This is a genomic window from Xanthomonas sp. DAR 35659, from assembly GCF_041242975.1.
Classification (GTDB): domain Bacteria; phylum Pseudomonadota; class Gammaproteobacteria; order Xanthomonadales; family Xanthomonadaceae; genus Xanthomonas_A; species Xanthomonas_A medicagonis.
Window position 1 is genome coordinate 3,000,834 of record NZ_CP162488.1, and the last position, 55,987, is coordinate 3,056,820.

Consider the following 55,987-nt stretch of genomic DNA (forward strand, 5'->3'; position numbering starts at 1 on the left):
TCCAGGCTCGCGTGCGCGCCGCCGTCGGAGAAGGAATCGGGCGTGACGTTGACGATGCCCATGACCCGCGGGCGATCCAGCAGCAGGCGGCGTCCGCCGCAGTCCAGGCTCGGCGAGGTCTCGAACATCACAGGCGCTCCTGATCGTGGGTGCGCCGCGATGGCGCACGGTGGGCGCAGCGCGACGCGGGCGGGAGTTGCGCGCTGGCGGAATTCACCACTGGCGACGGCGAACTGCGGAAGGACGATGGCATGACGGAACGGCCAAAGTGGGAGGGGATCATTGTCGCGCAGACCGGGGGCACCCGACCACGCGGCGGCGCGCGGAGGCGAACGCGATGCCTGTGCAGTGTGTCGCCATCGCCGGCATCAAAAGGATGCCGCCGTGCCGGAGAACTGCGCTTCGGCGCCGGGGCGATCCGCAGCCCGCAGCGACAAGTCTCGCAATGGTGCGTCACACGAGCTCTGGGCGCACATGCCGGCATCCCCCTGGTTCGTCTACCAGGAAGTGGCACAGCGCAACGGGCATGTCAGTTGGCTGCCACCCGATGCCGTTGATTCGTCGGTTGTGCCGCCGTCGCAGTGCGCACATGGCACGCCGCTGGCCGCCGCATGCGGGCGCAGCCGGGCTGCTCGCTCCCAGACGACGCCACACCCTCGTCGCTCGCCTGTGGGATGCACAGGCGCAACGCCACCAGTGCGCGCCAACAAAAAACACAAGACCGCCGCCACCCAATCGCGCGGGCAACAAAAAAGCCAGGGATCGCTCCCTGGCTTTTTCGACGAACCGATCAACGCGTCAGAGCTGCTCGGCCGGCCCGGCGATCGGCGGCAGCGGCCGCGAACTGCCCTTGTCGTTGCCGCCATCCTTGCCGTCCTTGCCGGACTTGTTCCAGCCCATCGGCGGCGGCGGATCGCGGCCTTCCATGATCGCGTCGATCTGCGGCACGTCGATGGTCTCGTACTCCAGCAGCAGCTTGGCCATCACGTGCAGCTTGTCGATGTTCTCGGTGAGGATGGTCTTGGCGCGGTTGTAGGCGCCGTCCAGGATCTCGCGCACCACGTCGTCGATCTTGCGCGCGGTCTCGTCGGAGACGCTCTTGTGCTGGGTGACCGAACGTCCCAGGAACACCTCGTCCTCCTCCTCGCCGTAGGCGATCGGCCCCAGCTCGTCGGACAGACCCCACTTGGTGACCATGTTGCGCGCCATCTTGGTCGCGCGCTCGATGTCGTTGGACGCACCGGTGGTGACCTTGTCGGCGCCGAAGATCAGCTCCTCGGCCACGCGTCCGCCGTACAGCGTCGCCAGGCGGCTGTGCAGGCTTTCGCGGGTGGAACTGTAGCGATCGCCCTCGGGCAGGAACTGGGTCACGCCCAGCGCGCGGCCGCGCGGGATGATGGTGACCTTGTAGACCGGGTCGTGGTCCGGCACCAGGCGACCGATGATGGCGTGACCGGCCTCGTGATAGGCGGTGTTGGTCTTCTCTTCCTCGCTCATCGCCATCGAGCGGCGCTCGGCGCCCATCAGGATCTTGTCGCGGGCGCGGTCGAAGTGATCCATGCGCACTTCCTTGACCGTCTCGCGCGCGGCGAACAGCGCCGCCTCGTTGCACAGGTTGGCCAGGTCGGCGCCGGAGAAACCGGGCGTGCCGCGCGCGATCAGCATCGGCTCGACGTCGTCGGCCAGCGGCAGCTTGCGCATGTGCACCTTGAGGATCTGCTCGCGGCCGCGCACGTCCGGCAGGCCGACCACCACCTGGCGGTCGAAGCGGCCCGGGCGCAGCAGCGCCGGGTCGAGCACGTCCGGACGGTTGGTCGCGGCGATGACGATCACGCCTTCGCCGCCCTCGAAGCCGTCCATCTCCACCAGCAACTGGTTCAGGGTCTGCTCGCGCTCGTCGTGACCGCCGCCCAGGCCGGCGCCGCGATGGCGGCCGACCGCATCGATTTCGTCGATGAAGATGATGCACGGGGCGTGCTTCTTGGCCTGCTCGAACATGTCGCGCACGCGGCTGGCGCCGACGCCGACGAACATTTCCACGAAGTCCGAACCGGAAATGCTGAAGAACGGCACCTTGGCCTCGCCGGCGATGGCCTTGGCCAGCAGCGTCTTGCCGGTACCGGGCGGGCCGACCATCAGCACGCCGCGCGGGATCTTGCCGCCGAGCTTGGTGAACTTGGTCGGATCGCGCAGGAAGTCGACCAATTCGCCGACCTCTTCCTTGGCCTCGTCGCAGCCGGCGACGTCGGCGAAGGTGACCTTGATCTGGTCCTCGCCCTGCAGCTTGGCGCGCGATTTGCCGAAGGACATCGCGCCCTTGGCGCCACCGCCGCCGCCCTGCATCTGGCGCATGATGAACAGCCAGAAGCCGATGATCAGGATGACCGGCAGGAAGTTCAGCACCAGCGACCAGAAGCCCGGGCCGTTGGCCGGCTTCTGCCGGGTCATTTCCACGTTCTTGCTATACAGCACGTCGACCAGCTTGTCGTCGCGCGGGCCGTACACGGTGCTCTCGCTGCCGTCGCCGCGCTTGAAGCGGATCGCGGTCACCGCCAGCCCGGTGTCGTCGGTGAAGTCGACCGACTTCACCCGCCCGGCGTCCACTTCCTTAAGGAACTGGGTATAGGTCACCGAGTCGTTGCCGGGGCCGCCGGCCAGGCGCGGCGAGAAGCTCTGGAACACCACCATCAGCACGACGGCGACGACTACCCACAGCAACAGATTCTTGGTCAAGTCGTTCATCCTCATTGGCTCCGGTGTCCCTTCAACTCTTTCTCGATGCGTGATGCGACGGGTTCAGCTTACTTGATCTGGGCGCGCTTGCCCTGCCCGAGGGCATAGACCTCCGGCGACCGCTTGCGCGACGCCGCCGGTTTGCGGATGGACACCTTGTCGTAACGGCGGCGCATCTCACGGATGTAATCGTCGGACCCGACGCCCTGGAACAGCTTGATCAGGAACGCCCCGCCCGGCTTGAGGTGGGTATCGGCGAAGTCCATGGCCAACTCCGCCAGATGCATCATCCGCGGCTGATCGACCGCGTCCATGCCGCTTTTATTGGGGGCCATATCCGACAGCACAAGGTCTACCGGGCTGCCGCCCAGCATGGCCTCGAACTGCGATAGCACCTGCTCTTCCCTGAAGTCGCCGTGAAGGAACTCCACGCCGGCCAGCGGCGGCATCTCCAGGATGTCCAGCGCCAGCACCCGGCCGCGCTCGCCCAGCGACTTGCGCACCTGCTGCGACCAGCCACCCGGCGCGGCCCCCAGGTCCACCACCACCATGTCCGGGCGCAGCAGCTTGTCGCGCTGCAGCAGTTCTTCCAGCTTGTAGGCCGCGCGCGAACGCATGCCCTCGGCCTGCGCCTTCTTCACGAAGGGATCGGCGAAATGTTCGCGGAGCCAGCGTTGGCTGCTTTTGCTGCGGGTTGCCATGGGAGCGCGGTCGAGACGGACGGCCATGATACCCTGATCGCCCTTGGCAACCCCGTTCCCGCCTGCATGTCGATCAGCCTGACCCCGTCCCAGAACCGCTTCCTGCGCGGCCTGGCGCACGACCTCAAACCCCTGCTGCAGATCGGCGGCAAGGGCGTCACGCCGGCCTTCCTGGCCGAACTGAACGAGGTGCTGGAGCGCCACGAACTGGTCAAGGTGAAGGTCGGCGGCGAGGACCGCGAGGCCCGCGACGCGAGCATCGCCAGCCTGGTGCAGCAGTCCGGCAGCGTGCTGGTGCAGCGGATCGGCCACACCGCGATCCTGTACCGCCCGGCCAAGGAAGACCGCCAGATCGTGCTGCCGCGCGGTTGAGCGCGGCACGGTGACGCCATGCAGCTGACCCAGGACCTGCCCGACTACGCCTACACCCTGCGCATGGCCGACGGCCGCCAGGCGAAGGTGAACGACCGCTTGCTGACCCGCAGCTTCATCCTCGCCCCGGACACCCTGGTCGAGCAGTGGGAGGCCCCGGCCGCGGCGGACCTGCAACCGCAGCAGTTGCAGCCGCTGCTGGACCTGAATCCGGCCTTGGTGATCCTGGGCACCGGCGAACGCCAGGTGTTCCCGCCCGCCGCGGCGCTGGCGCTGTTCCTGACCCGCGGCATCGGCATCGAAGTGATGAACAACGCCGCCGCCGCCCGCACCTACAACGTGCTCGCCGCCGAAGGCCGGCGCGTGGCGGTGGGGTTTCTGCTGGAAGGCTGAGCTGGGGTTCGCCCGGCACGGTGCAATCGACGCGTTAGACCACTTGGAGGAAGCACCGTAATGTCCGAAGCAAAGACCACCTCGAGTGCCTGGCTATTCCTTTCAGCCATTGCATTCATGTTCTTGGGCCTGACCTATAACCCGCTATTCTTCGTCTGCTCTATCTTCTTGTTCTCGGCAACGGCGGCCAGACACAACAAGAGTATCGGCATCGCTGGCGCAGCGTTCGGGCTTGTGTTTCTGTTTCTCATCCTTGGCTATGGTGTGGGCAAGGACATGGCCCTTCGTGATAACAGCCAGTCATCGGTTAGCCATTCAGGCCATGCTGCGGCCTGACACTTCATTCAAGGCGACGCCGCTTCGCGGCTCGGCTTAGTTCCGGTGTTGGGCCACGGAAGGAGATTTCAATGAGATGGATGGTTCAGATCGCAGCCGGTGCCTTGGCGCTTTGCATTGTCGGCTCGGCCAGCGCTAAAGACTGCGAGGCGGGCGCGTCGAACATGGCGGAAGTCCGCGCCTGTCTCGCGGAGCAGCAGACCACCGATCTTGATGCCGCGCTGTCGCGCGTTGCCGTGCTTGTCAGCAAAGACAAGTCCGCTACCGCCGCGCTCAGGCAATCCCAGGCGAGTTGGCTCAAGTTTGTCGAGGACTCGTGCAGCTTCTCGGTTGCCATCGCGCCATCCGACGCATACCCCGAGGATGTGCGGACGAACTGCAGGGCTGACTTCACCGCCGCGCGCATAAAGATCCTTCAGGCCTGGTCCAAGCAACTCGGCCCCGGCCGTTAAGTCGGCCGTGGCCTAAACATTCGTCCAGACCTGCGCCGCTTCGCGGCGCGGCTTGACTCAGGTGTTCGGCGGTCACGCCCCGCTTTTTTGTAGGAGCGGCTTCAGCCGCGACCGGGCCTTATCTGTGAGATTCGGTCGCGGCTAACGCGGGGTTACTTCGGCGGCAGATACAGCAGCGGATCGACCGGCTTGCCGTTGTAGCGGATCTCGAAGTGCAGCATGTCGCGCGCGGCGCCGCTGCGCCCCATCTCGGCGATCTGTTCGCCGGCCTTGACGTTCTGTCCTTCGTTGACCAGGCGCTTGCGGTTATGGCCGTAGGCCGACAGCCACTGCTCGTTGTGCTTGATGATGATCAGTTCGCCATAGCCCACCAGGCCGGCGCCCGAATACACCACCACGCCATCGGCGGCGGCACGCACCGCCTGGCCGCTGCTGCCGGCGATGTCCACGCCCTGCTTGGTGGTCTCGCCGACGACGAAGCGGCTGACCACCGCGCCATCGGCCGGCCAGCGCCAACTGAAGCCGCTGCTGACCGGCGCCGGCGCCGCGGCAACCGGCGGGCGCGTGGCCGTCGTGGCGCTCGGAGGGGACACGACGGTACCACCACTCGGCCGCGTGGCGACCGTGCCGCCACCCGGCGGATAGAGCTTGAGCGACTGCCCGGGATAGATCGTGTACGGCGGCGGCAGCCGGTTCCAGGCAGCCAGGTCCTGCGGCGCGATGTTGTTGGCACGGGCGATCGCGTACAGCGTATCGCCGCGGCGCACGGTGGCGCTGACCCCGGGCTTGGGCACCGACACGCGCGGCGTCGCCACCGCGGACTTGCCGGGCGCTCCGGGCGTGCGCACCACCGTGGCGCTGCTGCATGCCCCCAGGCCGGCCATCACCAGCAACCACACGCTGCCACGCAGGCCGTTACGCACCAACCGATCGACGCTCATCCGACCTTCGCTCTCCATATGACCCACACCACCAGCAGCGCCAGGATCGCCGTGGCGACCCAACCGAGCGGTTCGATCCAACGGCGCAACGCGGCTTCCGCGCGCGGGCCGCCGAGGCGGATCGCACCGGCCACCAGATACACGCGCTTGCCGCGCCCCACCACCATGCTCGCCAGGAACGGTAGCAGCGGGATTCCCACGATGCCTGAGGCCCAGGTAAATATCTTCAGCGGAATCGGCGTGAATCCGGCCAGCACCAGCAGCCAGAACGCGCGCCACGGCGACTCGGCGACGACCTCGCGCAGATGGTTCACCTGCGCATCGATCTTCTGCGTCCAGCCCAGCCACTCGATCAAGGGCTGCACCGCGGCGAAGGCGAAGTGGCCGAGCATGTAGCCGACCAGCGCACCGGCCAGCGACCCCATCAAGCTCAACGTGGCGAACCACAAGGCGCGCCGCGGCTGCGCCAGCGACATCGGCGCCAGCATCACCTCCGGCGGCACCGGGAACACGATCGCCTCGGCGAAGCTGAGCCCGGTCAGCAGCGCCGGCGCGCGCCGGTGGCGCGACCAGGCGATGGCGCGTTCGTACAGCGGCCCGAAAATCTTCATTCCATCCAGCTCCGGTGGTTCGACCCAGGGTGATTCAATCCAGCATGCCCGACAGCAACGGCACGAAGGTGACTGGCGCCAGGATGTCTTGTTCGATCTGCCCCTCGGCATCGCGACGCAGCCGCACCAGCGACTGCGAGGACGGGCCGCCCACCGGCGCCACCAGGCAACCGCCGGGCGCCAACTGCGCGACCAGCGCATCGACCAGCGCCGGCGCCGCGGCGGTGACCACGATCGCGTCGTACGGGCCGTGCTCGGCCCAGCCGATGCGGCCATCGTCGTGTTTGCTGCGCACGTTCATGCCGAGCTGGCGCAAGCGCTTGCGTGCCTGCCGCAGCAGGTCGCCGATGCGCTCCACGGTGTAGACCTCCAGCCCCAGCGCGGCCAGGATCGCGGCCTGGTAGCCGGAGCCAGTCCCCACTTCCAGCACCCTCTTCGGCGCCGCCGCGAGCACGGTCTCGGTCATCCGCGCCACCACCCACGGCTGCGAGATGGTCTGGCCGTGACCGATCGGCAGCGCGGTGTCCTCGTAGGCGCGCGAGGCCAGCGCTTCGTCGATGAACAGATGCCGCGGCACGGTGCGCACCGCGTTGAGCACGCTCTCGTCGCCGATGCCGGATTCGCGCAGGCGCGCGACCAGACGATCGCGCACCCGCTGCGAGGTCATGCCGATCCCGATCGCCTCCGGTTGCAGCCGCAGCCGCGGCGTCATGCCGGGTTGCCCAGTGCGGCGGTGAGGCCGCCGACCCAACTGGCGACCGTCTCCAGCGCCTGATAGCGGGTCAGGTCGACCTGGATCGGAGTGATCGAGATGAAGCCGGTGCGCACCGCGTGGAAGTCGGTGCCGGGGCCGGCGTCCTGCTCGCGGCCGGCCGGGCCGATCCAGTACACGGTGCCGCCGCGCGGGTCCGGCTGCGGCAGGCACGGTTCGGAACGGTGGCGGTTGCCGAGCCGGGTGACCTCGAAGCCCTTGATCTCGCTCCAGGGCAGGTCCGGCACGTTGACGTTGAGGATGGTGTCGGCGGGCAGCGGATCGGCCTTGAGCTGCGCCACGATCTCCACCGCCGCGCGCGCGGCGGTCTGGAAGTGCCTGGGCTCGTGGTTGTGACTGACCAGCGACATCGCCACCGCCGGCAGGCCGAGGAAGCGGCCTTCCATCGCCGCCGACACGGTGCCCGAATAGATCACGTCGTCGCCCAGATTGGCCGAGTTGTTGATCCCCGACACCACCATGTCCGGCTCGCCCTCGAGCATGCCGGTGAGCGCCAGGTGCACGCAGTCGGTCGGCGTGCCGGCGACGCTGCAGGTATGCGGATCGATGCGCTTGATCCGGATCGGCAGATCCAGGGTCAGCGAATTGCTCGCGCCGGAACGGTCGCGATCGGGCGCGACCACGGTGACCTCGTGGCCGGCGCCGCGCAACTGCTCGGCCAGCATGCGAATGCCGGGGGCATCGACGCCATCGTCGTTGGAAACCAGTACGCGCATGGTGCTCCTCGGAAAACCCCGGGCATGATACCGGATGCGTCCGGCCAGGTCGCCGACAGCGCGCTTGCGTGATCGCGTCGGCAGGTTAGGCTGTGCGCATGTCGCAGCCCGAAGACGAAGATCCCGCCGCCCTGTTCCGCGCGGCGATCGGCGCGGTCACGCCGCTCAATGCGACGCCACCGGCCAATGCCAAGCCACGGCCGAAGCCGCGCGCGCGCATGGCCGAGCGCGACGAGGCCGAGGCGCAGAGCGAGTTCCAACGCCTGCTGCGCGACGGCGCGCCGCTGGAAGCCGGCGACGTGGCCAGCTACCGCCGCGAGAGCGTGCCGGCGCGCGTGTTCCAGCGCCTGCGCCGCGGCCAGTTCTCGGCGCAGGACGAACTGGATCTGCACGGCGCCAACGCGGCGCAGGCCGAGGCGCTGCTGCGCCAGTTCATCGCCGAGGCGCATGCGCACGAGTACGGCTGCGTGCGCATCGTGCACGGCAAGGGCCTGCAGTCCGGCGGCGTGCCGATGTTGAAGAATCTGGTCGATCGCCTGCTGCGCCAGCGCAACGACGTGCTGGCGTTCCATTCGGCGCCGACCGCACAGGGCGGCACCGGGGCGATGCTGGTGCTGCTGGCGCGGCGCTGACCCGGCGCCGCGCGGCTCATTCCTGCGCCGCGGGCTCGGCCTGCATGCCCTGCCCCGCATCGGCGACCTCGCCCAACTCGTGCAGCAATGCGGTGGCGTAGCTGCCGGGCGGCAACGTGAAGCACAGTTCCAGCGCGGTGGCGTCCGCGTCCAGCCAGCGCCATTGCAGCGCGCCGGCGCGCAAGCGAGTGGCGCGCCGTTCCTGCTTCAGCCCTTCGCGCTCCAGACCCTCGCGCAGGCGCAGCGCGACCGCGTCATCCAGCGCGGCCAGTTCCAGCGCGCGTGCCGCCTCGGCGCTGCGCAGTTCGCCGGCGCCCCACAACGGCGCGGACGGATGGATGTCGAAGCGCTGCAGGCGTTCGGCAAGCGCCTGCGACCATGGCTCCGGGCCGAACACGCTGCGGCTGCCGTCGAGCATCCACACCTCGCCCTCCAGCGCGCTGTCCCAGTTGCCGGCGGCCACGCGCGCGGCCAGCACCCGGTTGAACAGTTCGGAACGCGCGGCCGACAGCAGCAGCGAGCGCTGCTCGCGGCGCACCCGGCGCCCGCCGAACATCGCCAGCGCAGCGCCGACATTGCCGCCATCGCGGCCGAAGCGCTGCTCGCCGAACCAGTTGGGGATGCCGCGCGCGGCGATCTGCGCCAACTGCGCCTCGATCGCCGTGCGCTCGCCGCGCACCTCGCGCAACACCAGCACGAAGCCGTTGCCGGCCAGAGCGCCGCGCGGCAGCTTGCGGTTGTGCCAGTGCGCTTCCAGTACCTGCAATTCTTCGCTGTGCAACGCTTCCAGCGCCGGCGCCACGCGCTTGGGCAAATGCACCGAGAATCGCTGGGTGGTGACCGCATGCCGGTCCTTCATGCCCGCATAGCCGATCGCCATCTCCGCCACGCCGGCCCAGTGCGCCAGGCGGCGCGCGGCGAAGGCGGTGTTCATGCCGCGCTTGCGCACCGTCAGCAACAGGTGCTCGCCCTCGCCGGTGGGCGCGAACGCGGGCAGTTCGTCGACCTGAAAGTCCTCGGCCACGCTGCGCATGCGCGCCTGCAGCGGCGCGGCACCGAACGCGCGCGGCAGATCGCTCACAGCGCCACCAACAACGCCGCGGCCTGCGCCGCGATGCCCTCGCCGCGCCCGGTGAAGCCGAGCTTCTCGCTGGTGGTGGCCTTGACGCTGACGCAGTCCAGCTCGATCTGCAGCAGCGCCGCCAGGCGTTCGCGCATCGCCTGCGCATGCGGGCCGACCTTGGGCCGCTCGCAGATCACGGTGACGTCGACGTTGCCCGGGCGCCAGCCCCGCGCGCGCAGCAGGCCCACGCAGTGATCGAGGAACTGCGCGCTGTCGGCGCCTTTCCAGCGCGGATCGGACGGCGGGAAATGCTGGCCGATGTCGCCCAGCGCCAGCGCGCCGAGCAGCGCGTCGCACAGCGCGTGGATCACCACGTCGCCATCGCTGTGGGCGAGTACGCCGCGGTCGTGCGCCACGCGCACCCCACCGAGCATGAGGTGGTCGCCGTCGCCGAAGGCGTGCACGTCGTAGCCCTGGCCGATGCGGAACGGAAGCGGAGAAGCGGAAGTGTGTGACATGGCGTTCCTGTTGAAATGAGCGGCGCGGGTCGGGGGGCGGTCAGGCGCCGGCGTGCAGCGCGCGCGCGTACACCGGCAGGGCCTCGGACGTGGGCATGGCGTCGTCGGGATCGGCGGCGCCCCAGTGCGGAGCGAGCCAGTCGGCATGCACGGCGCGTTCGACGATCTCCCGCAGCGGCACGTGCCTCACCGGGCCGGCGAACGGCAGGCGGCCATGCGCCGACGACACCAGGCTGAAACGCAATTGCCGCGCCTGCCCGTCGTGCCAGCAATAGAAGGTCATCGCCGGCAAGGCCTGCGCGCGCAGCTTGGCCTGGCGGCTGTCCGCGACCGCCCCGACGAACCACACCACGCTCTCCGCATCGAGCCCGGCCTGCTGATCCTCGCGCGGCGAGAACGCCCACAGATTGGACCGGGCTTCATGCAGCATGTCCTCGCCATCGATCACGATCGCATCGTCCGCCGCCTGTTGCAGCCAGGCGTGCGCCAGCGAACCCTCGAACCGCATCAGCCACCCTGCCGCTGGAACAGTTCGAACTCGAAGCGGGCCAGATCGGCCGGCGTGGTGACCTTGAAGTTGTCTTCGGCGCCCTCGACCAGCAGCGGCCGCAGGCCGAGCAGTTCCATCGCCATCGCGTCGTCGGTGACTTCGACGCCGGCGGCGGCGGCCTGTTCCAGCGCGCGGGTCAACTGCAGGCGCCGGAACAGTTGCGGGGTCAGCGCGCGCCACAGCCGCTCGCGCGGCTCGGTGGCGTCGATGCCGCCGTCGTCGCCGGCGCGCTTGAGCGTGTCGCGCACCGGCGCGGCCAGGATCGCGCCGACCGGATCGCCGCGGCCGGTTTCCAGCAACCGATCCAGATCGGCCAACGCCAGGTTCGGGCGCGCCGCATCGTGCACCAGCACGAAGTCGTCGGCCTTGACCGCATCCGGCAAGGCCTCCAGCGCGGCCAACACCGAGCCGGCGCGGCTGGCGCCGCCGATGCAGGTCAGCACCGGCTTGCCCGCCAGCTCGGTCCAGCCGGGCCAGTCCGCGTCGTCGGCGCCGAGCGCGATCATCGCGCCCGCCACCGTCGGATGCGCCAGCAAGGCGTGCAAGGCATGTTCGATCAGCGGCCGCCCGCCGGCGTGCAGATACTGCTTGGGCACGGCCGCGCCGAAGCGGGTACCGCGCCCGGCGGCCGGGACCACCGCCCACACCGCGCCCATCAGGGCTGCTCGCCGGGCGCGGCCGGCGCCTGCTGCGGCGCTGCGCCATCGGCCGGAGCCGCCGCCGGCGGTGCCACCGGCGCATCCTCGACGACGCGGTAGAACTTCTCGCCCGGTTTGATCATGCCCAGCTCGCTGCGTGCGCGTTCCTCGATCGCCGCCTCGCCGTCCTTGAGGTCCTTGACCTCGGCGGCGAGCGCGGCATTGCGTTGCTGCAGACCTTCGTTGTCGCGCTTCTGGTGCTGGACCTGGCTCTCGAGCACCAGCACCTCGCCGGAATTGCCCGGACCGAACCAGAAGCGGTACTGCAGCCACGCCAGCAATCCCGCCAGCACCAGCAGCAGCCAGCGCCAGTTGCGCACGGCTTATCGCTTGAGCGAGACGAAGGCGTCGCGCCCGGCGTAGCGCGCCCCGCTGCCCAGCGCTTCCTCGATGCGCAGCAGCTGGTTGTACTTGGCCACGCGATCGCTGCGGCACAGCGACCCGGTCTTGATCTGGGTGGCGGTGGTGGCCACGGCGATGTCGGCGATGGTGGTGTCCTCGGTCTCGCCGGAGCGGTGCGAGACGATCGCCGCGTAGCCGGCCTTGTCGGCCATGGCGATCGCTTCCAGGGTCTCGGTCAGGGTGCCGATCTGGTTGACCTTGATCAGGATCGCGTTGGCGGTGCCGGACTCGATGCCCTGCTTGAAGATCTTCGGGTTGGTCACGAACAGGTCGTCGCCGACCAGTTGCACCTTGCCGCCGATGCGCTCGGTGAGCAGCTTCCAGCCGGCCCAGTCGTCCTCGGCCAGGCCGTCCTCGATGCTGACGATCGGGTACTGCGCGGCCCAGTCGGCGAGGAAGTCGACGAACTGCTCGCTGGTCAGGCGCTTGCCCTCGCCCACCAGGTGGTACTTGCCGTTGTCGTAGAACTCGCTGGAGGCCACGTCCAGGCCCAGCAGCACGTCCTCGCCGGCGGTGTAGCCGGCCTTGCCGATCGCTTCCAGAATGGTGTCCAGCGCTTCGACGTTGCTGCGGAAGTCCGGCGCGAAGCCGCCTTCGTCGCCGACCGCGGTGGACAGGCCGTGCCCCTTCAGCACCGACTTCAGCGCGTGGAAGATCTCGGTGCCGGCGCGCAGCGCCTCGGAGAACGAGGCGGCGCCGACCGGCAGCACCATGAATTCCTGGAAATCGACGTTGTTGTCGGCATGCGCGCCGCCGTTGATGATGTTCATCATCGGCACCGGCAGCGCCAGGTTGGCGGTGTTGCCCGCGGCCAGCGACTGCCACAGCGGCTGCTTGCGCGAGGCGGCGAGCGCATGCGCGTTGGCGAGCGAAACCCCGAGCAGCGCGTTGGCCCCGAGGCGGCCCTTGTTCTCGGTGCCGTCCAGGTCGATCAGGCGGCGGTCCAGGCCCTGCTGGTCGGCGGCGTCGAAGCCCTGCAGCGCGCCGGCGATGGTGGTGTTGACGTTCTCCACCGCCTTGCGCACGCCCTTGCCCAGGTAGCGGGTCTTGTCGCCGTCGCGCAGTTCGACCGCTTCCTTGGTGCCGGTGGACGCGCCGGACGGCACCGCGGCGCGACCGAACGAACCGTCCTCCAGGATGACATCGGCTTCCAGCGTGGGATTGCCGCGGCTGTCGAGGATTTCACGGGCGTGGATGCTGCGGATCGTACTCATGGGCGGGCCGGTTACCTGTAGGAAGAGGGGGCGGAAACGAATGCCGGCTGATTATCCCCGGCCGCCCGTTGCTTGCCAAATGCGGCCTCAGCCGAGGCCCGACGGAATCCCGCCCAGGAACAGCAGGATCAGGATCAGCATGGCCAGCAGCAGGCCGCCGGCGATGCCGGCCAGGACGCGGCCGCGGCGCAGCGCCCAGCCCAGGGCCGCGGCGATCAGCGTGCCCAGCGCGGCGCCCGCCAGCACCAGCAGGCCGCCGACGATCCAGGGCTGCATGGCCAGGATGCCGTGGTTGCCGTCGCCCGGCGCGCCGATCGCGCGCGTGAAGGCGAACAGCACCACGCCCAACGCCGCCCAGGCCAGCAGCGACAGCAGCAGCGCGCACAGCCCCCAGGCCTGGGCGCGGATTTGGCCGCCCGCGCTCATCGCCATCGTCCCGCAACGCAGGCAGGCGCCCGCCAGGGCGATGCTCGCCAGGCGTGGCCCGAACGTCGCGGCGGCGGCCGGTACCTCACGCGAAGCGCGAGAACCCGTGCTTCTTGGTCACCGCGTCCAGCTCCATCAGCGTTTCCAGCAGCGCCTCCATCTGGTCCAGCGGCCAGGCATTGGGGCCGTCGGACAGGGCCTTGGACGGATCCGGATGGGTCTCGGCGAACACGCCGGCGACGCCGACCGCGACCGCCGCGCGCGCCAGCACCGGCACGAACTCGCGCTGGCCGCCGGAACTGCCGCCCTGCCCGCCCGGCAACTGCACCGAATGGGTGGCGTCGAACACCACCGGGCAGCCAGTCTCGCGCATCACGCTCAGCGAGCGCATGTCGCTGACCAGGTTGTTGTAGCCGAAGCTGGCGCCGCGTTCGCAGACCATGATCTGCTCGTTGCCGGTGGACTTGGCCTTGTCCACCACCGGCTTCATGTCCCACGGCGACAGGAACTGGCCCTTCTTGATGTTGACCGGCTTGCCGGCGGCGCACACGTTCTTGATGAAGTCGGTCTGCCGCACCAGGAACGCCGGGGTCTGCAGCACGTCGACCACCGCGGCCACCTCGTGCATCGGCGTGTACTCGTGGACGTCGGTCAGCACCGGCACGCCGATCTGCCGCTTCACCGCTTCCAGCACCTTGAGCCCTTCTTCCAGGCCGGGGCCGCGGAAGCTGGTGCCGGAGGTACGGTTGGCCTTGTCGAAGCTGGACTTGAAGATGAAGTTGATCCCGAGCCTGCCGGTGATCTCCTTGAGCCTGCCGGCCACATCCAACTGCAGTTGCATCGACTCGATCACGCACGGACCGGCGATCAGGAACAACGGCTGGTCCAGGCCGGCTTCGAATCCACAGAGCTTCATGTCGTCATCCTATGTTTGAGCAAATGCACGAGGCCGCCAAGCAGCAGAAGCGGCGTGCCAGCCAGAAAAAGCGCGGACGCGGCGCGACGGGCGGCGACCACGGTCACGGCGACGTAATAGCCGTCGCCGATCTCGGGCTTCGCGAACACCCCGCCCATCGGCACATACCGCACCAGCATCCCGAGCCAGAACGCCGCCGCGGCCAGCGCCACCAGCAACAGCCCCAGCACGACCACGCGCTCGCGGAGCGTGCCGAACCGCGTGGTCGGCGCGGGCATTACGCCCGCGCTTCCTTCAAAAGCTTGCCGCCGGCCTTCTTCTCGCGCGCGGCGCGGACGAAGCCGATGAACAGCGGATGGCCATCGCGCGGCGTGGACAGGAACTCCGGGTGCGCCTGGCAGGCCAGGAACCACGGGTGCGTGTCGCGCGGCAACTCGACCATTTCCACCAGGGTGTCGTCCATCGACTTGGCGGAGATCACCAGGCCGGCGTCCTCGAGCTGGGTACGGTAACGGTTGTTGAACTCGTAACGGTGACGATGACGCTCGGCCACCACGTCCTTGGCGTACACCTCGCGCGCCAGGGTGCCGGGCTTGAGCCGCTGCTCCTGCAGGCCCAGGCGCATGGTGCCGCCCAGGTCGGACTTCTCGTCGCGCTTCTCCACGTCGCCGCTGGCGGTGCGCCACTCGGTGATCAGGCCGATCACCGGATACGGCGACTGGCGATCGTTCTCGGTGCTATTGGCGCCATCCAGGCCGGCCACATGCCGCGCGTAGTCCACCACCGCCGCCTGCATGCCGTAGCAGATGCCGAAGTACGGCACCCGATGCTCGCGCGCATAGCGCGAGGTCAGCACCTTGCCTTCGAAGCCACGGTCGCCGAAGCCGCCGGGCACCAGGATGCCGTCCACGTCGGCCAGCGCCGACAGGTCGCTGGCTTCGAGATCCTGCGCCTCCAGCCACTTCAGGTTGACCTTGGTGCGCTGGCGCAGGCCGCCGTGCTTGAGCGCCTCGCCGACCGACTTGTACGCGTCCTGGTGGTCGACGTACTTGCCGACCACGGCGATGGTGACCTCGTCGAGCGGATGCTTGATCGCATCGACCACCGCCTCCCACTCCGACAGGTTGGCCGGGCCGACCTTGTCGCGCAGCTTGAACTGCTCGATGACGATCTCGTCCAGGCCCTGCCGGTGCAGTTCCAGCGGCATGCCGTAGAGCACGTCGATGTCGGCGGCGCTGATCACCGCGCGCTCGGACACGTTGGTGAACAGCGCGATCTTGCGCCGCTCCGAATCCGGGATGGCCTTCTCCGAGCGGCACAGCAGCACGTCGGGCTGGATGCCGATCGAGCGCAGTTCCTTGACCGAATGCTGGGTCGGCTTGGTCTTCAGTTCGCCGGCGGCGGCGATATACGGCACCAGGGTCAGATGCATGAACATCGCCCGTTCGGCGCCGCGCTCGGTGCGCACCTGGCGGATCGCCTCCAGGAACGGCAGCGATTCGATATCGCCGACGGTGCCGCCGATCTCCACCAGCGCCACGTCGAAGCCGGCGGTGGCTTCGTCCACGCAACGGCGGATTTCGTCGGTGATGTGCGGGATCACCTGCACGGTGGCGCCGAGGTAGTCGCCGCGGCGCTCCTTGCGGATCACGTTCTCGTAGATGCGCCCAGTGGTGACCGAATTCTTGCGCGACAGGCGCGTGCGCACGAAGCGCTCGTAGTGGCCCAGGTCCAGGTCGGTCTCGGCGCCGTCGTCGGTGACGTACACCTCGCCGTGCTGGAACGGGCTCATCGTGCCCGGGTCGACGTTGATGTACGGGTCCAGCTTCATCATCGTGACCGACAGGCCACGTGCTTCGAGGATGGACGCAAGCGAAGCGGCCGCGATGCCCTTGCCAAGCGAGGACACTACGCCGCCGGTAACGAAGATCAGGGGGGTCATGGCTCGAAGGCCTCCCGGAAAGCCATAGTTTAACGGGTGAAGCGGATTTGCCCAAGCGCTTTCGCCGGCATCCGCCCCACAAAAAAGCGACGCCCCGGAGCGACCGGGGCGTCGTGTGCGGGAAACAGGGCGCGGGCTCAGGGCTTGCGCGCTTCCTCTTCCTCTTCCTTCTTCGGCGCGGCCGCATCCTTGCCGGCCTTGTGCTGGGCGGCGGCCTCGGCACGGCGCTTGGCCTTGGCATCGGCCTCCGCCTTCTCCTTCGCGACCTGCGCCTCATAGGCGGCCGCGCCAGAGGTGGCCGGATCGGCGCTCTGCGCCTGGGCCATCGCGACGGGGATGGCCACCGCGGCGGCGACCAGCGCCGCCAGGGTCAACAGCTTGCGAACGTTCATGGCGTACTCCTGTGTGGGGCGCAACGACAATGGGGACGCCGTCGCGGTTTTTCCAGGCCAAAGCCTAGCGCGCCGCCACGGCACCGGCCCTGAACACCGGCGACGTGCAAAAAACCGCCGCAGACCGCACACTTCCGGATCTGCTTCGCGCCACCTGTTGAGACGCATGAATACCCGCTACAACGCCGCCGACATCGAAGTTCTCTCTGGCCTGGACCCGGTCAAGCGCCGGCCCGGCATGTACACCGACACCGCCCGCCCCAACCACCTGGCGCAGGAAGTCATCGACAACGCCGTGGACGAGGCGCTGGCCGGCCACGCGCGGCACATCGAGGTGACCCTGTACAAGGACGGCAGCTGCGAGGTGGCCGACGACGGCCGCGGCATGCCGGTGGACATCCATCCGGAGGAGAAGATCTCCGGCGTGGAACTGATCCTCACCCGCCTGCACGCCGGCGGCAAGTTCAGCGACCGCAACTACACCTTCAGCGGCGGCCTGCACGGCGTGGGCGTCAGTGTGGTCAACGCGCTGTCCAAGCAGGTGGAACTGTTCATCAAGCGCGACGGCAGCGAGTACCGGATGGCCTTCGCCGACGGCTTCCCCGCCTCCAAGCTGGAGACCGTCGGCAGCGTCGGCAAGAAGAACACCGGCACGCGCCTGCGCTTCTGGCCCGACCCCAAGTATTTCGACACGCCCAAGTTCGCGGTGCGCGCTCTGCGCCACCTGCTGCGCGCCAAGGCGGTGCTGTGCCCCGGCCTGACCGTGAAGCTACACGACGAGGCCACCGGCGAGCAGGACACCTGGTTCTTCGAGGATGGACTGCGCGACTACCTCAAGGGCGAACTGGCCGAGCGCGAACTGCTGCCGGCCGACCTGTTCGTCGGCAACCTGAAGAAGGACCGCGAGATCGTGGACTGGGCGGTGGCCTGGGTCGCCGACGGCGAGCTGGTACAGGAGAGCTACGTCAACCTGATCCCCACCGCGCAGCACGGCACCCACGTCAACGGCCTGCGCAGCGGCTTCACCGACGCGCTGCGCGAGTTCTGCGACTTCCGCAACCTGTTGCCGCGCGGCGTGAAGCTGGCGCCGGAAGACGTGTGGGACCGGGTCGCCTTCGTGCTGTCGCTGAAGATGACCGACCCGCAGTTCAGCGGCCAGACCAAGGAACGCCTGTCCTCGCGCCAGGCCGCCGGCTTCATCGAAGGCGCCGCGCACGACGCCTTCAGCCTGTGGCTGAACCAGAACGTGGAGACCGGCACGCGCATCGCGCAGATCGCGATCGACCGCGCCAGCGCGCGCCTCAAGACCGAAAAGCAGATCACCCGCAAGAAGGTCACCTCCGGACCGGCGCTGCCCGGCAAGCTTGCCGACTGCATCAGCCAGGACCTGTCGCGCACCGAACTGTTCCTGGTCGAGGGCGACTCGGCCGGCGGCAGCGCCAAGCAGGCCCGCGACAAGGACTTCCAGGCGATCCTGCCGTTGCGCGGCAAGATCCTCAACACCTGGGAAGTGGCCTCCGGCAGCGTGCTGGCCTCGGAGGAAGTGCACAACCTGGCGATCGCGATCGGCTGCGACCCGGGCAAGGACGACATCGACGGCCTGCGCTACGGCAAGGTGGTGATCCTGGCCGACGCCGACTCCGACGGCCTGCACATCGCCACCCTGCTGACCGCGCTGTTCCTGCGCCACTTCCCGGCGCTGGTCCGCGCCGGCCACGTGTTCGTGGCGATGCCGCCGCTGTTCCGCGTGGACGTGGGCAAGCAGGTGTTCTACGCGCTGGACGAGGAAGAGAAGCGCTCGCTGCTGGAGAAGATCGCGCGCGAGAAGCTCAAGGGCCAGGTCAGCGTGACCCGCTTCAAGGGCCTGGGCGAAATGAACCCGCAGCAGTTGCGCGAGTCCACCATCCACCCGGACACGCGGCGGCTGGTGCAGTTGACCATCGACGAAGGCGACGAGACCCGCTCGCTGATGGACATGCTGCTGGCCAAGAAGCGCGCGGGCGACCGCAAGCAATGGCTGGAGACCAAGGGCGACCTCGCTTCGCTGGAAGTCTGAGGCGCTGCCATCGAGGCGGCCGGCATCGGATCGATCCGGCCGGCCTACTGGGCGCTTCCGCCGTGTCGTGAAAGCGGTCCGGCCGCCCAGGCAGATAGCGGAGCCCAGCTGCCGCTCGCGCAATCGGGGCTGAAGCCCCTCCCCCACCGCCCTGCGCGAGCGCGCGACATCCGCGAACGCAAATTCGGCGCGAGCGATCACGCCAGTCACGCGCCCTCCCTGTAGGCGCGGCTTCAGCCGCGACGAACGAAGCGGAGGCGCCGCAACCGCCATTGCGGCCACCGCGCCGACGTGCCGCCGCGTCCGAGCGAGCAGCGCATCGCAGCGCGCATGCCATCCCAAGCGAGTCGCACACGCACCACGCACCACGAGCAAGGCGCGCGCAAACCGCTTCCTCGCCGCAAGTCACGACACGCATCGCATCGCGCGATCACGCCTCCCACGCGCGCATTACGGCATCGCGCACCCAAAGCGGCCACAGCAACCGCCGCGCCCCCTCGCTTCCCGCTCGCATCAAAAGCGCCGCACACGCTGTCCGGTTTTTTGCGCGGCCGGCGTTGTTGATCAGGTAGCCCGCATTGCGCCGGCTGCCCAGGAATCAACCACCAAAAGGAAGCCTTCATGAGCGACAGCTCCGACACCCCGGCGTTCGACGATCTCGACCAGCTCGACGCCCTGCTCACCGACACCCGCGCCAACGACACCCGCACCGTCTCCGACATCGATGCCGCGCGCGATGTCATCGCCACCTTTCGCGACGGCGAAGGCTCCGGTTCCTGGATTGGACTGGACCGCACCGAGGTGGCCGACCGCCTGCGCGACCTGATCGACAACCCGCGCCTGATCCGCCAGGGCGCCCTGAACCTGTGCGGGCCGGCGGCGCTGCTGCTGATGTGGGACAGCCGCGATCCGCTGGGATTTGCCACCTTCGCCACGACCCTGTATGAGAACGGCAGCGCCGATCTGGGCGATCTCGCCATCACGCCCAAGGACACGCTGCTGGCGCAGGACTACAGCACGCTGAGCACCGGCACCTTCGGCGCCGACTGGATGCTGCTCAGCGCGATCCGCAATACCGACCAGCCGTTCTGGCAGAGCAGTTGGGTCGGCGATCCGGAGCAGACCCTGGCCGGGCTCACGCGCCCGGAGGAACTGGCCAGCTGGCTGCGCGCCACCGGCATCTACGATCAGGTCAGCGACGAGGGCAACTGGGCCTCGCCGGCCGGCATCCCGCACGCCACCGGCATCGAGTTCCGCGAGGGCCGCGACGTGGCGCTGCTGATCCACAGCAACCTGTTGCATGCCGCGCGCAGCAGCGGCCACCCGCTCGACAGCCAGTTCCTGCTGGACCTGTTCCCCAACCACTACATCGTCGGACTCAACAACATCAATGTGGCGGTGATGGATGGACCGCTCGACGACGAAGGCACGCCCAGGTTCCGCAAGGACGACGTGCTGCTGTCGATCTGGTCGTGGGGCGAGAACAGCTTCGACCTGGCGGTGCCGCAACGCGACTTCATCGACAACTACTACGGCGCGGTCATCGCCGATCTTCCGTGATTTTCCCGGGCGGCGGGAACGTCGCCCGGCCCTCATCGCAAGGAGCACTTTCATGGCACTCGTCACTCCCGACGTCATGCTCAACTCGGTCATGGGCAAGGTCTACAACGTCCTCACCAACGGCGACGACACCGTTCCCAAATCCGAAGACAATTTCTTCAGCTGGGCCACGCCCGGCATTCCGATCCAGGCCGAAGACGTCCGCTTCATGAAGCAGGGCCTCACCGGCGTGGTGCGCAAGGCCGCGCTGGACGAGCAGCGCACCACCCAGCCCGACGGCACGGTCACCAGCCCGGAATTCACCCCCGCGGAACTGGAGGCGCTGAAGGGCCAGGACGCAGTGCAACTGCAGAAACAGGCCGAGGACTTCGCCCGCCTGGTCGACTTCGTGCCGGACCTGGCCGCCAACGTCAACAACCAGTTCGCCGCGCTGAGCGTGATGAACAACGAAGGCACGCTGTCCGAGCGCTACGAGTACATCCTGCGCATGAGCCAGGTGATGCACAACGAGTTGCCGGACGACACCAAGAAGAAGATCGAGAAATTCCGCGGCCTGCTGCAGACCACCGTCACCAAGAAGAACCTGATCGACGACAGCGAGACCCAGGTCACCGAGCCGAGCCCGCTGGTCAAGGCCTACAACGAGAAGATGGTCGATTACATGACCGCGGCGCTGGACTACAACAACCAGCGCATCGACGCGCTGGCCGCCGCCAACCAGCGCGCGGTGCAGAACTGGGCGATCAACGCCAACATCCTGCGCAACAAGGTCAAGGCGGCGATGTCGGACTGGGTGTCCAACGGCTACAAGAACGACTACGAGCAGATCGCCGCGTTCATCGACCAGGTCATGCAGCGCGACATGGCGCTGCTCAAGCAGCAGTACCGCGACGACCTGGAGAAGGCACGCCTGACCGGCCTGAATTCCGGCAGCGACTTTTTCTACAGCTCGGTGGTCCCTGGCAACTTCATGGACAAGGCCGGCTGGACCGAGTTCGGCTTCAGCTCTTCCGACTACAACAGCTCCAGCAACTCCAGTTACGCCATGCGTCGCTCCAGCACCAGCGCCGGCGGCGGCTTCCTGGGCATCTTCGCCGGCGGCGGCAAGGTCAGCAACGCCAGCGGCGAAAGCCAGTCGCACGTGCAGTTCGATTCGGAGCACTTCAGCATGAACTTCAGCATCGCGCAGATGCCGATCGTGCGGCCATGGTTCAAGACCGCGTTCCTGATGAGCAAGAGCTGGCGCATGGACCAGAACAATCCCGAGGCCAAGGGCCAGTACGCCTCCGACGGCGGCACCCCGGCCAAGGGCTTGTTGCCGGCCTACCCGACCTCGCTGATCCTGGTGCGCGACCTGACCCTGTGCTTCGCCAAATCCTCCGGCTTCAGCGACATGGCCGAGTCCTGGCAGCGCTCCTCGGCCAGCGGCGGCGGCGTGTTCTCGTTCGGCCCATTCCACCTGGGTGGCTCGCACGGGCGTAGTTCGGCCAGCGGCGAGCGCTCCAGCCAGGCGCACTACGACCGCCAGACGCAGACGATGACGGTGGAAGGCACGCAGATCATCGGCTTCAAGTGCCACGTGTTCCCCAAGTCGCCCGATCCGCTGCCCAGCATCACCGACTGGATCTGAGCGGCGCCACCGCGGCGGGCGGCCCGGAGGCCGTCCGCCGCCTTGCGCATCACGTTGTCCTTTTTCCCAAGGAACCGCCTGCAATGGATGCAGCCGCCCAACTGGCCCTGATGGCCAAGGCCGAACACGTGTTCGGCAGCGACGACACCGATCTCAGTTTCCCGGTCACGCCCCTGGCCTTCGCGCCCGCGGCGCTGGACCTGCTCGGCGATGGCACGATGCAGCACCTGATCGAATTCTCGCTGCTGGCCAACCGCATTCCCGACGGCCCCGCCTGGAGCGGCGACAGCCCGACCCTGCTGTGGGACGTCTACGCGCAGGTGCTGCGCGAAGCCCAGTTCGCCCAATCCACCCGCAGCGCGCAGGAGGAAGCCGACTACCAGGCCGCCTGCGCGGTGCTGTACCGGCAGGACGAGGAAGGCCGGCGCGTGCCGACCGACGCGGCGCTGGCCTATCGCAGCTACCGCGACCGCTACCTGCTGCTGCAGCAGGACTACCTGGCGCAGCAGGCCACCGCCACTGCCGGCGATGCCGCGCAACTGCAGGCCTGGCGCGACGTGCAGCAACCGGCCCTGCAACGCGGGCTGGCCGACGCGCTGGCCGACTGGGCGGCGCTGGGCGAGCGCGCGGCGATCGAGCAGGCACAGGCCCAGGTCGGCACGCTCGGCGCGAAGTCGCCCTGGCAGACGCTGAGCGAGTGGAAGGGACGCTGCAATCCCGACATGGACACGCTGACCCGCGCCAGCGACCAGTTGCGCGTGTATCCGACCAGCTACTCCCCCGGCAACGCGCTGGACGACGGCGCCTGGCGGCAGTTCGAACTCAGCGCCGCGGAGATCGACGCGGCGCTGGCCGAAGCGCCCGCCGACCTGCGAGCGCGCCTGGGCGCGGGCGGCGACGCCGGCATCGCGTCGCTGCGCTTCGAGTTCAGTTCCGCGGCGCTGGTCCGCCCCTGGTTCAGCGCGGACGCCTTCAGTGCGCGCTTCTGGCGCTTCGCCGACGCCACGCAACTGCTCAGCGACGGCCAGTCGCCGGCACAGGGCCCGTGCACGGCCTATCCGGTGGCGGTGGTGTTCGCGCGCAACATCCAGGTGCAGCGCAAGCCTAGCGCGCCGGCGCCGGCCGCGACCGGCACCGGGCTGGGCTTCGATCCGATGCTGCTGCGGCAAGTGCGGCTGAGCCCGACTCGGATCATCCGGCCACGGCTGCTGCCGCGCGCGCCAGCGGATCCGATCGGCATCGGCCGACCGCCGCCGATCAGGATCGGGCCACGCGCGGCGCCTGGTTCAAGCACGCCGGACACGACCACCGCGCCGGACGCCGCGGAGACCATCGCCATGCGGCGCATGCCGTTGCGCGGCATCGCCGCGCCGGCGCTGCGTCCGCGCATCGCGATCGGCCGCCCCGCACCGATCGCCTCGCAGCCGGTGGCCGCGCAGGCGACCCTGCGGCGCCTGCGCCTGGACCTGTATGCGCGCGACCTGAGCGTGGCCGAGGCGGCGCCAGCCGTTCCCCGGGTGACCCAACCACCAGCCGCACCCACGCACGACGCAGCACCAAACGACGACAGCATCTACATCCTCGCCTTCATTTGCCGTCCCCTGCCGCGCTGCCCGGACCCGGATCCGGCATTGGCCTGGTAGCCGCCGCCGCGGGCGCCGCACCGCTTCGCGACCGCGGCGCAGGTTGCGGCTCGCGCGCGCCGCATTTGCGTATGCCTCTGCGTAGGCGTAGGCACGGGCACGGAGCACAGAGCACAGAGCACGGCGCCGAGCATGCGGATCCTGCCGCACCCACGCGTCGCAGACGGCGCCTGCGCCAATCGCATGCATCGCCCGACCCCGCTCCGGTCGATCCCGCGCCCGCCAGGTAGCCGGCACCATGCCTTTGTACACATCCGCCTGCGGCGCCAGCCGGCCTAGCATGCCGGCTTCCCCCGTCCCGAGCGCCCGCCGTGCCGAACCTGCCCAAGTCCCTGCTGGCCGCGTTGTTGCTGGCCGTCCTGCCGCTGCCTGCGGCGCTGGCCGCCGGTGCCGATGGCGACGACAAGCCGGACAAGGCCGACAGCGCCGAACCGGCCAAGCCGGCGGCGCTGCCGGCCGATGCCAAGGTGCGCCAGGTCACCCGTGTGGAGGGCAGATCGCTCAGCTACACCGCCACGGTGGGCACGCTGCCGGTGAAGGACGCGCAGGGCAAGGTCGTCGCCGACGTGGTGTTCACCGCCTACACCGTGGACGGCAAGGATCGGCCGGTCACCTTCGCCCTGAACGGCGGTCCCGGCGCCGCATCGGTCTACCTCAACCTGGGCGCGATCGGGCCGAAGGTGGTCGCCTTCGGCAGCGAAGGCGACAGCGCCTCGGCGCCGGCGACGCTGCACGACAATCCCGGCACCTGGCTGGACTTCACCGACCTGGTGTTCATCGACCCGGTCGGCACCGGCTTCAGCCGCTCGCGCGTGCCCGACGAGCAGGCCAAGAAGCAGTTCTACAACCCGCAGGCCGACATCGAGTACCTGTCGCGCACCATCTACGACTGGCTGTTGAAGAACCAGCGGCTGCAATCGCGCAAGTACCTGGTCGGCGAGAGCTACGGCGGCTTCCGCGGCCCGCGCATCACCCATTACCTGCAGACCCAGTTGGGCGTGGCGATGAACGGCGTGGTGCTAGTCTCGCCGTACCTCAACCCGACCCTGGACGACAACGGCGACGTCTCGCCGCTGGCGTGGATGCTGACCCTGCCCTCGATCGCCGCCGCGCATCTGGAGCGCGAACAGCGCCTGACCCCGGAGGCGATGCGCCAGGTGATCGACTACACCCGCGGCGACTACGTCACCGCGCTGCTGCGCGGACGCTCGGACCCGGCCGGCAGCGAACGCATGATCCAGCAGGTGGCGGCGATGACCGGGCTGGACCCGGTCTACGTGCGCCGCGCCGGCGGCCGCCTGGAGACCCAGGCCTACCTGCGCGAGGTGTTCCGCGACAAGGGCCAGCTCGGCAGCCGCTACGACTCCAACGTCACCGCGTTCGACCCGTTCCCGAACGCGCCGGAGCAACGCGCCAACGACCCGCTGCTGGACAGCATCATCGCCCCGACCACCACCGCGATGGTGGATTTCGTGACCCGCGTGGTCGGCTGGAAGGTGGACGCGCGCTACCAGGCGCTGAACTACGGCGTGAACAAGCTGTGGGACTGGAACGACGAACTGCGCAAGGGCTCGGTGACCGAACTGCGCCAGGCGGTGGCGATCGATCCCAAGCTGCGGGTGCTGATCGTGCACGGCTGGAACGACCTGTCGTGCCCGTTCATGGGCTCGGTGCTGACCGTGGACCAGATGCCGGTGATGGGCAACGACCCGACCCGCGTGCAGGTCAAGAACTACCCGGGCGGCCACATGTTCTACAACCGCGCCGACAGCCAGCGTGCGCTGCGGGCGGATGTGTTGGCGATGTATCGGGCCAACTAGCTGGGAATGGGGAGTGGGGAATGGGGAATCGCAAGAGCGGCTTCCCTGGCTGGGCCGGCGTACGCGGAGTCCCAACCTGATCTCTGGTCGACGGACGCCGTGGCTGGTGTTCAATGCCCGGGCAGCGTCACGGTAGTGTGTCCGAAGCACTTCCAGGATCGGGCCACTCACTACGAGCGCCGCGAAAAGCGGCGCTCGTCGCAATGCGGCAAAGCAAGTCGAGCGTGCCCGCGGGCGACAGCCTCACCGAAGACCGGGAACCGGTGCTTCTACGATTCCCGATTCCCGATTCCCCACTCCCGGCAACTCACACCCATCCAAACAACGCCACGCCGCGGAAGATCAGATAGGCCACGCCGGCGGCGGCCGGGATGGTCAGGATCCAGGCCCAGACGATGCGCTCGATCACGCCGAAGCGCAGCGAGCGCGGGTTCTTGGCGAAGCCCACGCCCATGATCGCGGTGGAGATGCTGTGGGTGGTGGAGACCGGCATGCCGTAGTGCGCGGCCAGGGTCAGGATGGTGGCCGAGCTGGTCTCCGCGGCGAAGCCATGGATCGGGTGCAGCTTGACCATCTTGTGGCCCAGGGTCTTGATGATCTTCCAGCCGCCCGACGCGGTGCCCGCCGCCATCACCACGGCGCAGGTGAGCACGATCCAGGTGGCGATGCCCTGCCCCTGGCTGGCGTTCGGATGCAGGAACGCCAGCCACGACGGCAGGTCGTCCAGCGCGCCGGTGCTCTGCGCGCCGATCAGGGTCATGGCGATGATGCCCATGGTCTTCTGCGCGTCGTTGTGGCCGTGCGCATAGCCCATGTACGCGGCCGAGGCGATCTGCGCCTTGCCGAAGAACGCATTGACCCAGCGCGGCCGCGCCAGCCGCCCGAGCGGGCCGCCGAGCTTGGCCAGGCCGGCGATCATCGCCCACAGCAGCAGCATCACCGCGATGCCGAGCAGGAAGCCGGCGATCGGCGAGGTGACCATCGGCACGAACACCTTCCACAGCAGGCCCTTGTTCTTGGCCCAGTCGCCCACGTTCTGCGACCAGATCAGCGCGTCCCAGTCGTTGTGCGCGGCGGCCAGTCCGGCGCCGCACAGGCCGCCGATCAGCGCATGCGAGGACGAGGACGGCAGGCCCTTCCACCAGGTGATCAGGTTCCAGACGATGCCGCCGAGCAACGCGCACAGGATCACCTGCGGGGTGACCGCGACCACATCGGTGTCGAGCAGGCCCGAGGCGATGGTCATCGCCACCGCGGTCCCGGTCAGCGCGCCGACCAGGTTCATGGCGGCGGCCAGCATCACCGCCCAGCCGGGGCTGAGCACCTTGGTCGCGACCACCGTGGCGATCGAGTTGGCGGTGTCGTGGAAGCCGTTGATGAACTCGAACACCAGCGCGGCCAGGATCACCACCAGCACCAGCGTCAGCATCGGGCGTCCCTCGCGCAAGCGGCCGCTGGCGCGGCGGACAGGGCGGCGCGGCCGCGCCTGCAGCGGATCCGGAGCGGGCCCATTACGAGTTCTTCAGCACGATCTGGTAGACCACCACGCCGGCCTCGCGGCAGCGGTCGATGGCCTTCTCCAGGATTTCGAAGAACTCCTTGAGCAGGAACATCTGCAGGTTGTCCAGGCGCCCGGAGTAGATGTCGCGGTACAGCTCCAGCATCAGCCGGTCGGCCTCGTTCTCCAGCGAGCGCAGCTTGTCGTTGAGCGCGCTCATCCGGTCCAGATGCATGTTGCGCAGGTCGTGGACCATCTCCACCACCACCGCCGCGGCCTGCTCCAGCATCGCCGCGCGCGGGGCGAAGTCGATGTGCTCCAGGTGCTGCACCGCCAGCGAATAGCGGTCGGCGAACTTCTCCACCTGCTTGGGGATCTTGTACAGCGCCGAGCCCAGCGCCTCGATGTCCTCGCGCTCGATCGGGGTCATGAAGCTGTCCACCAGCGCCTGGCCGATCTTGTCGGAGGCGGCGCGCTCGCGCAGCCGCGCCAGCTTGAAGGCGTCCAGCGCCGGCTGCCGGTCCGCCTCGCGCATCATCGCGTGCAGCGCCTTGGTGCTGTCGTAGGCGGCCTGCGCCGCCTCGTCGAGCAGGGTGTAGAACTGCTTGCCGGAACCGAAGATGGTCTGCAACGAGAACATGAAACGCACTTCCCGCCGTCGCGGGAGGGACGGCACCGGGGCGGAATTATGACCGTTTGCTGACAAAGAGGGGTAATCCGGCGACCGGCGGCGGGGCGCGTCGGCGCCGGGTGACGCCGCCGCGCCCCGGGTTTGCTACCATGCCATCGCGCCGTCGCTACGGCGCACCCTATGGACGACCACCCCAGCCCCCCTCCCCCGCGCCGCCCAGGCGCCCATGTCCCCGCTTCCCTCGCCGCCAGGGAGCGTGCGCATGCTTGAACTGTTGATCGTGGCGGCCCTGGTGCTGCTGAACGGCTTTTTCGCGATGTCCGAGATGTCGCTGATGACCTCGCGCAAGAGCCGCCTGAAGCAGATGGCGCAATCCAGCACGCGCGCGGCCAAGGCGCTGGCGCTGGCCGAGAACCCGGAACACTTCCTGTCCACCGTGCAGATCGGCATCACCGCGATCGGCATCCTGACCGGTGTGTTCGGCGGCGAGGCCATCGGCTTTGCGATCGCGGCGAAGCTGCAGGCGCTGTTCCCGGCGCTGGCGGCCAATTTCACCCTGTTCGGCGACCCGCAGCCGTGGTCGGCCCTGATCGGCAAGACCCTGGCGATCGTGCTGATCACCTTCCTGACGCTGATCTTCGGCGAACTGGTGCCCAAACGCCTGGCTCTGACCCGCTCGGAGGTCATCGCCAGTTTCGTCGCCATCCCCATGGGCTGGCTGGCCCGGATCGCCGCGCCGTTCGTGTGGGTCCTGTCGCGCTCGACCCGGTTGGTGCTGCGCCTGTTCGGCCTGGGCAAGGAGGAATCGGCCTCGGTGACCGAAGAGGAGATCCGCATGCTGGTGGCCGAGAGCCACGAGGCCGGCGTGATCGACGCGCACGAGCGCGACATGATGAACCGGGTCATGCGTCTGGGCGACCGCACCGCCGAGAGCCTGATGACGCCGCGCAACCGCATCGCCTGGCTCGACGCCAACGCCGAGCCGGACCGCAACCTGCAGGTGATGCGCGAGCACGAATTCTCGCGCTACCCGGTGTACCGCGGCAGCGACCAGGACATCGCCGGCGTGCTGGAAGTGAAGTCGCTGGTCACGCGCCTGGGCGGCGACGCCACCCAATTGTTCCAGAGCCTGCGCGACACCCTGTTCGTGTCCGAGTCCACCCACGCGATGAAGCTGCTGGAGATCTTCCGCGAGGAACAGCAGTCGATGGCGCTGGTGGTGGACGAGTACGGCGAGATCCAGGGCCTGGTGACGATCAGCGACCTGATGGGCGCGGTGGTCGGGCGCCTGCAGTCGGCCGACAACGCCGACGAGGACGCGCTGGTGGTGACCCGCGCCGACGGCTCGCTGCTGATCGACGGCTCGCTGGCGATCGAGGACCTGCGCGAACTGCTCGGCGGCGCCGAGCTGCCCAGCGCCGAGGAAGGCGACTACAACACCCTGGCCGGCCTGTGCATCTACTACTTCGGACGCATCCCGCATGCCGGCGAGTTCTTCGACTGGGCCGGCTGGCGCATCGAGATCGTCGACCTGGACGGCGCGCGCGTGGACAAGCTGCTGTTGAGCAAGCTGCAGGACGAGAACAGCGATGACATCACCGGGTGATCCGCCCGGTGCGGAGGCGGATGAGGGCTACCGCGCCGAAGGGATCCGGACCCTGCTCGACACCTTCAGCCTCGGCGATCCGGACGAGCAGCTGCGGCTGCGCACCATCCTGAGCAACCTGCAGCAGAGCGCGTTCGGCATGTTGCTGTTCGTGGCGATCCTACCGGCGTTCCTGCCGGTGCCGGGTCTGGCCGGCGGCATCAGCGGGCCGTTGGTGACGCTGATCGGCGTACAGATGCTGATCGGCCTGCGCAAACCCTGGCTGCCGCGCTTCATCGGCGAGCGTGGTCCGCGCCGGCGCACCATGCAGCGCTTCGTCGGGCGCATCGCGCCCTGGCTGCGGCGGCTGGACAAGCTGCTCAAGCCGCGCCTGCCGGCCCTGGTCGAGACCTTGCCGGCGCGGGCCTTCAGCGGGCTGCTGGTGGCGGTGCTGGGAATCCTGCTGTCGCTGCCGATCCCGTTCACCAACTACGCCTTCGGCGCGATGCTGCTGCTGTTCTCGCTGGCCCTGCTGGAACGCGACGGTGGCCTGATGCTGGGGTCGTGGCTGGGCGGCATCGCCGTGGCGCTGGGACTGGGGCTGGCCTCGGACCAGGTGGTGGATCTGACCCGCGAGTGGATGCAAAAACTGTAACTGCAGGCGCACGCCGACATCCACCTGCGACGCCACCGCATCGCACCGCGGCGATGGACTCGCGATTCGCTGTTGAAGGTGCATCGCCGCGCGGAGCGCGCCACGTCCACGATCGCATTACCACGCATATCGGATTCGCGCGCGCGCATCGGTGCGATTCGCGGTGCGATAGGCGCGTTTGCGCCCAGCGCCTGGAGCGGCGCGGCAGCGCCGGCCAGGAGCGCGCATCGGCCGCAACCGCGGCCGCGGCGCGGGCCTGGCCGTTACCCGAGACCGCATCCACCCTGTCGCGCGCGAACGAGCGCGCGCGACCGAGGCGATCACTCTGGAATCGGCGCCTCGGCGAAGACCTGGCGTCGCGCCGGCTGCGTCGCCACGAGCGCGGGCGGCGTGTGCCGCAGGCCCTGCAATTGCAACGCCAGTTGATGCAAGACGGCTTCCAGGCCGCAGCCGCGCGCGGCCGGCGGCAGATAGTTGGTGTCCATGGTCGTGCCCCCTGTTGCGACGTACCGGATGCGCGGAGGCCGATGTCGGACCCGCCGCGCTGCGACATGCGTGACCCGCAAAGGGCACGCGCCACCGATCTGATGCCATGGCCGTGCAAGGCCGGGTGAAAAATGCGAACGCCCGCGCAACTTGTCTACATCGCGTCTACGCAACACACCCACGTGCCGCTGCGGCACCGGCCAACGAGCGCGCGCGGCCGGTATGGCGGCAGCGCGCGATCGAGCTCACGTTAGTCGGCGCTCACGCGGCCGCGGCGTCGCGCCAGGCCGTGGCCGCGATTTCGAACGACCGCAGCCGCGCCGCGTGGTCGTAGATGTTGGCGGTGAGCAGCAGTTCGTCGGGCTGGTGGCGGGCGACGAAGGCGGCCATGCCGCGCGCGACCTCGTCCGCATCGCCGAGCACGGTACAGGCCAGCGCGCGCTCCACGCCGGCCTTTTCGTGCGGCTGCCAGAACGCCTCGATGTCGTCGATCGGCGGCGGGATCAGGCCAGGGCGGCCGCGTCGCAGATTGACGAAGCTCTGTTGCTGCGTGGTGAACAGGCGCCTTGCCGCGGCAGTGGACTCGGCGCCGATCACGTTCAGCGCCAGCACCGCGTACGGATCGCGCAACCGCGCCGAGGGCCGGAACTCGCGGCGGTAGATCGCCAGCGCCTCGTCCATCGCATCCGGGGCGAAATGCGAGGCGAACGCGAACGGCAGGCCCAGCGTCGCCGCCAGGCGCGCGCTGAACAGGCTGGAACCGAGCAGCCACACCGGCACCTCGATGCCGGCACCGGGCACCGCGCGCACCAGTTGGCCGGGTTCGGCCGGGGCGAAGTAGCGCAGCAACTCGGCGACGTCGTGCGGGAACTGGTCGGCGCTGTCGAAGTAGCGGCGAAGGGCGCGTGCGGTGGCCTGATCCGTGCCGGGCGCGCGGCCCAGGCCCAGGTCGATACGCCCGGGATACAGCGATGCCAGGGTGCCGAACTGCTCGGCCACCTGCAGCGGCGCGTGGTTGGGCAGCATGATGCCGCCGGCGCCGACCCGGATGCGCTTGGTGCCGCCGGCCACGTGCCCGATCAGCACCGCGGTGGCGGCGCTGGCGATGCCGGGCATGTTGTGGTGCTCGGCCAGCCAGTAGCGGTGGTAGCCCCAACCTTCCGCGTGCTGCGCCAAGTCCAGCATGTTGGCGAAGGCCTGGGTGGTGTCGCTGCCTTCGCAGACCGGGGCGAGGTCGAGGATGGAGATGGGCATCATGGAGAGCGAATTCCTGCGGAACGATGGGTTCGAGCTGGGGGCGCGCGGCGCCGATTGCAGCGGCCGGTGCCGGAACGCTGATTTGCGGTGGCGAACATGCCTGCGGTTCGGTTCGCGTGCCGCCGTACCCTCATCCGCCCCTGCGGGGCACCTTCTCCCGATGGGAGAAGGGTGATCGCCTCTCTCCCACCGGGAGAGGGGTTGGGGTGGGGGTACGACCGCCGCAGTGCTATCGCCCCAACCTGGATGCGGACCGCAGCGACACCCACTGCACGGCCGCCCGGCTACCCTGCACGTCCACCCTGCCCGGTCCCGTGCCATGTCTCTGCTGCCGCCAGTCTCCGCCCCGCCCGCCCAACCGTTGCGCGATCGCGTGGTGCTGGTCACCGGCGGCGCGCAGGGCATCGGCCGGGGCGTGGTGCAGGCGGTGCTCGGCGCCGGCGGCCGGGTCGCCTTCGGCGACCTCGATGCCGCGGCCGGGCGCGCCTGCCTGGCCGAACTGGACGTCGGCGACCGCGCCCTGTTCCGGCGCCTGGACGTGGCCGCCGAAGCGGGCGTGCGCCGCTTCGTCGACGCCGCGCTGGCGCGTTTCGGCCGTATCGACGGGCTGGTCAACAACGCCGGCATCGCCGATCCGCACAGCGGCCCGTTGGAGCGGCTGTCGCTGCGCGAATGGAACCGGCGCCTGGGCACCAGCCTGGGCGGCGCCTTCCTGTGCAGCAAGCATGCGCTGCCGGCCCTGCGCGCCAGCGCGGGCGGCGGCGCGATCGTCAACATCGCCTCCACCCGCGCGCATCAGTCCGAACCGGACAGCGAGGCCTACGCGGCCTCCAAGGGCGGCCTGCTCGCCTTCACCCACGCGCTGGCGATCAGCGCCGGGCCGGCGGTGCGGGTCAACTGCATCAGTCCGGGCTGGATCGCCACCGACGCCTGGCGCAAGCCCGGCGCGCGGCGCAAGCCGGCGCTGTCGCGGCAGGATCACGCGCAGCATCCGGCGGGCCGGGTCGGTACGCCGCAGGACATCGGCGCGCTTGCGGTATACCTGCTGTCGGCCGAGGCCGGCTTCGTCACCGGCCAGGAGGTCGTGGTGGATGGCGGGATGACGCGCAAGATGCAGTACGCCTGAGGGCGTTGGGATTGGGGAGTCGGGAATGGGGATGGGTTGAAGCGGCTGTTGCCTCGCCTGAAAGGCCGAGTGCACCAGCGCCCCGGTGGCTCGGAGCGCTGGGCGGATGCTTGGCGAGCCAGTTTTTCGAGACGCGTGATTGGGGATCGGGGATTCGTTGGAGCGGATCCCTTGTGGGTCTGCTGGGACGCGACGGCATGCAGCGAATCGGCAGACCCACTCGCAGACCGCAGATTTCGGTCAGCCGCGGGGCAGCCGCCTTTGCCAATCCCCAATCCCGACTCCCCAATCCCGCGGCGATCAGCCGCCCACCAGCGGCCGCAACTGCGGATCCAGCGCCACGCGTTCGTCGAACACGAAGCAGCGGCCGTCGTAGCCTTCGCCGCCCACGTCCTCGAAGTAGCCGAGGATGCCGCCGTCCAGTTGCAGCACGTTGTCCATGCCGTCGGCGCGCATCCACAGCGCCGCCTTCTCGCAGCGGATGCCGCCGGTGCAGAAGCTGACCACGGTGGCATCGGCCAGCGCCGCGCGGTGCGGCGCCAGCGCCTCCGGCAGGTCGGTGAACTTGACGATCGGCAAGGTGAGCGCGCCGGCGAAGCTGCCGTGGACCACTTCCTGGGCGTTGCGCGTATCCAGCATGACCACGCGCCGACCGGCGTCGTCGTGGCCCTGGCGCAGCCAGCGCCGCAGGGTCGCCGGCGCCACCGCCGGCGCGCGTTCGCCGCCCAGCGGCGAGGCGGCGTCGCGGCGGAAGCTGATGATCTCCGGCTTGACCTTGGTCTTCAGCCGCGCGAACGGCTGCGCCGCGCTGGCGCTGGTCTTGACCCGCAGGTCGGCGAAGCGCGGGTCGGCGCGCAACTGCGCGTAGAACGCGTCGATCGCCTCCGGCGCGCCGGCCAGGAACAGGTTGATGCCCTCGCCCGCGACCAGGATGGTGCCGCGCAGCGCGCCGGCCTGCGCCCACGCCTGCAACTGCGCGGCGAGCGCGTCCGAATCGGCGATGGCGACGAAATGGTAGGCGGCGGTATTGGCGATCATCGGCGCATTTTAGCGCGCGGTGCGGGCGACGCCGGTGCGACGACCGCGCAAGGCAAACGCGTGCGGAGGGACGTACACGGACGCATGCCGCCTGGACGTCGCTGGACGCTCGCGCCCGCGGCGCGCCCCGCGCTCGCGGACCGTCGCGCAGCGCGAGCGCAGGCTGCGCTTAGCCGCGCAACAGGAAGAACGGCAGCAGCACCAGCGAGGCGACCAGCAGCATGCCCAGCAAGGTCGCCAGCACGAACAACGGGCGCCGCCGCAGCAACGTGGCGAAGGTTTCGGCGCTGCCGTCGCGCAGCGCCGCGGCGCGTTCGGCGCGGGCGCGCTCGCCGCGCCGGGCCTGGTACTCGGCCAGCAACGCCTTGGCCCGCGCCTGTTCGGCCTCCTGGCGCAGCCAGACGCCGCCGGCGGAAATGCCGAAGGTGCCGGGGCGGGTTTCGTAGTAATCGATGCGCGCGTCGTCGAGCAGTGCGCGCACGTCGGCGAGTTCGTCGTCGGGGACGTTGCGCAGGTTGAGCAGCAGTTTGGCCATGCGCCGATGATAGCGGCTGCGGCGATGCGCTACCCTTGCACGCTCCGCCCGCCAAGGATGACCCCATGCGCCGTCTCCTGCTGCTGTTGAGCCTGTCCCTGCCGCTGTGGCTGCTGGGTGGCTGCAAGCCGCCCGGTCCGCCGTCCGGCGGCAGCATCGCCACCTTCCAGATGATCGACGAGCGCGTCGGCAGCGGCGCCGAGGCGCGGCCCGGCGACCAGGTGACCGTGCACTACACCGGCTGGCTCTACGACGAGAAGGCCAAGGACCAGCGGGGCGAGAAGTTCGATGCGTCGGCCGACCACGGCCAGCCGTTCAGCTTCCCGCTCGGCGGCGGCCAGGTGATCCGCGGCTGGGACGAAGGCGTGGCCGGCATGCGCGTGGGTGGCAAGCGCAAGCTGATGATTCCGGCCGAGTACGGCTATGGCGCCAGCGGCGCCGGCGGGGTGATCCCGCCCAACGCCTCGCTGGTGTTCGAAGTCGAACTGCTCGACGTCAAGCCGCGTTGAGCCTGCCGCGCCGATGCCCGACCGCAAGCTCGCCGCCGCCGCGCGCGGCCGCATCGCCATCGTCGGCGGCGGTCCGGCCGGGCTGATCGCCGCCGAGACCGCGCGCGCCGCCGGCGCCGAGGTCGACGTGTACGAGGGCAAGGGCTCGGTCGGGCGCAAGTTCCTGATCGCCGGCAAGGGCGGGCTCAACCTGACCCACTCCGATCCGTTCGCGCTGTTCGTCTCGCGCTACCGCGAGCGCGCCGCGCAGGTCGGCGCATGGCTGGCCGACTTCGACGCCGACGCGCTGCGCGCCTGGGCGCAGGCGCAGGGCGTGGAGACCTACGTCGGCAGTTCCGGCCGCGTGTTCCCGCTGGACCGCAAGGCCGCGCCGCTGCTGCGCGGCTGGGTGCGGCGGTTGAAGGACGCCGGCGTGCGCTTCCACGTGCAGCACCGATGGCAGGGCTGGACCGGCGATGGCGCGCTGCGCTTCGCCAGCGCCGAGGGCGAGCGCGTGGTTCACGCCGACGCCTGCGTGCTGGCGCTGGGCGGCGGCAGTTGGCCGCACCTGGGATCCGACGGCGCCTGGCAGGACCTCTTACGTGCGCGCGGCGTCGAGGTGGCGCCGCTGCGGCCGGCCAACTGCGGCTTCGACATCGACTGGAGCGCGCACGTGCGCGAGCGTCATGCCGGCGCGCCGTTGAAGCCCGTGGTCGCGCACTGGCACGACCCGCAGGGCAACGCGCAGACCTTGCAGGGCGAATGCGTGGTCAGCGAACACGGGATCGAGGGCAGCCTGATCTATGCGCTGGCGGCGGACCTGCGCGAGGCCATCGCCGCGCACGGCACGACCACGCTGTGGCTGGACCTGGCGCCTGGCCGGGATCTGGCGCGATTGCAGGCCGAACTGGCCAAGCCCCGCGGCGGACGCAGCTTCGGCGAGCACCTGCGCCGCCAGGCCGGCATCGACGGAGTCAAGGCGGCGCTGCTGTTCGAAGTGCTGGGCAAGGACGCCGGACAGGATCCGGCGCGCGCGGCGGCCGTGCTGAAGCGCCTACCCTTGACCTTGCAGCGCCCGCGCCCGCTGGCCGAGGCGATCAGCAGCGCCGGCGGCGTGCGCCTGGAGGCGCTGGACCAGGCGCTGATGCTGCACGCCCTGCCCGGCACCCTCTGCGCCGGCGAGATGCTGGATTGGGAAGCGCCCACCGGCGGTTACCTGCTCAGCGCCTGCTTCGCCAGCGGCGTGCGCGCCGGACGCGGCGCGGTGGCCTGGCTGCAGCGAACCGCGGCCTGAGCGACGGCGGCGCGTCGTCGCGCCGGAACGGCCAGTGACCTTTGGGCCTGTCGGCCCTGCCGCAACGGCGCGTATCCCTGCATGGCAGCCACAGCGGCGCGATCTTTCGTCGCGCGCCACACCTCCCCGCCTGGAGTGACGCATGCGTCCATCGATTCTCCTGTTCGCGCTCGGCGTCGCCGGCAGCACGCCCGCCGGTGCGGGATTGCCCGCCAGCAGCACACAGATGCAGCAGGTCGAAGGCGGACTGCTACCGGCGGTGATCAGCGGCGATCAGGCGGCCGCGCGGCAGTCGCTGCGCGCGCAGATGGACGCACTGCACGTGCCGGGGGTGGCGATCGCGGTGATCCACGGCGGTCGCGTCGTGTGGGCCAAGGGGTATGGAGTCACCGCCGCCCAGGGTGCCGCCGTCGACGCCAGGACCCTATTCCAGGCCGGCTCGGTGAGCAAGCCGGTGGCGGCGATGGCGGCGCTGGCGCTGGTCCAGGACCGGCGCCTGGACCTCGACACGCCGGTCAACGCGCGGCTGACCTCCTGGAAGTTGCCCGACGCCGTCTACACCCGCGATCGGCCAGTGACGCTGCGGCAACTGCTGTCGCACACCGCCGGCACCAGCGTGCACGGTTTCGCCGGCTACGCCGGCGGCACGGCGGTGCCGACCCTGACCCAGGTCCTCGACGGCCAGGCGCCGGCCAACTCGGCGCCGGTGCGGGTGGAGGCGCCGGTCGGCGAACGCTACCGCTATTCGGGCGGCGGCTACACGGTCATGCAGCAACTGCTGATCGACGTCAGTGGGCAGGACTTCCCGAGCCTGCTGCACGATCGCGTCCTTGCGCCGCTGCGCATGCGCGCCAGCAGCTACCGCCAACCGCTTCCGGCACGCGATCTGGCGCGGGCCGCGCAACCGCACGATGCCAATGGCACGCCCATCCCTGGCGGACCGCACACCTACCCGGAACTGGCCGCCGCCGGTCTGTGGACCAACGCCGACGATCTGGCGCGCTACGCGATCGAACTGTGCGATGCGCACGCCGGCCGCGGCCGCGTGCTGTCCGCGGCCAGCGCACGGGCGATGACGACGCCGGTGCGCGATGGCTATGGGCTGGGACTGAGCATCGGCGGTGTCGGCGCCCGCAAGTACGTCTATCACGACGGGTCCAACGCCGGCTACAAGGCCACGCTGGTCGTCTACCCGGACGGCTGCGATGGCGCCGTGGTGCTGAGCAACGGCGACCAGGGCTACCAGTTGGGCCTGGAGATCGTCCGCGCGGTCGCCGCGGCCTATGCCTGGCCGGACTTCCAGCCGATCCGGCGGACCGCGGTGGCCGTCGACCTCGCCGCGCAGCGGCGTTTCGTCGGCAGCTTCGCCATTGCCGAGTTGGGCACGTTCCGGATCCGCGAAGCGCAGGGGCGCCTGCTGGTGGACCTGCGCAAGGACCAGGCGTACCCGTTGATTCCCGCGTCTGATCACGCCTTCTTCCTGAACGCCCAGGACATCGTGATTCGCTTCGATGCCTCCAGCCCCGACCGGGGCACACTCGACGCCGACGGCAAGCACTTCGCGTTCCTCCGCGTAGCGGACGACGCCGCGCCTTAGCTAGAGCGCCGCGATCTGCACCCGTGCCTGCGGATCGCGCTTGGCCGCGTACATGGCCTCGTCGGCGCGCTGGGTAAGCAGGACCGGATCGAAGCCCGGCCCGGTCTGCACGGCGATGCCGATGCTCGGCTGCAACGGCAGGTGCTGGCCGCCGACCATGCAGCCTTCCGCGCACGCGTCCATGATCCGCGCCGCGGCCGCCAGCACGTCGCGGCGGGCGTCGCCGAGTCCTTCCAGCAGCGCCACGAACTCGTCGCCGCCGAGCCGGGCGATGCTGTCGTGGCCGCTCAGGCAACGCTGTAGCAGGCGCGCGAAGTGCACCAGCAGCGCGTCGCCGACATGGTGTCCGAAGCGATCGTTGACGCCCTTGAAGTCATTCAGATCCAGGAACATCACCGCCACCTCGCCCCGGCGGCGGCGCTCGTTCGTGCGCCGCCGCAGCGTCTGGTTCCAGGCCGTCCGGTTCGGCAGCCCGGTCAGTTCGTCGCGCAGCGCACGCTCTTCCAGCAGCCGCGCCAGCCTGGTCTGCCCGGTGATGTCGGTGATCATCAGGTGCAGGCCAACCCGCTGCGGCGCCAGCGCGACATCCGGAATCAGGCTGAAGTGCATGATCCGCAAGGTGTAGTCGGCATCGCACAGTTCCGCGTCGAACTGCGCCGGCACGTCCTGCAGCGCCGCCGGCAGATGCGGTTGCAGCAGCGCCAACTGCTGCCGGTCCAGCACCTCATGCAGGTGGCGGCCGACGATGCGTTCCGGCGCCAGCGCGAACCATTGCGCATACGGCCGGTTGACGAATTGATAACGCAGTTCGCGGTCGAGGTAGGCGATCAGCGCCGGCACGTTGTCGGCGATCGTGCGCAACTGCGCCTCGCTGTCGCGCAAGCGGTGCTCGGCCAGATGCTGCTCGGTGATGTCCTGGACATGGGTGACCAGGTGCAGCGGGCGCTGCCGTTCGTCGCGCACCAGCGAGACCGCCAGACGCGCGCGCACGATCCCGCCGTCGCGATGGCGGTAGCGCTTTTCGGTGCGGTAATCGCTGCACTGCCCGCTGCGCAACGCCGCCATCCGTTGCATGTCCTCGGCGAGATCGTCGGGATGGGTCAGGTCCTGGAACCGCAGTTCCAGCAGTTGTGCCCGGCTGTAGCCGAGCATCGCGCACAAGGCGTCGTTGACGTCCAGCCAGCGCCCGTCCAGCGACACGAGCGCCATGCCGTGCGCGGCGGCGGCGAATGCGCCGGAGAAGCGCTGCCCGGCCTGCAGCGCCGCGCGCGACGCCGCCCGTTCGGCGCTGACATCGCGCATCACGCAGACTGCCCCCAGGCTGCGCCCATCGTCGCCATCCAGCCGTTGCGCATTGCACAGCACGCTGCGCGGCGCCTGTCCCTTGGCGGCGATCACGATCTCCGCATCGCGCACCGATTCGCCACGCCAGGCGCGAAACAGCGGCACTTCCTCGCTGGACAGCGGGCGCTGGCCGCTGGCATCGAACAGGTCGAAATACTGCGGCCACAGCGCGGGCGGCAGGGCGCGCGGGTCGGCGCCGTGCCACCCCCGCGCCACCCGGTTGAACTCGCCCAGGGTGCCGTCGGCCAGGCACGACACCACGCCGTCGGGCATGGTGTCCAGCAGCAGGCTCAGGGTCCTGGCCTGGTCTCGCGCGATACGCGCGTCGCGGCGCGCCTCCAGTTGCGCGGTGACCTGCCCGGCCAGCCGCTGCAGGCCTTCGCGCTGGCGCGCATCCAGTTGCCGCGGGCGCATGTCGATCACGCACAACGTGCCGTAGATGTGGCCCTGGTCGCCAAGCAGCGGCATGCCGGCATAGAAACGCAGGTGCGGCGCCCCGCACACCAGCGGGTTGCCGGCGAAGCGCGGGTCCAGCGTGGTATCCGGCACCTCCAGCAACCGCGGCGACAGCAGCGCATGCGTGCAGAAAGCCACCTCGCGCGGATAGCCGCTGGTGCCGGCGGGCAGGCCGCAACTGGCCTTGAGCCATTGCCGGCGTTCGTCGATCAGCGAGATCAGCGCGATCGGCGCCTCGCACAACTGGCTGGTCAGCCAGATCAGGTCCTCGAAGGCCGGCTCCCGCGGGGTATCCAGCATCCCCAGTTCGGCCAGCGCGCGCAGGCGCTGCGCTTCGTCGGCGGACAGCGGCGCGGGAACGACGTCGGGGACCGAGGACTGGCTCATGCGCACACCACCCAGGAGGAACCGGCACGATAACGAGCGGCCGCGGCGATGGCGAGCGTGGCCCGCGGATTCCGCGGCGCAAAAAGCCGCAGCGTCGGCGTGGACCCGCACCCGGCAAGCGCGGTCGTGCCGCCTCGCGCCGCTCGCGCAGTCGCGGGCTTCTGCCTCAGCGCGCCGCCGAGGCGACCTGCTTTGCCATGTACACGCAGTCCAGGAAGAACCCGCCGGGATGCGGATAACGCCCCGAGCGCAGCACCGCATAGCCCTGCGCGCGGTAAAACGCCACCGCGTTGAGCGCCGCGGCCACCTGGATGCGCGGGCGTGCCGCCAGACGCCGCTCCAGCGCCTGCAGCAGATGCCGGCCCAGGCCGCCACCGCGCAGCGCCGGATCGACGAACAGACCGTCGATCTCGGCGCCGGCCGAATCGACGACACCGAAACCGAGCATGCGGCCATCGTCGTCCTCGGCGACGATGGCTCCGCCCGCCGCGACCAGCGCCTTGTAGGACGCCGGCGGCGGTTGCGCGGACCAGCGGGCGATCACCTCCGGCGGATAGTGGCTGCTGCAGACCTCGCGCACGCAGCGTGTGCGCAGCGCCCACAGCAGCGGGATGTCGTCGGTCACGCCCGGCCGCAGCCGTGCCGGCGGCGCCTGCACGGCGCTCATTGCGACTTGCTGTCGCGCAGGCTTCGGATCCGCGGCGGCGGCTGGAACGAATCGCTGCGCGCATCGCCCCAGTAGTCGTGGAACACGGCGTGGTCGGGCACGGTGCGCAGCAGTTCGCCGGGCTCCAGGTAGCGGTACAGCGAGGCCAGCGAGCGGATCTCGACCGGCGAGATGCGGCGCAGGATGTGCTCCGGACCCAACTGCGACGGATCCTCCAAGCCGGCGGCGCTGAGCAGTTCGCGCAACGCCTTGAGCGTATTGGCGTGGTAGTGCTGCACCCGCACCGCCTTGTCGGTGGGGTCCAGGTGCTTCCAGCGCCGCTGGTCCTGGGTGGCGATGCCGGTCGGGCAGCGGTCGCTGTGGCAGCTCAACGACTGGATGCAGCCCAGCGCGAACATGAAGCCGCGCCCGGCGTTGCACCAGTCCGCGCCCAGCGCCAGGGTGCGCGCGATGTCGAACGCGCTGGTGATCTTGCCGGCCGCGCCGAGCTTGATCCGCTCGCGGATGTCCAGGCCGACCAGGGTGTTGTGCACCAGCAGCAGCGCCTCGTGCATCGGCACGCCGACATGGTCGATGAACTCGGCCGGCGCCGCGCCGGTGCCGCCCTCGGCGCCGTCGACCACGATGAAGTCCGGGTACAGCCCGCTTTCCTGCATCGCCTTGGCGATCGCGAACCACTCCCACGGATGCCCGATCGCCAGCTTGAATCCAGTCGGCTTGCCGCCGGACAGTTCGCGCAACCGCGCCACGAACTGCAGCAGTTGCAACGGCGTGGAGAACGCCGTGTGCCGTGACGGCGACACGCAGTCCTGGCCCATCGCCACGCCGCGGGTGGCGGCGATCTCGGCGCTGACCTTGGCCGCCGGCAGCACGCCGCCATGGCCCGGCTTGGCGCCCTGCGACAGCTTGATCTCGATCATCTTGACCTGCGCCAGGGTGGCGTTGGCGACGAAGCGCTCCTCGCTGAAACGCCCCTCGGCATCGCGGCAGCCGAAGTAGCCCGAGCCGATCTCCCACACCAGGTCGCCGCCGCATTCGCGGTGATAGGGCGAGATCGAGCCCTCGCCGGTGTCGTGATAGAAGCCGCCGCGGCGCGCGCCTTCGTTGAGCGCGCGGACCGCGTTGGCCGACAGCGCGCCGAAGCTCATCGCCGAGATGTTGAAGACGCTGGCCGAGTACGGCTGCGCGCAATCGGCGCCGATAGTCACGCGGAAATCGTGGTGGGCGATCTCGCTGGTGGCCAGCGAATGGTTGATCCACTCGTAGTCGATGGCGTAGGCGCTGCGCAGCGTGCCGAACGGCACCACGTCCATCACGTTCTTGGCGCGCTGATAGACCAGCGCGCGCTGCTGGCGCGAGAACGGCGCCTCCTCGATGTCGCTCTGCAGGAAGTACTGGCGCATCTCCGGGCCGACCGATTCCAGCCCGTAGCGGAAATGCGCCAGGATCGGGTAGTTGCGGCGCAGGGTGCTGCGGGTCTGCAGCAGGTCCACGGTGCCGAGCATCGCCAGGATCGCGAAGGCCGCCACGCCCCAGCCCCACAACGGCCACAGCGTGCACAAGGCGATGGACAGGGCCAGCAACACCCAGCTGGCGACATAGGCTAGGTAACGGTGCATCGCGTTCCTCGCGGGATTCGGAAGCCAGCGAGTGTAGGCGGTGCCGGCCGCGGGTGGCGCCGACGCGGCCCCTCCCCCGCTTGGGTGGCGTACAGCTTGGCGCGGGACCGCACGCTACAGCCGGTCGTCCACCGCCTCGCGCGGCCAGACCGACTTGACGTCGTAGACCACCAGCTTCGGCGTGCCCAGCGCGCGGATCTGCGCCGCGTCGAAATGCCGGTACTCCGCGTGCGCCACCGCCAGCACCACGGCGTCGTAGCGGCCGGGCCGCGGCGCCGGCGCCAGCGTCACGCCGCCGTGTTCGCGCGCCAGTTGCGGATCGGCCCACGGGTCGCAGGCATCGACCTGCGCGCCGCCGGCCGCCAGCGCCTGCACCAGCTCCAGCGCGCGGCTGTTGCGCAGGTCCGGGCAGTTCTCCTTGAAGGTGACGCCGAGCACCAGGATCGTGGCCGCGGCCATGTCCACGCCCTTGTCCGCCAGCAGCGCCCGCACCCGCGCCGCGACATGCGCGCCGACCCGGTTGTTGACCTGGCGCGCGGTGTGGATCAGGTCAGGGTGGTAGCCCATGCTTTCCGACTTGTGCAGCAGGTAGTAGGGATCCACGCCGATGCAGTGGCCACCGACCAGGCCCGGGCGGAACGGCAGGAAATTCCACTTGGTGCCGGCCGCCTCCAGCACGTCCTGGGTGTCGATGCCGAGCCGGTCGAAGATCAGCGCCAGCTCGTTGACCAGGGCGATGTTGACGTCGCGCTGGATGTTCTCCACCACCTTCGCCGCCTCGGCCACGCGGATCGACGGCGCGCGCCAGGTGCCGGCGGTGATGATGCTCGCGTACAGCGCATCGACCGCGTCGGCCGCGGCGGGACTGGAGCCGGAGGTGATCTTGCGGATGTCGGCCAGGCGGCGCTGGCGGTCGCCCGGATTGACCCGCTCCGGGCTGTAGCCGCAGTGGAAGTCTTCGTCGAAACGCAGACCCGAGCCCTGCTCCAGCAGCGGCACGCAGACTTCCTCGGTGGTGCCCGGATACACCGTGGATTCGTAGATCACCAGGTCGCCGCGCTTGAGCACGCCGGCGAGCAGTTCGCTGGCCTGGCGCAGCGGCTGCAGGTCGGGCTGCTCGTAGGCGTCGATCGGCGTCGGCACGGTGACGACGTAGACGTTGCGATCGCGCAGCGCGGCCGCGTCGTCGCTGTAGCGCAGGTGCACGCCGCTGCGCAGTTCCTCCGGCTCCAGTTCCAGGGTCTGGTCGTGACCGTCGCGCAGCTGCGCCACGCGCTGCGCGTCGATGTCGTAGCCGAGCGTGTCGTAGCGCGCGCCGAACGCGACCGCCAGCGGCAGGCCGACGTAGCCCAGGCCGATGACGGCGATGCGCGGTTGCGCGGGATCGAACGCGATAGCGACGGACATGCCGTTCCTTTCTTGCGCCGCGGCGGTACGCGCCGGCAGTGCGGTGGTTGCGGGAGAAGGTGTCCGCAATGCGGACGCAGCGCCATGGTAAGCGGCGCGGCAGCGGGCTCCAAGCGGTCCGCTGCAGGCGTCTTCACACGCAGCGCGACACGACGATGCGGACGGCGCCGTCGCGACACGGCTCTTCCTCACGCGTCATCACGCGGACGCAGACAACGACATGACCTCACCTTGACGTCGGCGGGTCTAGGGTGGCTGGACGAATTCAAGCAACCCCGCCCATTGCAACAACCCTTGCCCCCATTACAGGAGAACTCGTCGTGAGCCACGCTCCATCCCTGCTCGTGGATGTCGAAGCCGAACTGGCGCATTGGAAGCTGCTGCACAGCGAAGGCAAGCTGGGGCCGCAGTCCTTCAGCGAGCATGCGCGCCTGATCAAGATGGCCTGCGATGTGTTCCTGCAACTTCCGCGCGAATCCAACGACGTGCGCATGCAGCGCCTGCGGCAGCGTTACGACACCGAACATCCGTGGCCGCGCATCGCCTGGAGCGACGCGGACGCGTTCGTGCGGGCCTGCTGGGCCAGGCTGGACGGCACCGGCCAGCCCGACCATCCGACGCCGGCGGGAACTCCCGCGTGAGCCCCGGGAGACAGCCATGACGCGCCACCAGGACAACGCCCACGGCGACCAGCAGCGCAGCCATACGCCCGACACGTTGCGCAACGACGATGCCAAGTGGAAGCAACGCGACCAGCCGGACAGCGATCCGCAGCGCAACCAGGCCGATCCCGAGCACGACTATCCGCGCCCCGACGGCAGCGCGTGATCCCGCCCAACGGCGTCGCTGCCGCACCGTGAAGACGCACCTGCGCCTTCCCTCCTGACGGCCCCGTCACCGCGCTCTAGCGGACGCACACCACCGCATCGATGACGCCGGCCGCGCCCAACGCGGGGAAGCGGCACGTGGCATCCGCCCGACCTCGCGCATCCATTGTGTCGCGCCGTCCTGGGCGCGCCCGCATTCAGCGCTGGCTGGAGCCACGCACGATGCAGCGTCCGCTCAGCACCACCTTGCGCATCGGCAACCCCGGCGCATTCAGCCGCTCCAGCAGCAGCGACATCGCGGTGCGCCCCATTTCCTCCACCGGCTGCTCGATCACCGTGATGCCGGGCTCGACCAGTTCGGTCCAGCTCTCGTTGTCGAACCCGGCCAGCGCCAGATCCTGCGGAATGCGCAGGCCGGCGCCGCGCGCGGCCTTCAGCGCGCCCATCAGCAGCAGGCTGTTGCTGGCCACCAGCGCCTCCGGGCGCTCGGGCTGCGCCAGCCACGCCTGCGCCTCGGCGGTGGCCGCCTCCGCACTCGGCGCCACCTCGCGATAGCTCGGCGCCAGGCCGTGCGCCTGCATCGCCGCCAGGTAGCCGTCGCGGCGCTCGGCGGCGGTGCTGCTGGTCTTGCCGAACAACCCGCCGATGCGGCGGAAGCCGCGCTCGACCAGGTGCTCGATCAGCGCGCCCATCGCCGCGGCATTGTCCAGCACCACGCTGTCGTGCACGCCGGCCTTGCCGGCGCGGTCGAGCAGCACCACCGGATAGTCGAACTGCAACGTGGGCAACTGGCGCTGGGTGGTGCGGGTGGGCGCGAAGATCAGGCCGCTGACCCGCTCCTCCTGCATCAGTTGCAGGTACAGCGCCTCGCGCTGCGGATCCTCGTCGGTGTTGCACAGGATCACGCGCATGCCGGCGCGATAGGCCACGTCCTCGACCGCGCGGATCGCCGCGGTGAAGAACGGGTTGCGGATGTCGGCCACGATCAGCCCCACGACCCCCGAGTGCTGCGACCGCAGCCGCCGCGCCATCAAGTTCGGCCGATAGCCCGTCTCGCGCACCGCCGCTTCCACCCGCGCCCGCACCTCCTCGCTGACCGGACCGTGGCCGAGGGCGCGCGACACCGTGGACGTGGACACGCCGGCCACCCGGGCCACGTCGTGGATGCTGACGCTCACTGGCAACGTTCCCGCAAAATTTCCACCGAAGCCACCTCCATTTGCCCTTGAATCGATAGTAACACCGACAATTCCTCGAAAATTTGTGCACTGCACATTGACGCAGGAGTGGGAACGTTCCCACACTCCAGCCACTTGCCGCCCGTCCCCAACGAAGGAAGATCCCGCGTGACCCAGACGCCTCCCCCCGTATTGGCCGCCAGCGAACTGGTCCGCGTCAACGCGCAGGCCCGCGACAAGGCCGATGCCATCGCCCAGGCCGCGCAGTTGCTGGTCGCCGCCGGCTGTGTCCCGCCGGCCTACGAGGCCAGCATGCTGCGCCGGGAAGCCCTGGCCAACACCTTCCTCGGCCACGGCGTGGCGATCCCGCACTGCACCGGCGAGGACCGCCACCTGGTCCGCCGCGACGGCATCGCGGTGCTGCAATTGCGCGACGGCGTGGAATGGAATCCCGGCCAGACCACGCATCTGGTGGTCGCCATCGCCGCGCAGTCCGATACCCACATCGCCCTGCTGCGCCGCCTGACCCGGCTGATCCAGGATCAGCCGCGGCTGGACGCGCTGTTCGCCAGCGACGACCCGCAGGCCCTGGTCGATGCGCTGAGCCAGGATCCGGCGCCGGCCGCCGCCAGCGGCGCGCCGCAGGCCGACCTCGGCGAGCGCTTCGACTGGATCGTCGCCTATCCGACCGGGCTGCACGCGCGCCCGGCCACGCGCTGGGTGGAGACCGCGCGCGGCTTCGCGGCGCGCATCCAGGTACGCGCCGGCGACCAGGTCGGCGACGCCAAGAACCTGGTGTCGCTGCTGCAACTGGGCCTGCATGCCGGCGACACGGTGACGATCTCGGCCGAGGGCCAGGACGCCGCCGCGGCGCTGGCGCGGCTGCGCGGCGTCATCGACGGACTGACCGCGCAGGAGCAGGCCGACGCCCAGGCCGCGGCCGCGCGCCGGGCCGCGCCGGTCGCCGGCTGGACTCCGCCGCAGGCGCAACCGGCCATCGTCGGCATCGGCGCCAGCCCCGGCCTGGCGATCGGCCTGGTGCACAAGCTGGCCGGCGACGACGCCCCGGTGCCCGACGCGCCGGTGCCGCTGAGCGACGGCGGCGCCCTGCTGCACGACGCACTGCAGCGCACCCGCCAGCAGTTGCAGGCGATCGAGGACGACACCCGGCGCCGGCTCGGCGCCGGCGACGCGGCGATCTTCCGCGCGCAGGCCGAACTGCTCAACGACACCGACCTGATCACCCTCGCCTGCCAGTTGATGGTGGAAGGCCACGGCGTGGCCTGGTCCTGGCAGCAGGCGGTCGAGCGCATGGCCAACAAGCTTTCGGCGCTGGGCAACGCGGTGCTGGCCGGACGCGCCAGCGATTTGCGCGACGTCGGCCGCCGGGTGCTGGCGCAGATCGACCCGAGCCTGGCCAGCGGCAGCCTGGAGCAGTTGCCCGAGCGCCCCTGCATCCTCATCGCCAGCGACCTGTCGCCGTCGGACACCGCGCACCTGGACACCCGCCGCGTGCTCGGCCTGGCCACCGCGCTGGGCGGGCCGACCTCGCACACCGCGATCCTGTCGCGCACGCTGGGCCTGCCGGCGCTGGTCGCCGGCGGCGCCGACCTGCTGGACCTGGAGGACGGCGCCGAGGTGATCATCGACGGCGGCAACGGCCGCCTGTACCTGGCGCCGTCGCAGGACGACCTGGCCTCGGCGCGCGCCTACATCGAGGAACAGCGCCAACTGCGCGAACGCGAGGCCGAGCAGCGCAACCAGCCGGCGCAGACCCAGGACGGCCATCGCGTGGAGATCGGTGCCAACGTCAACCTGCCCGAGCAGGTGCCGATGGCGCTGACGCAGGGCGCCGAAAGCGTGGGCCTGATGCGCACCGAATTCCTGTTCCTGGAACGCGGCAGCACCCCCAGCGAGGACGAGCAGTACGCCACCTACCTCGCGATGGCCAAGGCGCTGGACGGGCGTTCGTTGATCGTGCGCGCCCTGGACATCGGCGGCGACAAGCAGGTGGCGCACCTGAACCTGCCGCGCGAGGACAACCCGTTCCTCGGCGTGCGCGGCGCGCGCCTGCTGCTGCGCCGCGCCGATCTGCTGCAGCCGCAACTGCGCGCCCTGTACCGCGCGGCGCGCGACGGCGCCAAGCTGGCGATCATGTTCCCGATGATCACCTCGGCAGCGGAGATCGTCGCGCTGCGCGCCGCCTGCGAACGCCTGCGCGCGGAACTGCAGGCGCCGGACGTGCCGCTGGGCATCATGATCGAAGTGCCGGCCGCGGCGATCCAGGCCGACGCGCTGGCGCGGCACGCGGATTTCTTCTCGATCGGCACCAACGACCTGACCCAATACACCCTGGCGATCGACCGGCAGAACCCGGACCTGGCCGCCGAGGCCGACAGCCTGCATCCGGCGGTGCTGCGCCTGATCCGCACCACGGTCGAGGGCGCGGCGCGCCATGGGCGCTGGGTCGGCGTGTGCGGCGGCCTGGCCGGCGACGCGTTCGGCGCGGCGCTGCTGGCCGGCCTCGGCGTGCATGAACTGTCGATGACCCCGAACGACATTCCGGCGGTGAAGGCGCGCCTGCGCGGCAGCCGCCTGGATGCGCTGCAGGCGCTGGCGCAACGCGCGCTGGACTGCGAGAGCGCGGCCGACGTGCGTGCGCTGGACGGAGCCGGCGCATGAGCCTCGACGCCGTCACCGTGACCCTGAACCCCGCGCTCGACCTGACCGTGGCGATCGACCGGCTGCAGCCCGGCCAGGTGCATCGCGCGCGCAGCGCGCACGCCATCGCCGGCGGCAAGGGCATCAACGTCGCCGCCTGCCTGGCCGATGCCGGCATCGCCACCGCCGCGCTGGGCGTGCTCGGCGCCGGCAACGCGCAGCCGTTCGAGACCCTGTTCGCCGCGCGCGGCATCGACGACCGCTGCCTGCGCGTGCCCGGCGACACCCGCACCAATCTCAAGCTGATCGCCGCCGACAGCGGCGCCACCACCGACATCAACCTGCCCGGCCTGCCGCTGGGGGCGCCGGAGCTGCACGCGGTCGGTGCGCGCCTGGCCGCGCTGCTGCGCCCCGGCCTGCCGGTGGTGCTGAGCGGCAGCCTGCCGGGCGGCCTGGCCGACGACAGTTGGCGCACGTTGCAGACGCAGGCCGCCGCCGCCGGCGCGCGGGTGCTGCTGGATACCAGCGGCGCGCCGTTGCGCGAAGCGCTGGCCGCGCCGCGCGCGCAACTGCCGTATGCGATCAAGCCCAATCGCCACGAACTGGAGGACTGGGCCGGCGCACCGCTGCGCGACACGGCGGACCTGCTGTCGGCCACACGCGCACTGCTGGCGCGCGGCATCGCGCTGGCGGTGGTGTCGCTGGGCAGCGACGGCGCGCTGTTCGTGCGCGACGACCAGGCGCTGCTGGCGCGACCGCCGCAGCTGACCGGTGGCAGCAGCGTCGGCGCCGGCGATGCGATGGTCGCCGGCCTGGTCGCGGCCCTGCTCGCCGAGGCCGACCTGGCGACCTGCGCGCGCCAGGCCACCGCCTTCGCCGTGGCCACGCTGGGCAGCGGCGCGGCGCGGCGGCTGCCGCGCGAGGCACTGCACGACATCGCCGCGGCGGTGCAACTGGAGACCCTGCAATGAACCGCGTCGGCCCCCTCTTCGCCCGGCATCCCGCGCCGACGTCGCGCGCGGCATCCCCCTGCCTCCATCGGGAGCAAGCATGAATCCTATCTTCGTGGTGATCGCCGCCGGCGAACGCAGCACCGAAGCCGTCCTCGCCGCCGAGGCCTTGCGCCATGCGGCCAGCATGCGCGGTGCGACACTGCACGCCGAGGTGCGCTCGGCGCAGGGCGTGATCACGCCGCTGGCGCCGGCCGCGGTCGGCGCCGACGCGTCGCTGCTGCTGGTCGGCGACGGCGATGCCGACCTGTCCCGCTTCGCCGCCACGCCGGTACGCGCCAGCCTGGATGCCGTGCTCGGCGATGCCGCCGGCGTCCTCGCGCCGCTACTGGACGCGGCCAGCGCGGCGTCCGGCAGCGCCGGCGCCGCGCAGGCGGATGGCGCCAAGCGCATCGTCGCCGTGACCTCCTGCCCCACCGGCATCGCCCACACCTTCATGGCCGCCGAAGGCCTGCAGCAGGCGGCCAAGGCCCTGGGCCACCGGATCCGGGTCGAAACGCAAGGCTCGGTCGGCGCGCAGGACACGCTCAGCGCCGCCGAAATCGCCGACGCCGACCTGGTGCTGATCGCCGCCGACCGCGAAGTGGACCTGTCGCGCTTCGGCGGCAAGCGCCTGTTCAAGAGCGGCACCAAGCCGGCGATCAACGACGGCCCGGCCCTGATCCGCAAGGCGCTGGCCGAGGCCGGCGTACACGCGGCCAGCGTCAATGGCGCCGCGCCGGCGAGCAGCGAGCGCGGCAAGTCGGCCGGCCCGTACAAGCACCTGATGACCGGCGTGTCGTTCATGCTGCCGTTCGTCACCGCCGGCGGCCTGCTGATCGCCCTGGCGTTCGCGATCGGCGGCGTCCACACCATCGACGAGGTGTACCAGGGCACCTTGGGCTGGACCTTGTTCCAGATCGGCGCCAAGGCCGGTTTCGTCCTCATCGTCCCGGCGCTTGCCGGCTACATCGCCTACTCCATCGCCGACCGTCCCGGCATCGCCCCCGGCATGATCGGCGGCTTGGTCGCAGCCAACCTGGGCGCCGGCTTCATCGGCGGCATCCTCGCCGGCTTCATCGCCGGCTATGGCGTAGCTGCGCTCAATCGCTGGATCCGCTTGCCGCGGACCCTGGAAGGGCTGAAGCCGATGCTGATCCTGCCGGTGCTGGGGACGCTGCTGGTGGGCCTGTCGATGATGTACGTGATCGGCAAGCCGGTCGCGGAACTTCTGGCCTGGTTCACCGCTTGGCTACGCGACATGCAAGGTAGCAGCGCGGCCCTGCTGGGGCTGCTGCTGGGGGCGATGATGGCCTTCGATATGGGAGGGCCGGTCAACAAGGCGGCCTACACCTTCTCGACGGGCTTGCTGGCGAGCCAGGTGTATACGCCAATGGCCGCCGTCATGGTCGCGGGCATGACGCCACCGTTGGGCATCGCCCTGGCCACCTGGTTGTTTCGCAATCGTTTCACCCACGAGGAACGCGATACCAGCGCTGCCACCGGCGTGCTCGGCCTGGCCTTCGTCACCGAAGGTGCCATTCCTTACGCAGCGCGCGACCCGCTGCGCACCATTCCCGCGTTGATGCTCGGTTCGGCGCTGGCAGGCGCGATCTCGATGGCCGTGGGCGTTGAACTGAAGATACCGCACGGCGGTGTGTTCGTACTGCCCATCCCCAACCAGGTGACCCACGTCGGCATGTACCTACTGGCGTTGCTCGCCGGCACCGTGCTGACCGCACTGGCGCTGCGCGTGCTGAAGAAGCCGGTCGCCGAATAAGTCCTGCGCCGGCGCGCCGCCGGGGGCGATGTCCCCTCCCCCGTCGCCCGCGGCGACGCGCCGGCCCCACCACACCCCAGGAGTTCCTGCCATGTCCCTCCCCCTCACCCGGCGCCTGTCCCTCACCGCCCTGGCACTGGCCCTCGCCCCGCTGGCCCACGCCCAGGACGCCAGCGACGCATTCAAGCTCAAGCTCGCCTACACCGGCGAAGCCGCGGTCTCGCTGGACGGCGGCAAGGAACAGGGCAGCGCCTATGCCGGCCAACTGATGCTCGGCACCGACGTCGACCTGCAACGGCTGATGGGCTGGAACGGCGCCACGCTGAAGGTCTATGCGATCAACCGCCACGGCACCAACCTGGCCAACAGCGACATCGGCAACAGCACCTCGGTGCAGGAAATCTACGGCGGCCAGGGCACGCGCCTGGCGAACTTCACCCTGCAGCAGAAACTGTTCGACGACCGCCTGGAACTGGAGGCCGGCCGCAGCGTGGCCAACATCCATTTCCTCGGCTCCGAACTGTGCGGCTACTTCCAGGGCAACTCGGCCTGCGGCAACCCGACCTATGTGTTCCGCACCAGCAACTTCACCTGGTGGCCGGTGTCCAGCTGGGCGGCGCATGCCAAGGCCTGGGTGACCCCGAACGTCTACGTGCACGTCGGCGCCTACGAGGTCAATCCGACCCAGGCGCAGGACGGCGAGCACGGACTGAACTGGAGCACGCGCGACCGTACCGGCGTGATCGTGCCCTACGCGATCGGCTACACCACCCAGGCCAGCGGCGCGCGCCTGCCGGCGATGTACGAGCTGGGCGGCTGGCAGGACAATTCCGACTACCGCGACCCGCTCAACGACCGCAACGGCAATACGGCGCGGCTGAGCGGGCTGGACTACGCCCCACGCAATGGCCGCTCGGGCGCGTTCTTCCGCTTCGAACAGCAGGTCACCCGCCCCGACCCCGACAGCAAGCGCGGCCTGGTGCTGTTCGGCTCGGTGCTCAAGGGCACCTCCGGCCAGTTGATCGAAGACCATTTCCTGGAACTGGGCCTGGTCCAGCGCGGCACCTTCGCCAGCCGCGCGCAGGACAACATCGCCTTCGTCGTCACCCAGCAGCGCTACAGCGACGATGCGCTGGAGGATTTGCGTCTGGCGCGCGCCGCGGCCGGCGGCAGCGGCACCCCGCACCGCTCGCAAACCATGATGGAACTGAGCTACGGCATCCAGGTCACCCCGCAACTGCGCATCGCGCCGAACCTGCACTACATCGTGCACCCGGACCAGTTCAACGAACCGGCACGCACGCGCGACCTGCCGAATGCGTTGGTGGCGGGGATGCGGGTGGATTGGGCGTTGTAGGTTGCGTTGGGAATTGGGAATTGGGAATCGGGAATCGGGAATCGGGAATCGGGAATAGCTTAGGCACTCATTAAGCCCTGAGGACTCGGGATGGGTGCTTCGACGTGCGCTTGCGCTGCCAGGCCGTTGCCTGGGCACGGCGACGGCGGATCCCTGTAGGAGCGGCTTCAGCCGCGACAGGCGCTACGGAGAACGCCTGTCGCGGCTGAAGCCGCTCCTACAGAGGGCACCCGGCAATGCCACGGCCATCCCTGCAAGCGGTGCCGTGGCAACATCCGCAGCCGATTTTCCCGAACCATGCCATCTTCCGCGCCGCGACGCTTCCCCTCGTCCTCTGGATGCGCGCCGCGCATGACGGCCTCTCCGAGAGCATGGCGTCCCTCGCCAACGCGCCAACCGCGGGCGCGCCGCACGCGCCAGCAGCGATCCCGACCCCCAAACGCACGACGCCCCGGCATGCCGGGGCGTCGTGCGTTCGGTCCGTATCACTCCGCTCGCATGCACGCGCGCCGATCCATCGGCGCATGCGGGAACGAAACACCTCACCGGCCGAATCGAGATCCCTTCGATTCCGTGCAAGCGCGCATCCCTGGCGCGGGAGCGAAGACGTTGCCGGCAAGCACAGGATGCCGGTCGTCGCGCGCCGCCACGATCGGCCGATGCCGCGCCGTGCCGTCAGAATTTCCCGACATGCGCACGCCCGACGATTGACTGACGCGCCCGATCCAGCGCGAGCTGCCGCGCGCACAGGCCCTGCGGCTGCCAGGCCTGGGTCAGCGTCGTCGCCGGCCGGGCGGCGGCGTGGAGAATGAGCGCGAAGCCTTGCCGCGGCACCGTGCCGATCGCCATCAGCAGCATCGGCGGCCCGGCCTCGATGGTCAGGCGGTTGCCGGGGCCGCGCCCGATGCGCGCACCCTCGGGCGTTTCCAGGCAGGTATCGCCGTTCACCGCGAAGAAGGCCTCCGGGCCGGAGTGGATGTGCAACGGCGCGGTCGTCCCCGGTGCGAAGACCGAGCGCAGGTACTCGGCCGCATAGCCGCCGGACGCCGGGGCCACGGCGAGCGGCCCCACCGTGGACACGTGCTCGCCGCCGCTGGGTCGCCAGTCCGCCTCGGCAATCGTGAACAGCCAGACCGATCCGAACGACTCCACCACCACGCTGGACGCGGTCGCGGCGGCCTGCGCCGCCGGCTTGGAGGCGTAGCGGTCCAGGTGCCAGAAGACCGCGCTGGCAGGCAACGACGGCAGGGGCTTGTGCGCCAGCAGACAGGCCGGCCCCGCCTGTTCGGTCGCGCCGCAGGGGCGCGTGGTCGCCTGCGCGAACGCCGCGCAGGGCAAGCACCCGGCCGCCATCACCGACAGCCACAAAAGCACTCCACGCATCGCCAATCCCCCGATCGCAAGCGGATCAGCAGCTTGCGCGCTTGCCGGCCCGCTTTCAACGCCCGTGCCGGCACGACACGCACGCCCTGCGCCGGCGGCCCGCCGCTGCCGCACCCGCGGGCCGTGGCAACCGCGCCGCGCCCGCCCTTCCCAACCGTCAGGTGCCCCCACCGCCGATCGGCGCGCCGCGGTCACCGTCGCTACATAAACGGATCCCATCGTAGACGCCTCGCCACCGCCGATTACGACGGTTTTCCAACATCCGCGTTGCAAGCATTTCGCGCCATGCGCATCCTGGTTGCCGAAGACGATACGTCCATTGCCGTCGCCTTGCGCGACTCGCTCGCCGAGTGCGGGCACGTGGTCGACCACGTCAACGACGGCGCGTCCGCCGAGCGCGCGCTCGGTGCCGAGTGCTACGACCTGCTGGTGCTGGACCTGGGCCTGCCGCGCCGCGACGGCCTGCAGGTGCTGCAGCGCGTGCGCGAGCGCCGCGACCAGGTCGCGGTGCTCGTGGTGACCGCGCGCGATGGCGTGGAGGACCGCATCCGCGCCCTCGACCAGGGCGCCGACGACTACCTGATCAAGCCGTTCGAGCTGTCCGAGTTCCTGGCCCGCACCCGCGCCCTGCTGCGCCGGCGCAGCAGCGGCGGCATCCCCGAACTGGCCCTGGGCCAGTTGCGGATCAACCTGGCCGCGCGCCGGGTGTGGCTGCAGGACCAGCCGCTGGAGCTGACCGCGCGCGAGTTCGCGCTGCTGGAAACGCTGCTGCTGCGCAGCGGCCGCGTGGTCAGCCGCGGCCAGCTCACCGATGCGCTGTGCGACTGGCAGCACGAGATCACCGACAACGGCCTGGACATCTCCATGCACCGCCTGCGCCGCAAGCTGCACGGCTCCGGCGTGGGCATCCGCACCATCCGCGGGCTGGGCTACCTGTTGGAAGAATCGCGCGACGCGTCCGCCGCCACGCACGACCCGCTGGCGTCGTGAGCGGCGCCGTGGCGGACACGGCGGCGGGCGCGGCGCCCGCCCATCCCAGCCTGCGCCGGCGCCTGCTGGCGTTCCTGCTGATCCCCACCGTGCTGCTGATGCTGGTGGTCTCGGCATTGTTCTATCTGCTGATGCTCAAGTACTCCAACCACGTCCACGACATGGACCTGAAGGAGGACACGTTGGGCCTGGCCAAGGCGGTCAACGATGCCGACGACGGCCTGCCGCTGCCGCTGCAGGCGCGACGCCTGCTCGAGTTCAGCACCGAGGGTCGGGTGTTCTTCGAGGTGCGCAGCCAGCGGCACGGGGTGATCAGCCACAGCGCGCAACCGATTCCCGCGCATGCGGCGCCGGCCACGCCCGGCCGGGTGGCGCTGCGCGACGAGCGCATGACCGATGGAACCCCGGTGCGCGTGGCCAGCCTGATCGTGCCGTCGGTGCGCGAGCCCAGCGACCGCCTGACGGTCTCGGTGGCCGAGACCCTGGACGACCGCCACCGCCGCGCGCGCGAGATCCTGATGCTGATGCTGCCCACCGAACTGCTGCTGACCTGCTCGCTGCTGGCGCTGGTCTGGCATGGCGTGCGCGTGGGCCTGCGCCTGCTGCAGCCGGCGGTGCGCCGGCTCGACGACAGCCAGCGCGACCTCAGCCCGGTGTCCGGCCCCGACATCCCGATCGAGGTGCTGCCGCTGACCCAGGCCATCGACGGCCTGTTCGACCGGCTCAAGCAACTGATGGCGCTGCAGGAGCGTTTCGTCGCCGACGCCGCGCATCAGCTGCGCACGCCGCTGGCCGGGCTGAGCATGCACGTGCAACGCGCCCAGGCCAGCACCCGCCCCCAGGACACCGCGCAGGCGCTGCAGCACATCCGCCTGCTGACCGACCGCGCGATCCGCAGCTCCACCCAGTTGCTGTCGCTCACCCGCGCCCAGGCGCCGCGCGAGAGCATCCGCCCGCTGCTGCCGCTGGACCTGGCCGCATGGCTGCCGCAGGCGCTGGCCGAGCGCATTCCCGACGCGCTGCATGCCGGCGTCGACCTGGGCTACGACGACGACACCATCGACGGCCCGGCCTGGGTCGCCGCCGACGCCTGGTCGCTGCGCGAACTGCTCGACAACCTGCTCGACAACGCCTTCCGGCATGCCGCCGGGCGCATCGTGACGGTGAGCCTGCGGCGCACGCCGCGACACCTGCGCCTGGCGATCGACGACGCCGGCCCGGGCGTGGACGAGGCCTTGCTGCCGCGATTGGGCGAGCGCTTCT

The 55,987-nt window shown here is 70.0% G+C and carries 54 protein-coding genes (2 of these 54 only partly in view); 24 read left to right on the forward strand and 30 right to left on the reverse strand.

Features of this window, described 5'->3' with window-relative positions; all coding sequences use genetic code 11:
• The 3 genes from folP to rlmE form a co-directional block, all read right to left on the reverse strand.
• Positions 1-128, reverse strand: the beginning of a protein-coding gene (gene folP / locus AB3X07_RS12610) for a dihydropteroate synthase (protein ID WP_369938947.1). 772 nt of this gene lie to the left of the window's left edge; the window shows 128 of its 900 coding nt (coding positions 1-128); its start codon is at positions 126-128; its stop codon lies beyond the left edge, outside the window.
• 670 nt (positions 129-798) lie between these two features.
• On the reverse strand, positions 799-2,742 hold the full coding sequence (gene ftsH, locus AB3X07_RS12615) for an ATP-dependent zinc metalloprotease FtsH (RefSeq protein WP_369938948.1): 1,944 nt from the start codon (positions 2,740-2,742) through the stop codon (positions 799-801).
• 59 nt (positions 2,743-2,801) lie between these two features.
• Positions 2,802-3,434: a 23S rRNA (uridine(2552)-2'-O)-methyltransferase RlmE gene (gene rlmE, locus AB3X07_RS12620; protein ID WP_369938949.1), complete on the reverse strand. Its 633-nt coding sequence runs from the start codon at positions 3,432-3,434 to the stop codon at positions 2,802-2,804.
• A gap of 66 nt (positions 3,435-3,500) precedes the next feature.
• On the opposite strand from rlmE, the gene yhbY reads away from it, so the two are divergent.
• The 4 genes from yhbY (at position 3,501) to AB3X07_RS12640 (ending at position 4,987) form a co-directional block, all read left to right on the forward strand.
• Complete coding sequence (gene yhbY / locus AB3X07_RS12625; protein ID WP_369938950.1) at positions 3,501-3,806, forward strand: ribosome assembly RNA-binding protein YhbY; 306 nt, start codon at positions 3,501-3,503, stop codon at positions 3,804-3,806.
• Between the two features lie 18 nt (positions 3,807-3,824).
• On the forward strand, positions 3,825-4,199 hold the full coding sequence (locus AB3X07_RS12630) for an Mth938-like domain-containing protein (RefSeq protein WP_369938951.1): 375 nt from the start codon (positions 3,825-3,827) through the stop codon (positions 4,197-4,199).
• A 60-nt stretch (positions 4,200-4,259) separates the two neighbouring features.
• On the forward strand, positions 4,260-4,535 hold the full coding sequence (locus AB3X07_RS12635) for a hypothetical protein (protein WP_369938952.1): 276 nt from the start codon (positions 4,260-4,262) through the stop codon (positions 4,533-4,535).
• A gap of 80 nt (positions 4,536-4,615) precedes the next feature.
• Positions 4,616-4,987, forward strand: coding sequence for a lysozyme inhibitor LprI family protein (locus tag AB3X07_RS12640; protein WP_369938953.1), 372 nt, complete (start codon positions 4,616-4,618; stop codon positions 4,985-4,987).
• Positions 4,988-5,139: 152 nt separating this feature from the next.
• On the opposite strand, the gene AB3X07_RS12645 is transcribed toward AB3X07_RS12640, so the two are convergent.
• From AB3X07_RS12645 to surE, 4 genes are read right to left on the reverse strand one after another with little or no spacing between them, the layout of a single operon-like run.
• A complete protein-coding gene (locus tag AB3X07_RS12645; protein WP_369938954.1) occupies positions 5,140-5,946 on the reverse strand; it encodes a peptidoglycan DD-metalloendopeptidase family protein in 807 nt (268 codons plus the stop codon).
• The gene (locus tag AB3X07_RS12650; protein WP_369938955.1) at positions 5,925-6,539 is read right to left on the reverse strand and encodes a YqaA family protein; all 615 of its coding nucleotides are present in this window, start codon (positions 6,537-6,539) and stop codon (positions 5,925-5,927) included. The genes AB3X07_RS12645 and AB3X07_RS12650 overlap by 22 nt, the downstream gene beginning before the upstream one ends.
• A gap of 34 nt (positions 6,540-6,573) precedes the next feature.
• Entirely contained in the window at positions 6,574-7,251 is a 678-nt protein-coding gene (locus AB3X07_RS12655; RefSeq protein WP_369938956.1) for a protein-L-isoaspartate(D-aspartate) O-methyltransferase, read from the reverse strand.
• Entirely contained in the window at positions 7,248-8,027 is a 780-nt protein-coding gene (surE, locus tag AB3X07_RS12660; RefSeq protein ID WP_369938957.1) for a 5'/3'-nucleotidase SurE, read from the reverse strand. The genes AB3X07_RS12655 and surE overlap by 4 nt, the downstream gene beginning before the upstream one ends.
• A 98-nt stretch (positions 8,028-8,125) precedes the next feature.
• Here surE and AB3X07_RS12665 point away from each other — a divergent pair, with 98 nt between their 5' ends.
• Positions 8,126-8,659: a Smr/MutS family protein gene (locus AB3X07_RS12665; RefSeq protein ID WP_369938958.1), complete on the forward strand. Its 534-nt coding sequence runs from the start codon at positions 8,126-8,128 to the stop codon at positions 8,657-8,659.
• A gap of 16 nt (positions 8,660-8,675) precedes the next feature.
• Here the strand turns inward: AB3X07_RS12665 and truD are convergent, their stop codons facing one another.
• From truD to AB3X07_RS12720, 11 genes are all read right to left on the reverse strand, one after another.
• Positions 8,676-9,692, reverse strand: a complete 1,017-nt coding sequence (truD, locus tag AB3X07_RS12670; RefSeq protein WP_369944750.1) for a tRNA pseudouridine(13) synthase TruD — start codon at positions 9,690-9,692, stop codon at positions 8,676-8,678.
• A 44-nt stretch (positions 9,693-9,736) separates the two neighbouring features.
• On the reverse strand, positions 9,737-10,240 hold the full coding sequence (ispF, locus tag AB3X07_RS12675; RefSeq protein ID WP_369938959.1) for a 2-C-methyl-D-erythritol 2,4-cyclodiphosphate synthase: 504 nt from the start codon (positions 10,238-10,240) through the stop codon (positions 9,737-9,739).
• Between the two features lie 40 nt (positions 10,241-10,280).
• Complete coding sequence (locus AB3X07_RS12680) at positions 10,281-10,748, reverse strand: hypothetical protein (RefSeq protein ID WP_369938960.1); 468 nt, start codon at positions 10,746-10,748, stop codon at positions 10,281-10,283.
• The gene (gene ispD, locus AB3X07_RS12685; RefSeq protein WP_369944751.1) at positions 10,748-11,449 is read right to left on the reverse strand and encodes a 2-C-methyl-D-erythritol 4-phosphate cytidylyltransferase; all 702 of its coding nucleotides are present in this window, start codon (positions 11,447-11,449) and stop codon (positions 10,748-10,750) included. Before ispD ends, AB3X07_RS12680 begins: the two co-directional genes overlap by 1 nt.
• Positions 11,446-11,808 (reverse strand): cell division protein FtsB, encoded by a 363-nt coding sequence (gene ftsB, locus AB3X07_RS12690; RefSeq protein ID WP_369938961.1) that lies wholly within the window; start codon positions 11,806-11,808, stop codon positions 11,446-11,448. Before ftsB ends, ispD begins: the two co-directional genes overlap by 4 nt.
• 3 nt (positions 11,809-11,811) lie before the next feature.
• The gene (gene eno / locus AB3X07_RS12695; protein ID WP_369938962.1) at positions 11,812-13,104 is read right to left on the reverse strand and encodes a phosphopyruvate hydratase; all 1,293 of its coding nucleotides are present in this window, start codon (positions 13,102-13,104) and stop codon (positions 11,812-11,814) included.
• Positions 13,105-13,191: 87 nt separating this feature from the next.
• Complete coding sequence (locus tag AB3X07_RS12700; protein WP_369938963.1) at positions 13,192-13,530, reverse strand: hypothetical protein; 339 nt, start codon at positions 13,528-13,530, stop codon at positions 13,192-13,194.
• 85 nt (positions 13,531-13,615) lie between these two features.
• Complete coding sequence (gene kdsA, locus AB3X07_RS12705; RefSeq protein WP_369938964.1) at positions 13,616-14,446, reverse strand: 3-deoxy-8-phosphooctulonate synthase; 831 nt, start codon at positions 14,444-14,446, stop codon at positions 13,616-13,618.
• On the reverse strand, positions 14,443-14,724 hold the full coding sequence (locus tag AB3X07_RS12710; protein WP_369938965.1) for a hypothetical protein: 282 nt from the start codon (positions 14,722-14,724) through the stop codon (positions 14,443-14,445). Before AB3X07_RS12710 ends, kdsA begins: the two co-directional genes overlap by 4 nt.
• The gene (locus AB3X07_RS12715; protein ID WP_369938966.1) at positions 14,724-16,388 is read right to left on the reverse strand and encodes a CTP synthase; all 1,665 of its coding nucleotides are present in this window, start codon (positions 16,386-16,388) and stop codon (positions 14,724-14,726) included. Before AB3X07_RS12715 ends, AB3X07_RS12710 begins: the two co-directional genes overlap by 1 nt.
• Positions 16,389-16,525: 137 nt before the next feature.
• The gene (locus AB3X07_RS12720; protein ID WP_369938967.1) at positions 16,526-16,780 is read right to left on the reverse strand and encodes a hypothetical protein; all 255 of its coding nucleotides are present in this window, start codon (positions 16,778-16,780) and stop codon (positions 16,526-16,528) included.
• Positions 16,781-16,946: 166 nt separating this feature from the next.
• Between AB3X07_RS12720 and parE the strand changes: the two genes are divergently transcribed.
• From parE to AB3X07_RS12745, 5 genes are all read left to right on the forward strand, one after another.
• Complete coding sequence (gene parE, locus AB3X07_RS12725) at positions 16,947-18,836, forward strand: DNA topoisomerase IV subunit B (protein WP_369938968.1); 1,890 nt, start codon at positions 16,947-16,949, stop codon at positions 18,834-18,836.
• Between the two features lie 621 nt (positions 18,837-19,457).
• Positions 19,458-20,396 carry a hypothetical protein gene (locus tag AB3X07_RS12730; RefSeq protein ID WP_369938969.1) on the forward strand — a complete coding sequence of 313 codons (939 nt, stop codon included), beginning with the start codon at positions 19,458-19,460 and terminating at the stop codon, positions 20,394-20,396.
• A gap of 52 nt (positions 20,397-20,448) precedes the next feature.
• Positions 20,449-22,026 (forward strand): hypothetical protein, encoded by a 1,578-nt coding sequence (locus AB3X07_RS12735; RefSeq protein WP_369938970.1) that lies wholly within the window; start codon positions 20,449-20,451, stop codon positions 22,024-22,026.
• A gap of 83 nt (positions 22,027-22,109) precedes the next feature.
• A complete protein-coding gene (locus AB3X07_RS12740; RefSeq protein WP_369938971.1) occupies positions 22,110-23,669 on the forward strand; it encodes a hypothetical protein in 1,560 nt (519 codons plus the stop codon).
• A 311-nt stretch (positions 23,670-23,980) separates the two neighbouring features.
• Positions 23,981-25,489, forward strand: a complete 1,509-nt coding sequence (locus AB3X07_RS12745; protein WP_369938972.1) for a S10 family peptidase — start codon at positions 23,981-23,983, stop codon at positions 25,487-25,489.
• A gap of 307 nt (positions 25,490-25,796) precedes the next feature.
• Here the strand turns inward: AB3X07_RS12745 and AB3X07_RS12750 are convergent, their stop codons facing one another.
• Both AB3X07_RS12750 and AB3X07_RS12755 read right to left on the reverse strand, forming a co-directional pair.
• Positions 25,797-26,918 (reverse strand): inorganic phosphate transporter, encoded by a 1,122-nt coding sequence (locus tag AB3X07_RS12750; protein WP_369938973.1) that lies wholly within the window; start codon positions 26,916-26,918, stop codon positions 25,797-25,799.
• Positions 26,919-27,000: 82 nt separating this feature from the next.
• Entirely contained in the window at positions 27,001-27,627 is a 627-nt protein-coding gene (locus tag AB3X07_RS12755; protein ID WP_369938974.1) for a DUF47 domain-containing protein, read from the reverse strand.
• A 253-nt stretch (positions 27,628-27,880) separates the two neighbouring features.
• Between AB3X07_RS12755 and AB3X07_RS12760 the strand changes: the two genes are divergently transcribed.
• The gene (locus AB3X07_RS12760) at positions 27,881-29,224 is read left to right on the forward strand and encodes a hemolysin family protein (protein ID WP_369938975.1); all 1,344 of its coding nucleotides are present in this window, start codon (positions 27,881-27,883) and stop codon (positions 29,222-29,224) included.
• Positions 29,208-29,858: an exopolysaccharide biosynthesis protein gene (locus AB3X07_RS12765; RefSeq protein ID WP_369938976.1), complete on the forward strand. Its 651-nt coding sequence runs from the start codon at positions 29,208-29,210 to the stop codon at positions 29,856-29,858. Before AB3X07_RS12760 ends, AB3X07_RS12765 begins: the two co-directional genes overlap by 17 nt.
• Positions 29,859-30,178: 320 nt before the next feature.
• Here AB3X07_RS12765 and AB3X07_RS12770 read toward each other — a convergent pair whose 3' ends face one another.
• Together AB3X07_RS12770 and AB3X07_RS12775 are read right to left on the reverse strand one after the other, a co-directional pair.
• Positions 30,179-30,343 (reverse strand): hypothetical protein, encoded by a 165-nt coding sequence (locus tag AB3X07_RS12770; RefSeq protein WP_369938977.1) that lies wholly within the window; start codon positions 30,341-30,343, stop codon positions 30,179-30,181.
• A 262-nt stretch (positions 30,344-30,605) separates the two neighbouring features.
• Complete coding sequence (locus tag AB3X07_RS12775; protein WP_369938978.1) at positions 30,606-31,601, reverse strand: LLM class flavin-dependent oxidoreductase; 996 nt, start codon at positions 31,599-31,601, stop codon at positions 30,606-30,608.
• 319 nt (positions 31,602-31,920) lie between these two features.
• On the opposite strand from AB3X07_RS12775, the gene AB3X07_RS12780 reads away from it, so the two are divergent.
• Positions 31,921-32,727 carry an SDR family oxidoreductase gene (locus AB3X07_RS12780; protein WP_369938979.1) on the forward strand — a complete coding sequence of 269 codons (807 nt, stop codon included), beginning with the start codon at positions 31,921-31,923 and terminating at the stop codon, positions 32,725-32,727.
• A gap of 300 nt (positions 32,728-33,027) precedes the next feature.
• Here the strand turns inward: AB3X07_RS12780 and AB3X07_RS12785 are convergent, their stop codons facing one another.
• Positions 33,028-33,765 (reverse strand): sulfurtransferase, encoded by a 738-nt coding sequence (locus AB3X07_RS12785; protein WP_369938980.1) that lies wholly within the window; start codon positions 33,763-33,765, stop codon positions 33,028-33,030.
• Positions 33,766-33,934: 169 nt separating this feature from the next.
• Positions 33,935-34,300 carry a DUF6164 family protein gene (locus AB3X07_RS12790; protein WP_369938981.1) on the reverse strand — a complete coding sequence of 122 codons (366 nt, stop codon included), beginning with the start codon at positions 34,298-34,300 and terminating at the stop codon, positions 33,935-33,937.
• A gap of 65 nt (positions 34,301-34,365) precedes the next feature.
• Between AB3X07_RS12790 and AB3X07_RS12795 the strand changes: the two genes are divergently transcribed.
• From AB3X07_RS12795 to AB3X07_RS12805, 3 genes are all read left to right on the forward strand, one after another.
• Positions 34,366-34,809 carry an FKBP-type peptidyl-prolyl cis-trans isomerase gene (locus AB3X07_RS12795; RefSeq protein WP_369938982.1) on the forward strand — a complete coding sequence of 148 codons (444 nt, stop codon included), beginning with the start codon at positions 34,366-34,368 and terminating at the stop codon, positions 34,807-34,809.
• Between the two features lie 13 nt (positions 34,810-34,822).
• Positions 34,823-36,082 (forward strand): TIGR03862 family flavoprotein, encoded by a 1,260-nt coding sequence (locus AB3X07_RS12800; protein ID WP_369938983.1) that lies wholly within the window; start codon positions 34,823-34,825, stop codon positions 36,080-36,082.
• A 142-nt stretch (positions 36,083-36,224) separates the two neighbouring features.
• Positions 36,225-37,679 (forward strand): serine hydrolase domain-containing protein, encoded by a 1,455-nt coding sequence (locus AB3X07_RS12805; RefSeq protein WP_369938984.1) that lies wholly within the window; start codon positions 36,225-36,227, stop codon positions 37,677-37,679.
• On the opposite strand, the gene AB3X07_RS12810 is transcribed toward AB3X07_RS12805, so the two are convergent.
• From AB3X07_RS12810 to AB3X07_RS12825, 4 genes are all read right to left on the reverse strand, one after another.
• Positions 37,680-39,866: a diguanylate cyclase domain-containing protein gene (locus AB3X07_RS12810; protein WP_369938985.1), complete on the reverse strand. Its 2,187-nt coding sequence runs from the start codon at positions 39,864-39,866 to the stop codon at positions 37,680-37,682.
• Between the two features lie 166 nt (positions 39,867-40,032).
• On the reverse strand, positions 40,033-40,533 hold the full coding sequence (locus tag AB3X07_RS12815; RefSeq protein ID WP_369938986.1) for a GNAT family N-acetyltransferase: 501 nt from the start codon (positions 40,531-40,533) through the stop codon (positions 40,033-40,035).
• Positions 40,530-42,152, reverse strand: coding sequence for an FMN-binding glutamate synthase family protein (locus AB3X07_RS12820; protein ID WP_369938987.1), 1,623 nt, complete (start codon positions 42,150-42,152; stop codon positions 40,530-40,532). Before AB3X07_RS12820 ends, AB3X07_RS12815 begins: the two co-directional genes overlap by 4 nt.
• 114 nt (positions 42,153-42,266) lie before the next feature.
• Entirely contained in the window at positions 42,267-43,559 is a 1,293-nt protein-coding gene (locus AB3X07_RS12825) for a nucleotide sugar dehydrogenase (protein ID WP_369938988.1), read from the reverse strand.
• Positions 43,560-43,879: 320 nt separating this feature from the next.
• On the opposite strand from AB3X07_RS12825, the gene AB3X07_RS12830 reads away from it, so the two are divergent.
• Together AB3X07_RS12830 and AB3X07_RS12835 are read left to right on the forward strand one after the other, a co-directional pair.
• Complete coding sequence (locus AB3X07_RS12830) at positions 43,880-44,200, forward strand: transposase (RefSeq protein WP_369938989.1); 321 nt, start codon at positions 43,880-43,882, stop codon at positions 44,198-44,200.
• A 16-nt stretch (positions 44,201-44,216) separates the two neighbouring features.
• Complete coding sequence (locus AB3X07_RS12835; protein WP_369938990.1) at positions 44,217-44,387, forward strand: hypothetical protein; 171 nt, start codon at positions 44,217-44,219, stop codon at positions 44,385-44,387.
• Between the two features lie 196 nt (positions 44,388-44,583).
• On the opposite strand, the gene AB3X07_RS12840 is transcribed toward AB3X07_RS12835, so the two are convergent.
• On the reverse strand, positions 44,584-45,564 hold the full coding sequence (locus AB3X07_RS12840; protein WP_369938991.1) for a LacI family DNA-binding transcriptional regulator: 981 nt from the start codon (positions 45,562-45,564) through the stop codon (positions 44,584-44,586).
• 168 nt (positions 45,565-45,732) lie between these two features.
• On the opposite strand from AB3X07_RS12840, the gene ptsP reads away from it, so the two are divergent.
• The 4 genes from ptsP (at position 45,733) to AB3X07_RS12860 (ending at position 52,351) form a co-directional block, all read left to right on the forward strand.
• Entirely contained in the window at positions 45,733-48,246 is a 2,514-nt protein-coding gene (ptsP, locus tag AB3X07_RS12845; protein ID WP_369938992.1) for a phosphoenolpyruvate--protein phosphotransferase, read from the forward strand.
• Positions 48,243-49,196, forward strand: a complete 954-nt coding sequence (gene pfkB / locus AB3X07_RS12850; RefSeq protein WP_369938993.1) for a 1-phosphofructokinase — start codon at positions 48,243-48,245, stop codon at positions 49,194-49,196. The genes ptsP and pfkB overlap by 4 nt, the downstream gene beginning before the upstream one ends.
• A gap of 79 nt (positions 49,197-49,275) precedes the next feature.
• Positions 49,276-50,994: a PTS fructose transporter subunit IIC gene (locus AB3X07_RS12855; RefSeq protein WP_369938994.1), complete on the forward strand. Its 1,719-nt coding sequence runs from the start codon at positions 49,276-49,278 to the stop codon at positions 50,992-50,994.
• A gap of 91 nt (positions 50,995-51,085) precedes the next feature.
• A complete protein-coding gene (locus tag AB3X07_RS12860) occupies positions 51,086-52,351 on the forward strand; it encodes a carbohydrate porin (RefSeq protein ID WP_369938995.1) in 1,266 nt (421 codons plus the stop codon).
• 675 nt (positions 52,352-53,026) lie between these two features.
• Here AB3X07_RS12860 and AB3X07_RS12865 read toward each other — a convergent pair.
• The gene (locus tag AB3X07_RS12865; protein WP_369938996.1) at positions 53,027-53,725 is read right to left on the reverse strand and encodes a hypothetical protein; all 699 of its coding nucleotides are present in this window, start codon (positions 53,723-53,725) and stop codon (positions 53,027-53,029) included.
• 294 nt (positions 53,726-54,019) lie between these two features.
• Between AB3X07_RS12865 and AB3X07_RS12870 the strand changes: the two genes are divergently transcribed.
• A complete protein-coding gene (locus AB3X07_RS12870; RefSeq protein ID WP_369938997.1) occupies positions 54,020-54,724 on the forward strand; it encodes a response regulator in 705 nt (234 codons plus the stop codon).
• Positions 54,721-55,987, forward strand: the 5' portion of a protein-coding gene (locus tag AB3X07_RS12875) for a sensor histidine kinase (protein ID WP_369938998.1). It continues 161 nt past the right edge of the window; only the first 1,267 of its 1,428 coding nucleotides appear in the window; the start codon lies at positions 54,721-54,723; the stop codon falls past the right edge of the window. The genes AB3X07_RS12870 and AB3X07_RS12875 overlap by 4 nt, the downstream gene beginning before the upstream one ends.

Bases quoted from the DNA above. Each gene is read 5' to 3' on its own strand.
- AB3X07_RS12820 (WP_369938987.1), bottom strand. From the start codon at position 42,152: ATGCACCGTTACCTAGCCTATGTCGCCAGCTGGGTGTTGCTGGCCCTG.
- AB3X07_RS12775 (WP_369938978.1), bottom strand. From the start codon at position 31,601: ATGATGCCCATCTCCATCCTCGACCTCGCCCCGGTCTGCGAAGGCAGC.
- AB3X07_RS12800 (WP_369938983.1), top strand. From the start codon at position 34,823: ATGCCCGACCGCAAGCTCGCCGCCGCCGCGCGCGGCCGCATCGCCATC.
- AB3X07_RS12740 (WP_369938971.1), top strand. From the start codon at position 22,110: ATGGATGCAGCCGCCCAACTGGCCCTGATGGCCAAGGCCGAACACGTG.
- AB3X07_RS12770 (WP_369938977.1), bottom strand. From the start codon at position 30,343: ATGGACACCAACTATCTGCCGCCGGCCGCGCGCGGCTGCGGCCTGGAA.
- parE (WP_369938968.1), top strand. From the start codon at position 16,947: ATGAATACCCGCTACAACGCCGCCGACATCGAAGTTCTCTCTGGCCTG.
- AB3X07_RS12785 (WP_369938980.1), bottom strand. From the start codon at position 33,765: ATGATCGCCAATACCGCCGCCTACCATTTCGTCGCCATCGCCGATTCG.
- AB3X07_RS12805 (WP_369938984.1), top strand. From the start codon at position 36,225: ATGCGTCCATCGATTCTCCTGTTCGCGCTCGGCGTCGCCGGCAGCACG.
- AB3X07_RS12780 (WP_369938979.1), top strand. From the start codon at position 31,921: ATGTCTCTGCTGCCGCCAGTCTCCGCCCCGCCCGCCCAACCGTTGCGC.
- AB3X07_RS12750 (WP_369938973.1), bottom strand. From the start codon at position 26,918: ATGCTGACGCTGGTGCTGGTGGTGATCCTGGCCGCGCTGGTGTTCGAG.
- AB3X07_RS12635 (WP_369938952.1), top strand. From the start codon at position 4,260: ATGTCCGAAGCAAAGACCACCTCGAGTGCCTGGCTATTCCTTTCAGCC.
- AB3X07_RS12715 (WP_369938966.1), bottom strand. From the start codon at position 16,388: ATGACCCCCCTGATCTTCGTTACCGGCGGCGTAGTGTCCTCGCTTGGC.
- kdsA (WP_369938964.1), bottom strand. From the start codon at position 14,446: ATGAAGCTCTGTGGATTCGAAGCCGGCCTGGACCAGCCGTTGTTCCTG.
- AB3X07_RS12645 (WP_369938954.1), bottom strand. From the start codon at position 5,946: ATGGAGAGCGAAGGTCGGATGAGCGTCGATCGGTTGGTGCGTAACGGC.
- AB3X07_RS12810 (WP_369938985.1), bottom strand. From the start codon at position 39,866: ATGAGCCAGTCCTCGGTCCCCGACGTCGTTCCCGCGCCGCTGTCCGCC.
- eno (WP_369938962.1), bottom strand. From the start codon at position 13,104: ATGAGTACGATCCGCAGCATCCACGCCCGTGAAATCCTCGACAGCCGC.
- truD (WP_369944750.1), bottom strand. From the start codon at position 9,692: ATGCGCAGCGTGGCCGAGGACTTTCAGGTCGACGAACTGCCCGCGTTC.
- AB3X07_RS12825 (WP_369938988.1), bottom strand. From the start codon at position 43,559: ATGTCCGTCGCTATCGCGTTCGATCCCGCGCAACCGCGCATCGCCGTC.
- AB3X07_RS12700 (WP_369938963.1), bottom strand. From the start codon at position 13,530: ATGAGCGCGGGCGGCCAAATCCGCGCCCAGGCCTGGGGGCTGTGCGCG.
- AB3X07_RS12710 (WP_369938965.1), bottom strand. From the start codon at position 14,724: ATGCCCGCGCCGACCACGCGGTTCGGCACGCTCCGCGAGCGCGTGGTC.
- AB3X07_RS12835 (WP_369938990.1), top strand. From the start codon at position 44,217: ATGACGCGCCACCAGGACAACGCCCACGGCGACCAGCAGCGCAGCCAT.
- AB3X07_RS12855 (WP_369938994.1), top strand. From the start codon at position 49,276: ATGAATCCTATCTTCGTGGTGATCGCCGCCGGCGAACGCAGCACCGAA.
- AB3X07_RS12760 (WP_369938975.1), top strand. From the start codon at position 27,881: ATGCTTGAACTGTTGATCGTGGCGGCCCTGGTGCTGCTGAACGGCTTT.
- AB3X07_RS12650 (WP_369938955.1), bottom strand. From the start codon at position 6,539: ATGAAGATTTTCGGGCCGCTGTACGAACGCGCCATCGCCTGGTCGCGC.
- AB3X07_RS12655 (WP_369938956.1), bottom strand. From the start codon at position 7,251: ATGACGCCGCGGCTGCGGCTGCAACCGGAGGCGATCGGGATCGGCATG.
- ispF (WP_369938959.1), bottom strand. From the start codon at position 10,240: ATGTCACACACTTCCGCTTCTCCGCTTCCGTTCCGCATCGGCCAGGGC.
- AB3X07_RS12680 (WP_369938960.1), bottom strand. From the start codon at position 10,748: ATGCGGTTCGAGGGTTCGCTGGCGCACGCCTGGCTGCAACAGGCGGCG.
- AB3X07_RS12720 (WP_369938967.1), bottom strand. From the start codon at position 16,780: ATGAACGTTCGCAAGCTGTTGACCCTGGCGGCGCTGGTCGCCGCCGCG.
- surE (WP_369938957.1), bottom strand. From the start codon at position 8,027: ATGCGCGTACTGGTTTCCAACGACGATGGCGTCGATGCCCCCGGCATT.
- AB3X07_RS12795 (WP_369938982.1), top strand. From the start codon at position 34,366: ATGCGCCGTCTCCTGCTGCTGTTGAGCCTGTCCCTGCCGCTGTGGCTG.
- AB3X07_RS12860 (WP_369938995.1), top strand. From the start codon at position 51,086: ATGTCCCTCCCCCTCACCCGGCGCCTGTCCCTCACCGCCCTGGCACTG.
- AB3X07_RS12665 (WP_369938958.1), top strand. From the start codon at position 8,126: ATGTCGCAGCCCGAAGACGAAGATCCCGCCGCCCTGTTCCGCGCGGCG.
- AB3X07_RS12790 (WP_369938981.1), bottom strand. From the start codon at position 34,300: ATGGCCAAACTGCTGCTCAACCTGCGCAACGTCCCCGACGACGAACTC.
- AB3X07_RS12640 (WP_369938953.1), top strand. From the start codon at position 4,616: ATGGTTCAGATCGCAGCCGGTGCCTTGGCGCTTTGCATTGTCGGCTCG.
- pfkB (WP_369938993.1), top strand. From the start codon at position 48,243: ATGAGCCTCGACGCCGTCACCGTGACCCTGAACCCCGCGCTCGACCTG.
- yhbY (WP_369938950.1), top strand. From the start codon at position 3,501: ATGTCGATCAGCCTGACCCCGTCCCAGAACCGCTTCCTGCGCGGCCTG.
- AB3X07_RS12735 (WP_369938970.1), top strand. From the start codon at position 20,449: ATGGCACTCGTCACTCCCGACGTCATGCTCAACTCGGTCATGGGCAAG.
- AB3X07_RS12870 (WP_369938997.1), top strand. From the start codon at position 54,020: ATGCGCATCCTGGTTGCCGAAGACGATACGTCCATTGCCGTCGCCTTG.
- AB3X07_RS12755 (WP_369938974.1), bottom strand. From the start codon at position 27,627: ATGTTCTCGTTGCAGACCATCTTCGGTTCCGGCAAGCAGTTCTACACC.
- rlmE (WP_369938949.1), bottom strand. From the start codon at position 3,434: ATGGCAACCCGCAGCAAAAGCAGCCAACGCTGGCTCCGCGAACATTTC.
- AB3X07_RS12765 (WP_369938976.1), top strand. From the start codon at position 29,208: ATGACATCACCGGGTGATCCGCCCGGTGCGGAGGCGGATGAGGGCTAC.
- AB3X07_RS12815 (WP_369938986.1), bottom strand. From the start codon at position 40,533: ATGAGCGCCGTGCAGGCGCCGCCGGCACGGCTGCGGCCGGGCGTGACC.
- AB3X07_RS12630 (WP_369938951.1), top strand. From the start codon at position 3,825: ATGCAGCTGACCCAGGACCTGCCCGACTACGCCTACACCCTGCGCATG.
- AB3X07_RS12730 (WP_369938969.1), top strand. From the start codon at position 19,458: ATGAGCGACAGCTCCGACACCCCGGCGTTCGACGATCTCGACCAGCTC.
- ftsH (WP_369938948.1), bottom strand. From the start codon at position 2,742: ATGAACGACTTGACCAAGAATCTGTTGCTGTGGGTAGTCGTCGCCGTC.